The following is a 57,671-nucleotide window of genomic DNA, read 5'->3' on the forward strand; positions in this document are numbered from 1 at the left end:
AAGGCAGCGCAGGCTGCGGACAGCACACAAAAATGGCAAATCAGATTATGATTGCGGGTGCATTGTCAGGCGTGTGCGAAGCATTTGCTTATGCGCAGAAGGCAGGACTTGATATGGATAAGCTGTACGCTTCCGTAAAGGACGGTGCGGCGGCGAGCTTTCAGCTTAGTTCCCTTGGCGCAAAGATTTTAAAGGACGATTACGCACCGGGATTTTTCTTGAAGCATTTTATCAAGGACATGAAGATTGCCGCGCAGGAAGCCAAAGACCGTGATGTCAATCTGGAAGTTTTAAATACGGTGCTTGAAATGTATGAAACGCTGGAAGACAAAGGCATGGGTGATTTAGGCACACAGGGACTGATGAAGTATTATGAGGAATCCTAAATCGGACTAAATGAAATGTAAAAATGTGACGAAATACTATCTATAAGACGGTGTGTCTATAGATAGTATTTTTTTGAGGTGAAAAGAATGGATTTAACAATTGCAGCATCAGAGCTGGCAAAAGGCACCGACAAAAGTCAGGGTGCATCAATTAATATAAAAAACAATACACAGACAGAGGGAAGCACAAAGGCAGCAGACTTTGCCAATGTGCTGATATCCGGTATGCAGGTGAATCAGAAGGAATTAGACCAGAACACATATCATTCTTTATTAAAGGAAACAGATGATGTCAAAGAACAGCTTATGCAGAGCGCGACCAATGCCAAAGCCAATTTAAAGGCACTGTTCCAGCGCCTTTCCGGTGCAGATGCCGTAAAGATTGACGAGGATGGATTTAACCTGAATGATTTGTCACAGGAAGAAATGGTCGGTATCGTGGACCGCATTAAGATTGAACTGGCATCACACGGCAAGAAAGTTTATTTTGCGGGAGAGGGATTAAGCACTGATGAGATTGAACAGGTTGTCGGCAGTACGGGCATGGCAGAGGAAATCTCCAATCAGATGAGCGCAGGCAATCTTCCGGCAACACAGGAAAATGTGGAAGAACTTGCAGGCGCGGTGGATAAGGTTTCACAGATTTCCGATTTAAGTGGAGAAGCGAAAAATTATCTGGTGAAAAACCGGCTTGCACCGACAATTGATAATGTATACAAGGCAGAGTATATGCAGTTACAGGGCAGTCAGGGACAGCAGAACGCAAAGGTGACGGTAACGGAAGATGAATGGCAGCAGTTAATGCCGCAGGCGGCGGCGGTTATCGGACGCGCCGGTCTTGAGGCCAATGGGGCAACACTGTCAACCGCACGGAATCTACTGGAAAATGACATTCCAATCACCAAAGAAAATATTTTATATAAAGTACAGTTAGACAGCTTAAATATTTCGGATTTACAGTCCGGGGACGGCTTAAAACAGCTGATTGGCAGTATTGTAAACGGTATGGCACAGGGAGAGAATGCATCGGATACGCTGTTAATTAACAGTACGGGAACGTATCAGACGGTTGCCGATGCAATCAGTACCGTATATAATGCGGACATCCGCCATGTGGCCTATGTAACGGAAAATGATGAAACATTTAATATTGAAAATTTAAGAAATGCAATGAACAGTGTCGATGCGGCTTCTTACCGTTTTCAGTTTGAGATTGGAAGCAAAGAAAGCACCATGGATTTTGTGCAGGAGAATGTACAGGATTATCAAAATGAGCAGGTTTATGACCGCTACGAGCAGTTACAGCAGATTCGTATTTTAATGACTGCCGATGCCGGACTGTTTCTTGCAAAACAGGGGGTCAATTTAAATGCCGAGCCGATTGCAAGTCTTATTGAACAGCTTGATGCGTATCATCAGGCGGTGGCACTCTACGCTGAGGATTCACAGGCACAGCAGAATACGGCAGGTGGTATGGCACAGCAGACAGCCGGAACGGCAGGCGCAGCACAGAACAGCCTTGAAGGTCAGACACAGGCCGCAGTGGCAGGACTTTCCGGAACAGACAGCACAATGAATATGATTGTATCGTCTTACCAGACGGTAATGCAGGTCAAGCGCGCGCTGCATGATATTAAATATGCACCGGATGTATCGATGGGAGCGGTTGTCAAAGAAAAAGCCGAAAATGAAGTGATGACGATTGCCGACTTTGCGCAGAAGGGAAGTGCGTTCAGACAGCAGTTTGAGCAGGCGGGACAGGAATACAGGGCAGTCGGAACAGAAGTGCGTAAGGACCTTGGCGATTCGCTCAAAAAAGCCGTAGATGCCAGCACGGAAGACATTTTAAAGGAACTGAATCTTGAAAATACACAGGCAAACCGTGATGCAGTACGTATTTTTGCGGAAAATCAGATGGAGATTACAAAAGAAGGTGTTGAAAATATCAAGGAAATCCACAGCACCCTTCAAAATCTGATTCGGAATATGAAACCGGAAACGGCACTTGCGATGATCCGTGAAAATATCAATCCGATGACAGAAGACATTCATACGGTCAATGCATACCTGACGGAAATGAATGCACAGCAGGATAACGATAAAGAGGAAAAATACAGCCGCTTTTTATATAAGTTAGATCAGACTGACGGAATTAGTGAGCAGGAGAGAAACCAGTTTATCGGCATTTACAAGATGATGAACATTTTTACAAAGGATGCCGGAGCGGCAATCGGAACACTGGTCAAGCAGAATGAAGAAATCACCATGGAAAATCTGTGCAAGGCATATAACAGCAGACGTGCCGCAGGCATGGATTATACGATAGATGATGAGGCAGCAATTCCACAGATTCAGGAAAAGGTGAATTATTTCGGTAATTTATTTGAAACAACAGGGGAGCATGTGACACCGCTGTCGTTAAAGACAGTACAGCAGGAACAGCCGATTGACGAACATTCGGTTGAAGCCTTCTGCGAGGATATTGAGGCAGCTTATGATGAAGATGCAGAAGCGGCTTATTATGATGAATACTTAAATACACTGCGTAGTTCATCTGCCATGGAAGAGGCGGTTATCAAAGAACTGACAGACAATGAACAGCCGGTAACGGTCAATCAGGTGCTTGCAATGGAACACATTATGCAGTCAGGCTATTATAACAGTGTATTTGGTGAAGATAAAAAAGACACTGCAAAAGCAGAGACATTTTTAGAAAAGTCAGGTGACAGACAGGCACTCGAAGCAGCATATGATGATCTGGAAGAGGATGCCGCAAAAGACCTTGAAACGGCAGTTGCCGCAGATGACAACCAGGATTACGAAACAATCCGCGATTTGAGAATGCGTTACAGGGAAATTGGGTTAATCCGCAATTTAAGCCAAAGACATGATTACCGGATTCCAATGGTGACAGAGGAAGGTGTCGGCATGATTCACCTGACACTGGTACAGGATGCCAAAGAAAAGGGAAGAATTTCAGTTCACTTAAATACGCAGGAGCTTGGAACCGTTTCCGTAGAAGCAAAGGTCGGCAGTGACAGCGCCGAATTATACGGCATTTCCGATACGAGCGCCGATAAGCTTTCTGAAAAACTGGAGCAGGCGGCAGAAGAACTAAAGGAAAACAACGGATTCAAAGAGGTGGAAGTCCACTGTCAGGATATCCGTACCGTACGCCGTGTAATGTATGATAAAGCGGCAGAAAGCGTGGCATCCGATAAACTGTACAAGGCGGCAAAGACGATAGTATATGCTTTGGCGGGAAAGACAGAAAACGCATAAGCGTAAACCGGCAAATGTGAAATTTTATGGAACAGGCTTATGGTTTTTTAGAAATAAACCGATATAATCAACAGATGTTTTATTCAGACAACAGAAAGGACGTATAGACAATGAGAATAGCTACAAATGTTTCTGCGATTGTTTCCAACAATGCTTTGCAGAAGTCACAGGACAGATTAACAAAGTCGATTGCAAGACTTTCATCAGGATATAAAATTAACAGTTCATCAGATGATGCCGCAGGATATGCAATTTCCGAAAAAATGAGATTACAGCTGCGTGGTTTAAATCAGGCGGATAACAATGCGGCAGACGGTGTATCCGTACTGCATACGGCAGAAGGTGCGATGGAAGAAATCCAGAGCATGCTTGCCAGAATGAAGGAGCTGTCTGTACAGGCAGCCAACGGAACAAACTCCGTTGATGAACGCAGTGCGATCCAAAGCGAAATTGACAGCTTAAATTCAGAAATCGACAGAATTTCAAGCAACACAGAATTTAATTCACAGACTTTAATCAGTGGTAATCTTTCAAGACGTGTTTACTCTAATTATGAAGGTGTCAATCAGATTGAAGTATCGGATAATTTTGTGGCCGGAAATTATGGCATTACCATTACACAGGATGCAAGACAGGCAATTGTGGTTGGTAACGGTGCGGTTACCATGAGTGATACTGCAACGGTTACAAAGGAGCAGGCAGGAACAATCAGCATGAACGGCTATGGGATTGAAATTTCCGAGGGTGATACACTCGCAGGCATTATGGGTAAGCTGGTTGACGGTGCGGATAAGATTGGCGGACGTGTTTTTGCAATTACGGCAGGTGCCACAAACGATACAAAGGTAAACGGCACAGATTATGCAGGCTATGAACCGCAGACAAGCTATGCCGGTAATAATATTGTATTTATGACAAAAGAAAGCGGCAGTTCAAAAACCATGAATATCACATGCAGTAATGCAGAGTTAGCAAATATGCTTGGAATTGCCACAGCAGCAACAAATAGTGGCATGTATGCAGAAGGCAGTGACGTACAGGCCGAATTTACTCTGGACAATGACGGCAAGCGTGTGGGATTTGCAGACAGCGCAGTTATTTCAACAAGCGGCACAAGAGTAACGGTAAAGGATGTCAACAACAGAACATTTGTAACGGATGTACCGTCAAATGTGGCAGGTACACAGTTTTCTGATACAGTAAAAGCAGATGATAAGTCTACGGCAACAAGCACACAGACTGCAAAGGTTACACAGGAAGTAACAGATGTGGGAACGATGAGCGTTCATGTCGGTGCCAATGAAAATCAGGTGATTCTGATAGACATTCCGGCAGTTACAAGTTATACGCTCGGAACAGAAAATTTAAATGTCATGACATCGGTTACGGCAAGTGAAGCCATTGATACCATTGATACGGCTGTTGCTTATGCAAATCGTGTCCGTTCCCAGATGGGTGCTTACGAAAACCGTTTTGAGCATACAACCAACAACTTAGGAACAGCGTCTGAAAATCTGACATCAGCCATTTCAACCATGACCGATACAGATATGGCAGAAGAAATGACAGAATACACTTCATTAAATGTTATGACACAGGCGGCAACTTCTATTCTGGCCCAGGCCAATGAAAGACCGTCAACCGTACTTCAGATTCTTCAGTAAGAAGGTTTCAGATTATGAAAAGTGATTCGATTAAAACGTATTCTTACCGGGTGTCACAGGCATCAAAGTCGGATTTGATTGTTATTTTATATGATATTGCAATGGAGTCGGTGCAGGATGCGCAGGCGGCGTACCGGGAGAAAAACGATGATGAATATCATGCATCCTTAAAGCGGGCGAAGCGTGTCGTAGATGAGCTGGAAAGCAGTCTGGATATGCAATATGATATTTCAAAGGAATTGTTTAAAATATATGTTTCCATGATGCGTTTTCTTGTAAAGGCAGATGCAGGGCATGATGTGACGGTACTGGATACAGTGCTTTCCATGCTTTCAAAGCTTCGGAAGTCATTTTATGAGGTCAGCAGACAGGATACAACCGGTCCGGTCATGCGCAATGCCGAACAGGTCTATGCGGGACTGACGTATTCTAATATGGGTACTTCAACCGAAATCGCTGAAAACGCATCAGGAAACAGAGGATATACCGTATAGCGGATACAGTATACAAAATACGATATACAACAGGGCAAATACAAGATAAATCCAATAAGATATTTGCGGAATGCAAAAGTATATCGGAAAAACCAAAAAACTCCTTACAGGCTAAGCACCCTGTAAGGAGTTTTTTGGTTTAATAAAGCTGGTTGAATATTTTTTTACAGCTGTTACCGGCGGCGTCTGTGGTGTCTGCGTGCGTGCAGGCTGCGGCGTCTGGACATCTGATAATCCCTAATGAAGCAGATAAGAATGACAACGGCGGCAAAGACTGCCACAATTACCCAGATGCTGATAGAAAAGCACCAGCGCGGCTGAACCGTTTCAGTATCAGCATCCTGTGAAAGATACGGTAGGCGGTTATCCGTGTGTGCCGTGCCTTTACTGAATGTCAGTAAAGAAGTGGCAACCGTGTTATCGCCGTATTTAAAGCGGATACCTGTTGTATAGGCATTGTCAATTTCTTCCGGCGTGTAATTTTCATTGACCGCCAGCGTAATATCGCTTACATTCGCATGATTAGGAATGGTCAGCGTAGAAGCACTCAGACTGAAATTTTCAGGATAGCGGCTGTATACAGCAGACTGATAATAATTTGAACCCGAAAAATAAGAGGAAATGGTATCGCTTGAAGCGGTAATTTTCTTAAAGTTATCAAATCCCCAGTCAAACAGTGTCCGTGTATCCGTAAAACGGATATTGGAATCGGAACAGTTAAAAACAACGCAGATCAGGCGCATATCATTTTTTTCCGCAAAGGTTACGAGTGTAAAACCGGACTGGTCCGTAAAACCGGTTTTGCCGCCTTTGCAGTATTCATAATACATCGGACGGCCTTTTAACATCTGGTGTCTGTGACGGAAAGTACGGCTTTCACCGGTCAGATTTGTAGGTCCAATGGTGTACGTATCTTCTGTCGAATCAATATTGACGAAAGTAGAGTTGTTATAACAGCCGCGGGCAATCATTGCCATATCGTAAGCCGTTGTATAATGGTTCGGGTCATAAAGACCGCTTGCGTTGGCAAAGTGGGTATTTACCGCACCCAGTTCTCTTGCACGGGCATTCATCATTTCTACAAAATTTTCCAAAGAACCACCGACATGCTCTGCAAGACCATAGGCAATTTCATTGGCGGAATACAGTAAAAGTCCGTACAAAGCCTGTTCAACCGTATACTGTTCGCCGACCTTTGTTGCAAGGTTAGAATCTTCCCATGTAACCGAATTGGCTGCGGCACGTGAAAAAGTAACAGTTTCGTCCATACTGCAGTTTTCCACGGTTAAAAGACCGGTTAAAATTTTTGTGGTACTGGCAGGATAACACTTGGTATAGGCATTTTTTTCATAAAGAATTGCCCCTGTATCGGCATCAATCAAAATTCCGTTCCCCGCCGAAATTTCCGGTGCCTCCGGCCATGAAACCCCAGACTGTGCAGACTGCTGTGTAGAAGCCCCTGCCTCCTCTGCATAAGCTGTTGTAAATGTATAAGAAACCGAAGTGGTCAATGTTGTAAAAAGTAAAGCAACAGACAGCACCCTGTTAATCCATTTGCTGCGCATAAAAACCTCCATATAACAAAAATTCAATTAAAATCGTTTAATTACTAGTTTACGCTAAGAAAAACTTTCTGTAAAGTAGTAGTTGTGTAAATATAGGGGAATATTATATAATGTGCGTAAGCAATGAGCCGTGCCGGCTGAAAGAGGAAAAAAGTGCTGTGCTTGCACAAAGCACTTTTAGACGATTTTAGCCGATAGGGCGAATGCCCGACAGTCCGGGAAAGCTGAAAGCTTTCTCGGACGAGCACGGCGAATAGAGCCAACACCCAGCAAAGCCGGAGGCGAGCGTCCGAGAGAAGCAATAGCGGCTGCGAAGCAGACATTTCCTTTTCTTGCGTTATTAACGAGCGAATATTCTGCGAAGCAGAATGCAGAGCGCGTCAGCGCGAATTCGCGAGTGCGGGTAGAAAGCAGAACTGTGCTTGCACAAATCATCCCCGCATGGCACACAATATACGAAATCATTCAGTTAGGAGAAATAAATATGCGACTTAGAAATGTTCCCGGTGCAAGGGAAGTGATGGTAGAAAATGAATATGTATTTACAGAACCGGAAGGCATGAAAGGCACATGGCATGAAGTGTTTGGCAATGACAACCCGGTGCGGATTGAAATCGGCATGGGCAAGGGAAGGTTTATTTCAACACTTGCCGCACAAAATCCCGATATTAATTATGTAGGAATCGAAAAATATTCCAGCGTGCTGCTTCGTGCCGTTGAAAAACAGGAAGAATTGCAGCTGCCGAATCTGCGTTTTATCAGAATGGATGCAGAAAATATCTGCGAAGTATTCGGTGCGGGAGAAGTTGACCGCATTTATCTGAATTTCTCAGACCCGTGGCCAAAGGACAGACATGCAAAGCGACGTCTGACTTCACGCCAGTTTTTTGCGCGGTATAACGTCATTTTAAAACAGGACGGACAGGTCGAATTTAAAACAGACAACAAGGATTTATTTGATTTTTCCGTGGAAGAAGTCAAAGAGGCGGAATGGAAACTGACAGCCTGTACATATGATTTACACCACGATGCAGCTTTAAATGAAGGAAACGTCATGACAGAATATGAGGAACGTTTTTCCAAGGCCGGCAATCCAATCTGTAAACTGATTGCCAAGCGGTAATACTGCATATAATGATATCGGGGGCAAAAGCCCTCAACTATGATATCTTCGGATGATTCCGTGTTACGCACTCCCACGTCTACGATCCGCTTCGGTTCACGCTAAACGTATGCCACTGGCACATAGCACCCTGGTATCATATAATATAGAAAGAACATGAAACCGGAGCGTGAAAACAGTGCGTGTCTGTAAGTCAAGATGGCTCAACAGCCTTTCAAGAGAAGCGTATTGCAGAAAAAAAGTCAATAAAAAACTGCTTCGTTTTTGCAGAAGCTGGAATGAGGTCAAAAAAATGGTAAATACCCGTCCGGGCTGTAAATACAAATAAATGTACAGATAACAATACAAGAAATTTTGAAAAATATACAGAAAAAACGGTCAAAAGACACAGAATATAGGAAAAGATTTACAATAAATTAACAAAAGATATGCCAAAAGTCTCATTTTCATAAAAATAAGAGTATGCTACCATTACCCTTGCGATGACTAAAACGAAGGGAAGGTGTTTATGAAAATGAAAACAAATCGCAAAGTAAAAAAGCTGTTTTCCTATGTGCTGACGGCAGCCATGGTAATAACAGCAGTGACACCGGCTTTTGCAGGAAAAGTAAAAGCGGTGGCAGCAGGTCTGACACTGACAGAACAGTCCGGCTGGCTGGAAAGTGCATATGTGGAATGGCAGCCTGTTAAAAATGCAGAAGGCTATGTCGCATATGTAAAGGAGGCTTCCGCATCAGATGATGCGTATGAGAAGCTTGACGATACGTTAATCCGTCAGTACGCAGATTACTGGAGAGCAGATGCACTCGGTTTAAAAGAGGGCAGCTATGTGATGAAGGTAACAGCCGTATTAAAGGATGGAAAGACGGTTTCTGAATCAACTTCTTCATTAGAGGTTGAAAAGTACGACAGAAGCGGCTTTGCATTTTCTGAAAATTCAAAGTTTCAGACGGGTTCAGGTGCTTACAATGATGACGGTACATTAAAGAAGGATGCACAGGTGATCTATGTGACACCGGAAACAGCAAAGACCTGTACGGCCGTTGTAAACGGCAAGGAAGTAACAGGTTTCCAGTCAATTTTAGATGCAAAGCAGAGCGCAGGAACAAAAGATACTTCGCCGCTTGATTTTCGTATCGTAGGCTGTGTTACGGCAGATGATGTAGACCATTTTTCAAGTTCAGCAGAGGGTATTCAGCTGAAGGGTAAGAGTGCTTACACCGAAATGAATATCACAATCGAAGGTGTCGGTGAAGATGCAGCTGTTCAGGGATTTGGTTTTCTTGTAAGAAACAGTGGAAATGTGGAATTCAGAAATTTTGCAGTAATGGCATTTATGGATGATGGTATATCCTTAGATACAAAGAATTGCAATATCTGGGTTCACAATATGGATATTTTCTATGGCTCAACAGGTGGCGATTCAGACCAGGCAAAGGGTGATGGTTCTGTGGATATTAAGGGTGCATCTACCAATGTAACCGTATCGTATGTGCATTTCTGGGATTCCGGAAAATGCTCTTTATGCGGCATGAGTGACAGCGCAGAATTCCTTGTAACGTATCATCATAACTGGTTTGATCATTCTGATTCCCGTCATCCGAGAATCAGAGTTGCCTCAGTCCATATTTACAATAATTATTTTGACGGCAATGCCAAGTACGGTGTCGGAACAACCAAGGGAAGCTCCGCATTTGTAGAAGCAAACTACTACAGAAACTGCAAGAATCCGATGATGAGTTCAATGCAGGGTACAGATGCATTAGGACAGGGTACATTTTCAGGTGAAAACGGCGGTATGATTAAGGCATACAACAACATTACAGTTGGTGCTTCAAGCTTAATTTATGCCAATTCCGATACCGGAACAGCCAAGGCAGATGCAGTAAGCTTTGATGCTTATCTTGCTTCTTCAAGAGAAGAAACCGTGCCATCTTCTTATAAGACCGTTGCGGGTGCAACAACGTACAATAACTTTGATACAAGCAGTGCTTATGATTTAGGCGTAGCAGAAGAAGATATTGATGATCCGCAGGATGTACCGTCAATTGTTACAAAATATGCAGGACGTATGAATGGCGGTGACTTTGACTGGACATTCCAGGAATCTGATGATACCAATTACAGCGTTGATACAGCCTTAAAGGCAAAGGTTGTTAATTACAAATCCTCTGTCCTTGCAATCGGCGGCTATAAAGGAGTAGACGTAGAACCGTCCACAACCGAAAAGGCAACTGAAAGCACAACAAAGGCTACGGAAGCTACAACCAAAGCAACTGAAAGCACGACAAAGGCTACGGAAGCCACAACAAAGGCAACTGAAAGTACAACAGAAGCCACAACAGAAGCTCCGACAACAGCACCGGCAGAAACAACTGCAAAGGTACATAATTTCTCAACGGACGGAACAAGCAGTGATTTCTATACGATTTCCGGTAAACTTTCTTCCAATAAGGGAACAGTAAGTTATAACGGACTTTCGTTAGATACCTGCTTAAAGATTGAAAGCAAGACAAAGATTACATTTACAACGACAGACAAGGCAGAACTGGTACTGGTTTTCAATCAGAAGAACAGCAGTGACATCAAGGTAGACGGAACTGTTTACACATTGACAGACGGTATTTTAAGTCTTGAAATTGAGGCAGGCAGCCACGAAATTACAAAGGAAAGTACAGGTAATCTGTATTATATGTCTGTTTCACAGCAGTCAGAAACACCGACAACACCTGTGACACCGACAGAACCGACACAGCCGGAGCAGCCGACAACACCGTCTGAACCGGAAACACCGACAACTCCGTCAGAACCGGAACAGACAAAGTGTGATTTATACGTATCTCCATCCGGAAAGTCAACAGCAGCCGGTACACAGAATGCGCCGATGGATTTACTGACAGCGATTAACAGCATTTCAGCCGGATATACCATCTGGATGGAAGAAGGAACTTATAAGGCTTATGAACTGTATGGTGCGCCAATCGTAATTGCCGAGAGCAACAGCGGGGCAGAAGGCGCTTATAAAACCATCAGCAGCATAAACGGCGGAACAGTTACCATTGACTTTAGCGGAATGGCAGAACTCGGAAGCAACAGAGGAATCGTGTTAGACGGTTCTTACTGGCATTTTTACGATATTGATATCTGCAATGCAGGCGATAACGGTATGTTATTATCCGGTGATAACAATATCATTGAACTGTGCCAGTTCTATGCAAACCATGACTCCGGTCTTCAGATCAGCAGATACAACACTTCTGCCGATACGATTGACTTATGGCCGTCGAACAACGTCATTTTAAATTGTACGGCATTTGATAACAAAGATGAAGCAACCTGTGAAAATGCAGATGGATTTGCAGCAAAGCTGACTTGTGGTGAGGGAAATGTCTTTGACGGATGTATTTCTTACTGCAACAGCGATGACGGCTGGGATTTATACGCAAAGCCGGCAACCGGTTCTACAGGCGTTGTAACGATTAAAAACAGTGTAGCTTTTGGTAACGGTAAATTAACCAACGGCGAAGGTTCGGCAAACGGCGATATGAATGGATTTAAGCTGGGCGGAAGCAATAAGCAGTGTCCGACACCGCATGTTGTTACCAACTGCATTGCATTTAACAACGGTGCAACAGGATTTACAGACAACGGAAACGGCGGTGCAGTGACACTGACCAACTGTACTTCTGTAAACAACGGTATGTATAATGCTGCAAAGGCAAATTATATGTGCTACAGAACATCAAAGGATGCAGCCTATACCAATCTGTTATCCTTTGCAGAGAAAAAGACTACGGCAACAGACCAGTTCTTAGGCACTGTAAGCCATACATTATATCACTATAAAGGTGTGGGTACATACTGGGTAAATAACTGGTTATGTACAGACGGTGCAAAGACCAAGTACAGCGGAAGCGAAGGCGCAGATTACACAGTCAGTGCATCGGATTTTGTAAGTACACAGATTCCGGGCTATGATGCTGCAACCGGTGCTTATACTGCAGATTATCACAGCATTTTCAGAAATGCAGACGGAAGCATAAATCTTTCCGGCTTATATGAAGTAAGCAGTGACAGCCCGCTGTATACAGCAGGTACACAAAATACAGCACTGGGTGCTTCCTTTTCAAAGTAAATGTCTGACTTGAAAAACACAAACCGGTAAACATAACATAAACAAATAAAACTGCCACAGAAAGCAGGCTTGCGGGACAAACACCCGGAAACCGCTTCCTGTGGCTTTTATTATTGCAAAAGTATTTCTGCGGAAATTACATTTCATCCGTATTGTCATACGGCGTAATATAAATATTTTTCTTTTTTAAAAAATGTTCGATTGCCAGATTTAAAATATAGCTTAGTACGGCAACACACGGAACACCTAAAAACATACCGACAACACCGAATAAGCTGCCGCCGACGGTAATGGAAAAGATAACCCACAGCGGGCGCAGTCCGGTCTTTTCGCCAAGTATTTTCGGACCCAGATACAGACCGTCAAATTGCTGGATAATTAAAATTAAAATTGCCCAGAAGATGACCTTTACGGGGCTGACAATCAAAATGACGATACCGCCGATAACACCGCCCATGTACGGACCAAAGTACGGAATAATATTGGTAATGCCGACAATCACACTCAGCAGCACGGCATATGGGAAACGGAAAATTGTTGTACATACAAAACAGATAATACCGATAATCAGGGAATCAATTGCTTTGCCGATAATAAAGCTGGAAAAAATATTACCGCTTTCACGTAGAATACTGCGTGTCGTATCAGCCGTCTGCTTTGGCATAATCGTGTACATCAGCCGTTTAAAATGGTAAAAAATAATCTTGTGGTCTGAAATCATATAAACAGACACAATAATTGCAATAACAAAATTTAATACGCCTTTAACAATTGCCATGGAGGCAGAAACAATAACAGGCAGAATATTAGTCATAATGCCGGTTAGATAATCTACGATTTTAGGCAGGGCGGAGTAAATTTTTTCGTTTAATACATTATAATCAATAAAGGAAAGTGCTGTGTGTGTTTCCTCAAACTGTTCTAAAAAGGCAACGGCATTGTTATACCATACCGGCAGCAGCTGTGTTAAATCACTCAGACTTTCGTATATCTGCGGAATGATAAATACCAGAAGAACGGTGATGATACCGATTGCCAGCAGATAGGATACTAATATAGAAAGCATTTTTGCAGGGCGCACAGCCATCTTAAACCGTTTGGTAAAGACATCACGGTAAAGCAGATGCACCAGAGGATACAAAACAAATGCAATAAAAGCGCCGGTAATAAACGGAGAAAGCAGATGCGTAATCTGTCCAATCAGCCGCAGTGTCACATTAAAATGTCCGATAAAAATATAAATTAAAATCGCACCCAGAACAAAAGCCAGTGCATAGACTAAAATCGTAAAATACCGGCTGTTCGGTGTAAAATGATTTTTTGGAATGGGTTCATCGGTATGGTTTTTATCTTGATTTTCCATAGTAACTCCTATCTGTCATCTATATTTGTTAAAGACATTCACACGTTTATAAGCAGGTTTATATGGGCGAATGGCTTTGGAATTCTTGCTATTATAAAAATTATACGTTCTTTATTATATAGAAGCAATAGGAAAAGGCAGGAAAAGTATTAGAAATCTAAGAAAACTGTAAAAAAAGCGTAATTGTTTTTAAATAAATACAAAAATAGGGTTGCAATTTATAAAATTCTTTCGTATAATACCTTTTGTGCTTGAGAGAAACAAGCTGATGAATTAAATAAGCGCCGCTAGCTCAGTTGGTAGAGCACCTGACTCTTAATCAGGGTGTCCAGGGTTCGAACCCCTGGCGGCGCACTAAAAGAAGTCTTATGATTTGGTCACAGGAGCCAGGTTGTGGGGCTTTTTATTTTGCCTGAAAATTGCAGGCTTAAATGTATACTAAAAAAATACTTGCATTTTTTGAAAAACTCGTATATACTTTCATTTGTTGTTAGCGCTCGCAGACAACAAAGAGAATATAAGCGCCGCTAGCTCAGTTGGTAGAGCACCTGACTCTTAATCAGGGTGTCCAGGGTTCGAACCCCTGGCGGCGCACTAAGGAAAGAACCGTAACTTCTGTATGGAGGTTGCGGTTTTTGTTTTATGTGCTTTGCACATTCTTTCTATACAATTACAGGAATTGCCGAAAATTTTATTGCAGAACGGAAAAGCTCCGGTTTGTGGACTACCGGCAGAAATGGAGAAAAAGAAAGATATGAAGATACAGACAGAGATTGCGGCAGTCCTGCTGGCAGCAGCAGTGGCTGCGCTTTTGCTTTACCGCTGCCATAAAAGACGGCAGTATCCTTACCGGCAGAAGTTTCTGCTGACAAAGACAGAATATGCATTTTATAAGATATTAGAAGAAAAATGTACAAAAAACGGACTGTGGATATGTCCCAAAGTACGTCTGGAGGATTTTATATCCGTTACCGGAACGAAAAATATCGGAAAATACAGAGGGTATATCAAATCCAGACATGTTGATTTTTTAATCTGTAATAAAGATTTACATATTAAGGCGGGGCTTGAATTAGACGATTCATCCCATGAAACCAGACAGGCGGCACAGACTGATAAATTTAAAAATGAGCTGTTTGAAAGCATCGGACTGCCGCTTTTCAGGATTAAAACCATCCGTTCCGAGTATGAGCGGCAGATTGATAAAATGATTTCGCAAATCCGGCGGATGCGGTAAAGGCAATGCTGTTTCCTATAAATAATGCAGGCATGGCAAATCCAAAGGGAATATTCGTAAAGAATCTATAAAGATTTTATAATTTCTTTTCTGTACGAATTGACGGCAAATCAAACTTGTTATATGATAGGCACAGACCGGAGTACAAAGAAGCGGTACTCCGGTTTTTGCGTAAAAAGATACAGAAAGATATAGAAAGATATAGAAAGATTACAGAAAAATTAAAGGAAAAGGAACCGCTCGGCATGTATGGATATGTGATTGTCAACAAACCGGAATTAAAGTTTAAGGAATATGACAGATACCGTTCCTATTACTGCGGGCTGTGTGACATTTTAAGAGAGCAGTACGGTATCCGGGGGCAGGTTTCTTTGAGTTATGATATGACGTTTCTGGTGATTCTGCTCACCGGGCTTTACGAGCCACAGACAGCGTATTTAGAAGAACGGTGCATCATACATCCTGTGGCAAAACATCCGGTACGCAAAAATGAAGTGACATCGTATGTTGCGGATATGAATGTGCTGATGGCATATTATAAATGTGTGGATGACTGGAAAGATGAAAAGAAAGTTACAAGACTGACCTATTCCAGACTTTTAAAAGGGCAGGTAAAAAAGATCTGCGGAAAATACCCGCAGAAAGCAGAAGCAATCCGGCAGGCACTTTCCGGGCTTTCGGCTGCAGAAAAAGCGGGAGAAGAAAATATCGACCGCGCAGCGTCCTATTTTGCCACAGTGATGTCCGTTGTCATGGCGATGAAAGAGGATGAGTGGACAGAGGAACTGCAGAAAATGGGATACCAGTTAGGCAAGTTTATTTATCTGTGTGATGCGTATGAAGATGCAGAGGAAGATATAAAAGCCGGGCGGTATAATGTGTTTTGTACCCATGTGGACCAGCCGGGATTTGATGCTTATTGTGAAAGTATATTAAATGCCATGATGGCAGACTGTGTAAGGATATTTGAGCGGCTTCCGATAGTGGAAGAAGCGCAGCTTTTAAGGAATATATTGTATTCCGGTGTCTGGATAAGGTTTCAGGCGGCGAAGGAAAAACGAATAAAAGTTAAAAAGCAAGAAGGAGAAAACAGTGGCAGATCCGTATAAAATTCTCGGCGTATCAAGAGATGCTTCCGATGAGGAAATTAAAAAAGCATATAGGGCATTGAGCCGGAAATACCACCCGGATGCCAATATCAATAATCCGAATAAAGCGCAGGCGGAAGAAATGTTTAAAACCGTCCAGCAGGCGTATAATCAGATTATGAAAGAAAAGGAAAATGCCGCTTCCGGTGGTTATGGTTACAATGCGGGCGGCTACGGCTATGACGGAGATGCGCAGAACCGCGGGCAGGGTGCGTATGGCGATTTCGGTGATTTTGGCGGATTCTGGGGGTATGGCCCTTTTGGCTACGGGTATAATCAGGGCGGACAAAGCAGGCAGAATACCGCAGATGACAAGAACAGCAATTATTTAAGAGCTGCCGCCAATTATATCAGAAGCGGCAGCTTTGCTGAAGCGTTAAATGTGCTTGACGGAATTGAAGACCGTGACGGGCGCTGGTACTTTTACAGTGCGCAGGCACATGCTGGAAAGGGTGAACAGGCAACGGCGATTGAACACGCCCAGCGTGCAGTGGCAATGGACCCGGATAATATGCAGTATCAGATGCTCTACCGCCAGTTAGTCAGCGGCGGTCAGTGGTATGCCGGACAGGGCAGGGCATACGGACGTTCCTCCGCAGATAACGGCACGTGTGATTTTTGTGTAAAACTTCTATTATTAAATATGTGCTGTAATTTGTGCGGCAGCGGATTGTGCTGTACAGGCGGCAGATATTACTAAAAAATAATGCCGGAAAAGTTTCATTGACAATGTGTGATAAAACTTTTCCGGCATTAAAGCTTTGTATGGCTTACTGTGCGGACTGCACACTGCACCAGTCCTCTAAGCGGTCAAACAGCATATCAAACGGCACAGACCCCATATCTAAAATATATTTGTGAAAGTCCGGATTGGAAAACGCGGAACCTGTCTGCGCCCGGGCTTCTTTTTTTAATTCTGAAAATCCAATCCAGCCAAGCACATATTTGCAGTAATTGCCGGGGTTGGAAACCATGGACAGATACATTTCATGCGCAACATTCTTGTCTGTAAATCCAAAATCAGCAATATAGGAAGCTACGTCATTTTCCGTCCAGCCAAGGGCATTAATTCCGAGGTCACATTTTGCATACAGACATAGAATTGTGGCGTAATTTGCCTGTGCAAGCATGTTGAGCAGGGGGTTTCCGGTGTCGGCATACGAATAGGAAAAAAGCTCACAGTAGGTAGCCCAGCCTTCCACATAACCGTCCGGTGCAATCAGATAGCGGATAAGGTCCGGGTCAGAATCCGCAAAATACGTAGTCTGATATAAATGCCCCGGATATCCTTCATGTGCCAGTGTCGGATAAAGCTGTGAGGAACGTGTGTCTTTCGGATTAATATAGATAGAATTAATATTCAGATTATCCAGCTGTGGCAGAAAGTACATGGCGGGACTGACCGAATCCTGCAGCGCTTCGGTAATATATTTAATATCATAGCTGACATCCGGTCCCTGCGGGAAATCTGCAGCAATTTTTGTCTTTAAATCAGTAAGGACCGCTGCCGGTTCGGTTATGGAAAACGAAAAATTGTTAAACTGGCTGGAAAGAGAAGAATCCTTTGCCATCAGTGTCTGCATTGTCAACAGGTTGGAGCGGATATAGCTATCCAGCAGCGTATTGTATTCATCGACAGACTTTGACCAGCCAAGCGAATGGTTTAAAAGATACCGGAAATACTTTTCGCCGTCCGGGTAATTGCAAAGACCGCCCTGATAACGGTTCGTGCCGGTAAGTTTTTTGAGTCCGTCTGTCAAAATGCGGTAGCCTTTTATAAGATGCCCGGTGACTGCCGCCTGATTGGCAGTTTTGTAAGCCGCTTTATCGGCATCGGAAATGCCGGTTAAAGCATCTAATTTTTCATCAAAAGTCGTAATCAGATAGCTGTCCGGACTGCCGGCACTTTCGATAAAATTTTCACATTCTCCGACAATCTGTGTGGCAAGCGCATCCTCCATAAAATAACCGTTCCGGCTGCGCAGGGCTTCGTAATCGGCAAGGCTTTGAAAATAGCCGTCCGAGTCTTCTAAAAGTGCTAAGTATTCTTTGACGTCTTTTTCTTCTTCAAAAGTGTATTCTGCGAGAATCAGCGGAAATTGTACGTGAAAACCGGTCGTTGTGCATAAGCTGGTCTGGAAAAGGAATAAATCCGAGTATTCCAGTTCATTTTGCAGGTAAATAAGCAGTTCATCGTAGGTAATCTGCTGTTTTGGGGACAGCGTTGTGCGGTCAAAGCTTTTTAGAGCCGTGAGTTTACCGGTAATATCAGATGTATTGTCAAGACCGGCAAGGTCATACCGTCCGAGTGTGACCTCGTAATTGTCAATGCCAAAGTCTGACGGATGTTCCATGTAGGAATGAAGGGTTATGGTATCTGTTGTGACGGTTTCCGTAAAAAGACGGTTTACATAGTCATTGAAGGCTTCATTACGGGTTTCAGAATGCGGGCTGTCTGTAATCTGTCCGGTATCATTGCCGGGATTTTTGGCTTCCGGAGAGTTAAAGCAGGCACTGCACGGCAGCAAAAGAACCGCACAAAGCAAAAGTGCCGCTGTCTTCTTAAAAAATAGAAGTTTTTTGTTCATAAATGGGGATTCCTCCATAAAACTAAAATGATTATACTGACGATGAAGTTATTATACTTGATATCAATGAATATGACAAAGAAGTCAACTGTTTTTCGGGGCTGCAAACTTGACATCTTACCATAATTTCACTATCATTAGTCTATGTGTAAAAACGCGGGGAAATGCACCGCAATGGAGATTTGAAAGGAGAAAATAATATGCCACAGAATAAGGGACCGTTTTACATGACAACGGCAATTGCATATACATCAGGAAAGCCGCATATCGGCAATACTTATGAAATCGTGCTTGCAGACAGCATTGCAAGATTCAGAAGACAGGAAGGATATGATGTTCGTTTCCAGACAGGAACCGATGAACACGGACAGAAGATTGAATTAAAGGCAGAAGAAGCGGGCGTGACACCAAAGGAATTTGTAGACGGTGTATCCGGTGAAATCAAGCGTATTTGGGATTTAATGAATACTTCTTATGATAAATTTATCCGTACCACTGATGCAGACCACGAAAAGCAGGTGCAGAAGATTTTTAAGAAGCTCTACGATAAGGGTGACATTTACAAGGGACATTATGAAGGCATGTATTGTACACCTTGTGAATCCTTCTTTACGGCATCACAGCTGGTAGACGGCAAGTGTCCGGACTGCGGACGTCCCGTACAGCCTGCAAAGGAAGAAGCTTATTTCTTTAAGATGAGCAAGTATGCGGACCGCTTAATCAAGCATATTGAGGAACACCCGGAATTTATCCAGCCGGAATCCAGAAAGAATGAAATGATGAACAACTTCTTAAAGGCAGGTTTACAGGATTTATGTGTATCGAGAACTTCCTTTAAGTGGGGTATTCCTGTAGATTTTGATGACAAGCATGTTATCTATGTATGGATTGACGCGCTTTCAAACTATATCACAGGACTGGGCTATGACGTAGACGGTAACAACGATGCGTTATTTGAAAAATACTGGCCGGCAGACTTACATCTGATTGGAAAGGATATTCTGCGTTTCCACACCATTTACTGGCCGATTATGCTGATGGCACTCGACCTTCCGCTGCCAAAGCAGGTATTTGGACATCCTTGGCTGTTACAGGGTGACGGCAAGATGAGTAAGTCAAAAGGAAATGTAATTTACGCAGATGACCTTGTAGATTTATTCGGTGTCGATGCAGTCAGATATTTCGTGCTTCATGAAATGCCTTTTGAAAATGACGGTGTTATCACATGGGAACTGCTTGTAGAACGTTTAAATTCCGAGCTTGCCAATACACTCGGAAACCTTGTCAACAGAACCATTGCCATGTCCAATAAATACTTTGGCGGTGTTGTGACAAAGACCGGTGTGACCGAAGAAGTCGATGACGACTTAAAGGCAGTTGTGACTGCAACAAGAGCAAAGGCACAGGAAAAGATGGCAACCCTGCACGTAGCCGATGCAATTACAGAAGTCTTCTCATTATTTAAGAGATGTAATAAATATATTGATGAAACCATGCCTTGGGCGCTTGCAAAGGACGAAACAAAGCAGGACAGACTGGCAGAAGTACTTTACAACCTCGTAGAGAGCATTACAATCGGTGCAAACCTTTTAACATCCTTTATGCCGGAAACATCAGAGAGAATCCTTGCACAGCTTTATCCTGAAAATGCAGAAGACGGTGTGCGTGATTTTGATGATTTAGACAAGTTCGGTTTAAGAGCATCCGGTGTCAAGGTAACGGACAAGCCGGAAATTCTGTTTGCAAGACTGGATTTAGAAGAAGTTTTAAAGAAGGCAGAAGAAATCCAGGCAGCACAGAAAGCAGCCGTAGGCGGTGTGCAGTACCCACAGGTAGAAGAAAAGCCGGAAATTACCATTGATGACTTTGATAAGATTCAGATTCGTGTCGGTGAAGTCTTAAAGTGTGAACCGGTGCCAAAGGCAAAGAAGCTGCTGGTTTCACAAATCCGTATCGGCGATGAAGTGCGCCAGATTGTATCCGGTATTGCAAAGTATTACAAGCCGGAAGAAATGGTTGGCAAGAAGGTTGCCGTGATTACAAACTTAAAGCCGTGTAAGCTTTGCGGCGTAGAATCACAGGGCATGATTCTGGCAGCAGCCGATGATGCGGACAACTTATCTGTACTGACAGTAGATAAGGACATGATTGCCGGAAGCGAAATCCGCTAGGCGGTGTCTGTTTTATAAGACACAAAAAGTATCAGAAGCACAGATTCAGGATTTATGACGGAAAGTTGTAAAAGTCAGGAGTGAGCAGATGATAAATAAAACAGATACAAAAAGGGCAGTGCCGCTGGTTTTAACAGCGGCGCTGCTGTTATCCGGGTGTGGTGTGAATGGCACATCTGCCGGACAGAATCAGAAGCCGGACGGCGTACAGGAGGAAACACAGGTACAGACCGCAGAAGTCAAAGAAGTTGCAATCCTTTCCACGGCAGAGAGCCGGATTGTGGCAGACAGCACGGATATAAAGGCGGGCACGGGAATTGCATATCAGGATACCGATTTTAGCACGCCGGAGGATTATTTTTACAAATATTCCAATGTGGATTACGGGGAAATAGACGACCGTGTGACGTATTACAGCTCGACAATCGGTGAGGACAAGCAGTGCGGTGTCCTGCTCCCGCCGGGGTATGATACGTCTAAGAAGTATCCGGTCGTGTATCTTTTACACGGCTTTGGCGGCGACCATTTTGACTGGAACCGCGGTGACTGCTATGTGCAGGACATTTACGGCAATATGCTGGCAAATAATACGGCAGTTCCGGCGATCGTTGTCATGCCGGATATGTATACCGCACCGGCAGACACCAAAGAAACGGCGGACGGTGAGCAGAAGCGGGCGGCATACGACAAACTGGTGTACGACCTTGAAAATGATCTAATGCCGTATATTGAAAGTCATTATGCTGTAAAGACCGGACGGGAAAACACAGCGATTATCGGTACTTCGCAGGGCGGAACAGAAGCGCTTGCAATCGGATTTTTATTGCAGGATAAAATCGGCTATATCGGTTCGCTTGCACCGTGTCCGGGCGTGATTCCCACACCGTATAATGAAGGAACATACTGGAACACGCCGTTAATGGACGATTTTACGATAGAAAGCCCGGCGATGGCACCGTACTATTTGCAGCTGGCAGCCGGAACGACAGACCCGTGGTGCTTAGAGCCGACAAAGTATTATGAAAATGTGCTGACCGATGAGCAGATTGCACACACATATTACCTGTTAGACGGTGCGGGACACGAGGATTCCGTATGGGAAAACGGACTGTATCAGTTTTTTAAACGCATTTTTAAACAGTAGCGGAGAAGAATAAAATTATGAAAATATTTGAAACACACGCACACTACGATGACGAAGCTTTTAGAGAAGACCGCGAAGCGCTTTTTGATGAAATGTTTGCAAACGATATTGATACGATTATCAATGTCGGCGCCAGCTTTGCGGGATGTGAACAGTCCGTAGCTCTTGCAGACAGCCATGAAAAAATTTATGCGGCAGTCGGAATCCACCCGGAAGATGTGGAAGAATTAACGGAAGCACGCATGGCGTGGTTAAAAAAGACGGCATCGGAAAATGAAAAAGTGCTTGCAATCGGTGAAATCGGACTGGATTACCACTACCCGGAGCCGGCAAAAGAAATACAACAGCAGTGGTTCCGCAGACAGTTAAATCTCGCGGCAGATGTTAAAAAAACGGTGATTATCCATTCACGGGAAGCCTGTCAGGACACGCTTGCCTGCATGAGGGCAGAACATGCCGAACAGATTGGCGGCGTGATTCACTGCTATTCGTATTCCAAAGAAGCGGCACAGGAATTTTTAAAAATGGGCTTTTACTTCGGTTTTGGTGGTGTTGTGACGTTTAAAAATGCAAAAAAGGCAGTCGAAGCAGTAGAAGCCATTCCGATAGAGAAGATTCTTTTGGAAACAGACTGTCCGTATATGGCACCCGAACCCAACCGCGGCAAGAGAAATTACAGCGGCTACCTTCCGTATGTGGCGGAACGGATTGCGCAGATTAAGCAGATGACGGCACAGGAGGTCATTGATATTACCAATGCAAACGCAAGGAAGCTGTTCGGGCTTTCTGCGGTACAGGACTAAGAAAGGAAATGCAGCATGGCGGAAAAAGATTATAAAAATGTAATGCACCTCGGAAATCCCACCAATACAATCGCCGTATTGAACCGCTACGGATTTTCATTTCAGAAGAAGTTCGGACAGAATTTCTTAATTGATGAAAATGTGGTCGAAAAAATTGTGCGCGATGCCGGTGTGACAAAAGACGACTTTGTACTGGAAATCGGACCGGGTATCGGAACGATGACACAGATTTTATGTGAAAATGCAAGAGAAGTCGTTGCTGTTGAAATTGACGATAAACTCATTCCGATTCTGACGGAGGATACGCTTTCGTGGTATGACAATGTTACGGTTATTCACGAAGACATTTTAAAGCTGGATATTGTAAAGCTTGCCAATGAGCGTAACGGCGGAAAGCCGATTAAGGTCGTTGCCAATCTTCCGTATTATATCACAACGCCGATTATTATGGGGCTGTTTGAAAGCCATGTGCCGTTAGACAGCATTACGATTATGGTGCAGAAGGAAGTGGCAGATCGTATGCAGGTCGGACCGGGAACGAAGGATTACGGTGCGCTTTCGCTTGCGGTGCAGTATTATGCAAAGCCGCAGATTTTATTAAATGTTCCGGCAAGCTGTTTTATGCCGCGTCCGAATGTGGACTCCGCTGTTATCCAGCTTACGCGTTATGAAAAGCCGCCGGTGGAAGTTGCTGACGAGCATCTGATGTTTCGTTTAATCCGTGCATCTTTCAATCAGCGCAGAAAGACGATGACAAACAGTGTCGGGAACAGTCCGGAGCTGTCCGTGTCCAAAGAACAGATGGCAGCAGCCCTTGAAAAATGCGGGCTTTCTGCAACCGTGCGCGGAGAAGCACTGACCCTTGAGCAGTTTGCCGAACTTGCAAATGTGCTTTCGGAAGATACTGGGAAGTAATGTGAAGTATAAAAATCCGTCATATTTTAAAAATCCAATTCATAAGGTTGCGTTAGGAGTTCACTGCAAGCAGTCTATTAATAGTATGAATTGGAGGAAATATGGCGGATTATAAAAGACTGGTTTCATATATTTATGCGTACCCGGGCGGTGTCCGGGATAAAAATGTTGGGTTTGCCAAAGCGGAGGTCAGAAACGGACAGTTTAAGCTGACAGTTTCCGTAAAAGGTGTCTATACAGATACCCCTGAGTTATTTGGCGTTTATGTGATGGTTGATGGAAAGAAACATCAGCCGGGCGGGTTTACCCTGCTAAAAACAGGAACAGTCATGGTCAATCAGGGAATCGGACAGTATCAGGATTTATTCAATCCAATGAATATCAATCAATCAGGTTATACATTTGAAGATATCAGCGGCATTGCGCTTGCGAGAGAAAATGAGGACTTTTACCGTATGTTCAGTCTGTGGGAGGATTGTATACTGAATACAGAGGACATTACATTTGCACAGCCGGAAGCGGCGGCGGCTTCAAATCCGGTGGCGCAGGCAGATTCAGAGGAAGTGTCTGTGAAAGAACAGGTAAACCGGACAACAGGGCAGGAGGCGGAGAGAAAATCCGCGGAAATGTCCGGGAATGTGCGTGAATCTGAAACAGTGCGGCGGAACGCGGAAGATGTTTCAGAAAATGAGGTAGAAGAAGCGGCGGTAACATCAAAGCCGGCAACACCCGAATCCGCACAGTCAGCCGGTCAGCAGGCGGATTTGCAACAGGAAACGGCACAGATGAAGGCACAGCAGGTACGCGCCATGGAAGCGGTGCAGGAGTTATTGTTCCGGAATACAAATCCGCAAGGCACAATGCCACAAAATACAAAACTGCAAGACACAACGCCGCAAAATGCAAAGCCACAAGAGGAAATGCCGGCATTTGAAAAAGTATTTATCAACCGGGATTTTATAGATGCGTTTGAAGATGACTACTTTTATGACTGTGTGGAAGTGACACCGGAGCTTTTAAAGCAGCTTCCGATTGAGGACGACGCTGTTGTAAACAACAGCTTTCTAGTGCATGGATATTATAATTTTAAGCATATTCTTTTTGGAAAAGTCTGTGAAAATGACAATAACACCCGGTATTTTATCGGAGTTCCGGGAATGTACTGCAACCGGGAGCGGTTTATGGCATCGATGTTTGGCTTTTGCAACTTCAAAAAGAGCCACAGAAGCGACTATTCCAATCCATATTTCGGATACTGGTATCAGGAAATATAGACAAAGCGCAGGTGGTCTTCCCATTTGCCACGCAGATATACATAAGAGTAAGCAGTGCCTTCCGGAATAAATCCAAGCTTTGTGGCAAGTGAAATGGAAGCGGTGTTCTGCGGTGCAATATAGGCTTCTACGCGGTGCATGTGCATTTCCGTGACAAGAATTTTTAAAGCCATGGTCAGCATACGCCGTCCGTAACCTAAATGCTGGAATTCTTTGTCAATTTTATAACCGGTGGTGCAGGAACAAAATGCTCCCTTTTTGATGTCAGAAAAGGACACCGTTCCGATAATCTTGTCGGGGAAATTCGTATCAAACAAAAAGAAGCGGATGTGTTTTCCGGCAACAAAAGCGTTGTATTCCGCAGTTAAAAGGGACTGGATAAATGCTTTGGTGTAAAAATGGTCCGGCTTATCCGTTTCATAAATATCAAACTGTTCCCGGTTGCGCCGGTAAAAAGAAAGCACGGCATCGGCATATTCGGCGGTGAGAACGCGCAGTATCAGATGATTGTTTTTGTACTCAAATTTCACGATGGTTCCCTCCGCTTTGCTTTTTCCTGACGTAACTGTTTAAAAAAGGAAGAAAGCATGGTGGAACATTCTTCTTCCAGTACACCGCGGGTCACTTCACAGCGGTGGTTAAACTGCTCCATTTGAAGAATATTTAACACAGAACCGCCGCACCCGGCTTTCGGGTTCATCGAGCCGATAACAACCCTTGGAATCCGTGCCTGTACAATCGCCCCGGCGCACATCTGGCACGGTTCAAGTGTAATATAAATCGTACAGTCTTCCAGCCGCCAGTCGCCGATAACGCGGCTGGCTTTTTTGATTGCGGTAATTTCTGCATGTCCGAGTGTGGTCTTGTCGGTATTTCTGCGGTTGTACCCGCGCGCAATAATTTTGTCCTGATAGACAATGACACAGCCAATCGGGACTTCTTTTAATTTTAACGCTTTCTTAGCCTGTTTTATGGCTTCTTTCATATATTTGGTATCTAATTCATTCATAATAGAATTATTATAGTATATTTGACGGGAGATTGCCAGTGGGGAGAAGATAAAAAAGGACAGCCGTTCTAAAAACCAACAGCTGTCCTAAAAATATGTGAATAAATTTTTTATATCTTACTGAAACATATTCGCATTAATATGTACTGCCTGACGTTCTTCTTCAGAGGCGGCTAAAAGGTCTTTCTGGCGGAAGCCGAACAGTCCCGCAAAGATAGAACGCGGAAACATCATAATAGCGGTATTGTACTTTGTAACCGTATCATTGTAAAACTGGCGCGCCATAACGATTTTATTTTCCGTTTCCTTTAACTCCGACTGGAGCTGTAAGAAATTCTGGTTGGCCTTTAATTCCGGATACTGTTCACCCACAGCAAGAATGTGGGAAATTTCCCTGCCGAGTGCATTTCCGGCTTCAAAAGATTCTGCGGCAGAAGACGCATTTAAAACACGGCTTCTTAATTCGGTGATTTTTGATAAGGTTTCCTGCTCGTAGTGGGCGTAACCTTTGGTAGTTTCAAGTAAATTCGGAATCAGGTCGGCGCGGCGCTTTAACTGCACTTCAATCTGAGCCCCCTGATTGTCGACACGGTTTCTTAAAACAACCATGTGGTTATAAGTTTTGATAACGGCAATAATCAGCAGTATTACAACGACTGCGATGATACCTCCGATAAATGATGCATTCATAATGATTTCCTCCTTTTAATAATGTCATTGACAATCTGCTGGTTTTCTTCGAGAACAACAGCATAAACTAAATAATCGTCCCACAAAACCAATTCATTTTGTGTGGCTTCACTTAAATTTGAAAAATCGTGAATAAAATTTTTCATGCCGTAAATGTATTCGGTCATCTGATTTCCAAGGGTTGTCCGCTTAAAATGCGCTTTTGTAAATCCTGAACTAATCGTTCCTACAAAGACAAGCAGCGGAATAATAAGGCACAGGAAAAACAGCAAAACCATAATCATCAGGCCTGCCAGTACGGGGAGGTATTCCGGGTACTGAAGCAGATAATTGGTCTGTTCCCCAAAGGAAGCCGTTTCGGGAAGCGCATCTAAAATTTCAAAATAAGCATTTACACGGTCTTTGAAGGCGTAAAATACAAAGCTCATAATGACAATAAAAATAAGCGGTGCCGAACAGCCTAATACACAGCGGCTGCAGGTGGAAGTGGTTTCTTTCTGCTTGTCGGTGGAAGAGAGGCGGCTGGTTAAATAACCGTCTGCCACGGCTTCCTTTTGTAACATATAAATCCAGTTGCCTTCCTTCTGGGCGTTAAAAGTACCGTTGCATAAAGCATTTAAAAGAAAACGGTCACTCTCCCGTAGAGAAGCAAATTCGGGAACATCGGTATTGACGATATAGCGGTTTTCTTCCATTTTAAGAATTCCCATATTTTCATATTTTAAAATACAGGCGGCACGGTCTTTTTTCGGCTCGATTTTTAAATCCGTTAAAAGGCTGATTGTGCCGGGAGAAAGTCCGGTGAGCTTATCCCGGTAATAGTCCAGATCCTCAACGGTAATAAAGGAGTTATTTCGCATAATCTGTTTTCTTGCAAAATGAAAAAGCACCTTTGCAAGCAGAAACCAGAATCCGGCCTGCAAAGCGGTAACAAAAAGTATAGCAATAATTAAAGCTATAATGACCGCAGGGGAAGGGGAATCGTGTAAAACTTCCTCGATTTCAGAGTGTGTGTAAATGATTTCGCGCACAATAAATCCGACAGGAATCAGCCATGTCAGCCGTTCCAGCACAGTCAGCCGGTTCAAAGCCTGACTGTGAAAAGTCTTTTTACGGTTTGAATCAAACATAATCATCCTCGTTTCTGGGTAATTTATTTTTTATACAATTTTAAGTGTATTTTAATATAGTATAATGGAAAAAGGAAGTATTTGGCAATGGTACTTTGTGTGCATTTTATATACAAATGGTATTGAATCATGTGGAAAGCTGTAGTATAATTATTACTATAGTGAACGTAATACTAAAAATAAACAGCAGACTTTTGCGAATTTTTTATCGCCTCTTCGCAACAAGTTGCTCAGAAATGAGGAATACCATGGATAAAAAGAAAAAGATACTGATTGGAGCAGTGCTTACGGTGGTTATTCTGCTGGCAGGTGTGATGGCAGGATTTTTGATTGCCAATGCAGAAAAAAAAGGAAGCAGTCCGCAAAATGTTGAAAACGGTGCGCTGACAAATAACGAAAGACCTGTTTACGATGAAAAGGAAAGCACCGAAAGTCCAAAGAATCAGGAGGCACAGGCGCAGTTTACGCCGGGCAATGCATGGGAATCGGACGGGCGGAAGTACATACAGTATGAGTTAAATATTTTCAGTACCGGCAAAAAGAATATTGAAAGCTGGAAGATTACATTTCCGGCGGGAAGCGGTACAGTGATGGAGCAGAGCTGGAACTGCGGCGTTGAGAGCAGTACGGCAGAGGACGGAACGGTTTCATTTACATTATCGCCGGTGGACTATAACCGGGAGATTCCGGCGGGAGAACATACGCAGGGAATCGGTTTTATCATCAGCCGGACGGAAAACTATGAATTAAAGGCGTATCAACTGGAAGCTGTGATTGAAGGCGTTGCGGTTACGGTAACAGATGACGGACAGTCAGGGGACAGTCTGGCAGAGCAGGGGCAGGATAACCATCAGAGTGATGACAGTCAGACAGGTATTATAAAGGAAGAAACACAAAATGGACAGACAGGCGGCTCATCAGACGGTTCGCAAAATTCAGACAGTTCAGGTAAATCCGGCGGTTCATCGGGAACGGGGGGCAGTCCACGGCCGGCATCAGGCGGACTGCGGGTTTCCGGTACAATGCTTACCGATGCTTCCGGCAATGCCGTACAGCTTCGCGGTGTCAGCACACACGGACTGGCGTGGTTTCCTGAATATGTCAATAAAGAAGCATTTGAAACACTGCGGGACGACTGGGGCGCCAATGTAGTGCGCCTTGCGATGTATACCGAAGAATATGGCGGATACTGTAACGGCGGTGATAAGGAAGCTTTAAAACAGCTCATTGATGACGGTGTATCCTATGCGACAGAGCTTGGCATGTACGTCATTATTGACTGGCATATTTTAAGTGACGGGAATCCGAACCGGAATAAGGAAGAAGCCAAAGCATTTTTCTCAGAAATGGCAGATAAATATGCAGGGCATAACAATGTAATTTATGAAATCTGCAATGAACCGCAGAATTCTGACTGGAACGGCCAGATTAAACCGTATGCCGAGGACGTGATTTCCTGTATCCGGCAGTATGACAGCAGTGCGCTGATACTGGTGGGAACGAATACATGGTCGCAGGATATTGACGCAGTAGCGGGAAATGAGCTGGATGACGATAATGTGATGTACGTGCTTCATTTTTACGCGGGCACACATAAAGCTTCCCTGCGCAGTAAACTGGAGTCTGCGTTAAATGCTGGTGTGCCGGTATTTGTCAGTGAATGCAGTATTTGTGATGCTTCGGGAAACGGCGGCATTGATTATGATTCGGCACAAAGCTGGCTGGATTTGTTAAATGACAGAGGTGTCAGCTTCTTAGCATGGAGTCTTTCCAATAAAAATGAAACATCGGCACTCATCCAGCCGGGCTGTAGTAAAACCGGCGGCTGGACAGAAGATGATTTATCGGAAACCGGACGGTGGTTTAGAAAAGCAATACAGGGATAAGGGCGGCAGAGCCGTTTGGGAAAGGAGTAGCATGGCAAATTTATTTACACGGGTCAGTATCCGTAAATTTCAGGATAGAAAAATAGAAAAGAAAGATTTGGAATATATCCTGCGCGCGGCAATGGCGGCGCCGTCTGCGGGCAACCAGCAGCCGTGGGAGTTTTATGTCACGGACGATAAGATGCTTTTGCAGGAGCTTTCAAAGACAAGTCCATATGCAGGACTGCTTGCAGATGCACCGCAGGCAATTATCACGGCATACCGGAAAGATTGTAAAATACCGGAATATGCGCAGATTGATATGAGTATCGCCATGGAAAATATGTGGCTTGCGACTGATGAAATCGGACTGGGCGGCGTGTGGATCGGCATTGCGCCGGTTAAAGAGCGTATGCAGGCGGTAGAAGCAATTTTAAAACTGCCGGAAGACCAAAGTGCGTTTGGCATTTTTGCACTGGGATATCCGGCAGAAGAAAAGAAGCAGGAAGACCGGTATGACAGTGCAAGGGTACATTTTGTATAAAAAACAGACAGATTAAGTTGTCAGAAAGAAAGGATTCGTATGAATAAACACGTTGAAAAAGCAATGGAACTTAGAAATGAAACACCGATGGTTAATAACTGTGCGCAGACGATTATGCGGGTTTACGCCGATGAACTGGGGATTGACGAAAATCTCTGTGCGGCGATTGGCTGTAATTTTGGTGGCGGCATGAAATGCGGCGGTACATGCGGTGCAATTACGGCAGGACTTATGGTGCTTGGCGCAAAGGGCGTTGATTCGCCTATGGCAGTCCAGCAATTCAGAAAAGGAATCGCAGAGAAACACGACGGCATGACAGATTGTGCGGATTTGTTAAGAGCCAATGCACAAAAAGGCGGGGATAAAAAGACCCACTGTGATAAAATGATTCAGGAAGCGATTGAACTGGCAGATAAGCTGATAGATGAAAAGCAGTAAAAAAGTAAAATGCAAAAAAGGATAGACAGTCCAACGGCTATCTATCCTTAAAAATTCTTATTTTAAGCTGTTTCCGGCAAACTCTTAATTAACCGAAGTATCTTTTTAAAAGACCCTCAAAAGCCTTTCCGTGTCTAGCTTCATCGCGTGCCATTTCATGCACGGTATCGTGGATAGCATCCAGATTTGCAGCCTTAGCACGCTTTGCTAAATCAGTCTTACCGGCAGTTGCGCCGTTTTCAGCTTCAACTCTCATTTCAAGGTTCTTCTTTGTGCTGTCTGTTACAACTTCACCAAGCAGTTCTGCGAATTTTGCAGCGTGTTCAGCTTCTTCATAAGCAGCCTTTTCATAGTACATACCGATTTCAGGATAGCCTTCTCTGTGAGCAACTCTTGCCATAGCAAGGTACATGCCGACTTCTGAACATTCACCTTCAAAGTTTGCTCTTAAATCAGCTAAGATGTCTTCGCTGACACCCTGTGCAACACCAACAACGTGTTCGGCAGCCCATGTCTTTTCGCCGGACTGGGCAACAAACTTGTCAGCGCCTGCATGACAGACCGGACATTCAGCCGGTGCAGCTTCTCCTTCATAAACGTAACCACAAATAGAACATACAAATTTCATAGCTTTAATCTCCTTTGCTTTTTTATTTTTAAAATAGTAATCATTATTGTTTTGCTGTGACTATAATATATCATGCGCCAAGTCATTTGTCAATAGAAAATAATAATAATTCCTATTTTTAATTCCTGCTTATAGTATGCCCGGTTTTTCGGGACATCATTAAAGCTTATTTGATATTTTATCAAAAATTTTAAAAGCGTTTACTGCTCGTTTTTATGTGCGCAGGAAGGGCATTTTCCGTAAAAGAAAGTGACGTTGCCCTCAATCTGTCCGTCGAAATTGCTGGCGGCGGCAGTACAGAACTGTCTGCTTTCTTCTGAACCGTCAAAATCCAGATCAATTACTGCACCACATTCTGTACATTGAAAATGATAATGCGGCATGACATTTCCGTCAAAGTGGACAGAGCCGTCTTCACAAGGAACTTTGACTGCCTGACCGTTATCAACCAGAAAAGAAAGATTGCGGTAAACTGTTCCAAGGCTGATATTCGGAAAAGCCTTTAAAACATGTTCATATACAACCTCAGCAGTCGGGTGGTCCTTGCGGGACATTAAAAAATTCTTAATCGCCTCACGCTGTCTGCTATATTTAACCGTAGCCATAAATCCTCCTTGTTTTACAAAATTCTAGTAACTATTCCTATTATTAGTCTAGTGCATTTTTATGGGAAAGTCAAGTGACATTTGAACAGGAAAAAACGACAGTTCACGGATTATGTGTTGTTTTTTGGCAAGGTTGCGATATATTTAAGAAAATAAAAGAGAGTGTATCAGACACTTTATCAAAGAAATGGGGCGAGGGTAATGAAAAAAGAAATGATAAAGCGGGCAGGTGCGGGCATATTATCCGGGGTAATTTTAGCAGCGGCATTATCGTGCAGTCTGAGCGGGTGTAACACCGTACAAAATCAAACCGAACACCAAACAGAGCAAAAAACAGAACAAGAAGTGTCACAGGCGGCGCAGGGAGAAAATCAGGTTTCCGGCATCGAATTCAGACTACAATATCCGCAGGCAATGTGGCAGGGATTGAATCTGACATATGCCGATTATGGAAATGAGGAAGAATTTGAAAGAAAATTTCATAATGCGGTGCAGAAAATTACCGGGCTGACAGGAAATGCGGACTGGTATACAAAATACAATCCGAAGGCGGTTTATATCCGTGTTCTTATAAAAATAGCGGATATGAGTTACCGGAGCATAGGTGGACAATGTGATTTGCCGATAGTGGATGCGGCGGACGGGCTGTTTACGACCGTTTATATGGATAAAGATATGCAGGAGGCAGGTCAGCCGACCCTTGAACATGAACTGACACATATGATATGCGGCGAAACATTTTCAAACAGCCTTATGGACGGACTGGCAGAATACTGTGAACGGCAGGTTACGGGAAAAAGCAACAGCACTTTCAGCGTATATCCGGCAGATGATTTGTTAAAGGTTATAGAAAAGTATAACGCGGCAGAGGAGGAAGCGGGTGTGACAGGAAAGATTTCCCTAGAGGAAATCATGGACAAAATCGGAGCAGGCGAGAAAGAATATCCGTATAAAGATGTGAGTAAAGAGGCAAATCATCTGTGGTACATTTACAGTGAGTCTTTTGTGACGTGGCTCATAAACACATACGGTATGGAAAAAGTTATGGATTTATACAATAACGGACAATCCGAAGAAGATTATGAAAAACTTGAGACAGGCGGTTATGCGGCGGTGAAGGAAAAATGGAAAACGTATCTTTCAGAGTATGAGCAGCAAAATAGCACAGAGGATATTTTAGCGGAGCAGGAAGTCATTGCACAGCAGATAAAGGAAATCAAACTGCGTTGACGGCAAAGCTGTTTAAACCGTCAAAAATAAAATTTAAAATAAAAACAGAGTGTGATAAAAGCGGCAGTTCCGCAATCCAATTGTCACACTCTGTTTTATATAGTTTTATAAAATTACTTGGAATTTGCCGTAATCAGTTCCATGATTTTGCCGATAGCGTCATTCTGCTCGCTTAAAGCCATGTTATTGACATAAGTCATGCGCTTCTGATACAGGTCGCGCACGGCCGCAAGCAGTGTTTCCGGTGTAATGTCTTCTTCCATTAAAACAGCGGAGTAGCCGTGTTTTTTAAAGGAGTTGGCATTTAAAATCTGGTCGCCGCGGCTTGCATTGGCAGAAAGCGGAATCAAAAGATTCGGCTTCTTTAAGGCAAGCAGTTCGCAGATTGCATTGGCACCGGCACGCGAAATGACAATATCGCTCATTGCAAATAAATCGCGCATTTCCTTGCTGATATATTCAAACTGGACATAGCCTTCTTTATTTTCAAAGCTTTTATCGGTTTTGCCCTTGCCGCACAGATGAACCACCTGGAAATCCTTTAACAGCTCCGGTAAAATGGCACGCACGGCATTGTTGACCTTTACGGCGCCGGTGCTTCCGCCGACAACAAGAATAACCGGTTTTTCTGTGTTAAAATGACACAGATTCAGTCCGGCAAGTTTATTGCCCTGTAACAGTTCCTTCCGGATAGGAGAACCGGTAAGCACAGCTTTCTGCTGTGGGAGATACTGAACCGTTTCCGGGAAATTACAGCAAATTTTCGTTGCGGAACGCATGGCAATTTTATTGGCAAGTCCCGGTGTCATATCAGATTCGTGGATAATAACCGGAATCCGCTTATGTCCTGCCGCTAAAACAACCGGCACGGATACAAAACCGCCTTTGGAAAAGACGATATCCGGCTTGATTTTGCGCATCAGCGTCCTTGCCTGAAAATACCCTTTGAGAACGCGGAACGGGTCGGAAAGGTTTTTAAGGCTTTTGTAGCGTCTTAATTTTCCGGAAGAAATGCCGTAATACGGGATTTCAAGGTCTTCAATCAGCTGTTTTTCAATGCCGGTATAAGAACCGATGTAAAAAACTTCATATCCGGCTTCCTTTAAGCTCGGAAGCAGTGCAATATTCGGTGTAACGTGTCCGGCAGTACCGCCGCCGGTAAGTACAATCCGTTTCATAATAATCCTCATTTCTGAGCAGCTTGTTGTAAAGAGGCGATGAGAAATTTGCGAAAGCGGTTTTTCATCTGCCATCATAGCTATTTGTTTTTGCTCATAAACAATATAGCCAACGTCAAGCTACGCTTGCCGTGTAAAAAATAAATAATCCGTTAAATACTACATTTTATGGGAAAAACGTTCTTTAAAGCTGCAATGCTGGCACAGTGGTTCAACGGCACGTTTGGCACGGAAGCCTTCTATAAAACGCACACTCCGTTCCCCGGCAAGAATGTCCTTTAGCGGTGTTGTAAAAATATTGCCGAGCGCCATGGCGGCATTGCCGTCTAAGCAGCACGGAACGACCGTTCCGTCACTTAAAACCGCCATATGCTGGCGCAGTCCCTGACAAAAGCCCCTGTCGTTGCAGTACGCATTATCAAGTGCAGGCCATTCAAAAGGTGACTGCACATTGACGTACAAATGTCGTTTAATTACGCAGTTTTTTTCTCCGAACAGTGTTGGAACACCGGTGGTATTCCACAGCCGCAGGGAAATCTCAGTATCCGTCTGTGCAAGCAGTGTTTCACAGGAGGCAAATAACTGCGCAATGTAAGTATCCATGTCAATGCAGTCATTGTCGTCTGCGCTGTGCAGGGAAACATTCATCTGGTGGGGAGGCTGTGCAAGCAGTAAGGGAAGTTTTTGCGCAAGCAGTGTCCCGTTTGTTGTAAGATTTACGGTTACACCTGCCCTGCGGCACAGCGCAAGAATTTCATCAAGCTGCGGATGCAGCAGCGGTTCGCCCTTTACATGCAGATAAATGTAGTTGGTGTACGGACGGATCTGCTGTAAGGTATGTGCAAATTCATCGACAGACATAAAATGCGGACTGCGCAGGGTTTCCTGACAAAAAGAACATTTTAAATTACAGGAACTGGTGATTTCTATATAAATGCGCTTAAAACGCGCCACATTTCCCATAATTAATTCTGAGCCTTATACTGCTTTAAAGCCGTTGCAAGCTGGTCCGGGCAGGAAGTAGACTTAAATCCGCAGCGGATACCTTCCATACGGCGGATGGCTTCATCAATATCCATGCCTTCTACTAAAGCAGCAACACCCTGTGTATTGCCGGAGCAGCCGCCCTCAAAAGCTACATTGGTTACTTTATTATCAACAACATCAAAATGAATGGCGCGTGAACAGACGCCCTGTGTTTTATAATTCATCATTTTCTCTCCTTTGTTTTTTGCATTGTCATGGTATCATAAAATGAAGCGGGATACAAGAAAATTTATCTAAACAAAGGATAATTGTGCCATGATGTCCGGTAAGGAATCAACAGGATAAAGTTGCAAATTACGAGTGGTATGGGTATAATTATTAATATGCGGTAAAAGCCGCACAATGAAGAAAAATTTGTATAAAATGCTATGAGTGTCAAATCTACATTTTCCGCTCATAGAAGGATTGAAAACGGAGTAGCAAATGGCACGGAAAAAGAAGAAAAAACGACGCCTGAAAAAGGGGGCTGCACTCGTTTTAAAATGGTCCATTGCAATGATTATCATAGGAACTGCCGCATTTTTTCTGATGAATATGGTATATAACCGGGGCATTTATGTAAAGACACACCCGCTGGTACTCGATATGGAAGAAGATGTATCGGCAGAGGATTTTATTGAAACGTATGATGACACAGAGGTGTTGGTCACTTTTGTAGATATGCCGGTGCATCAGATTGGAAAGCAGACGGTTGAGTTTGTAGTGGAAAATAAAAAGGGAAGAAGTAAAAAATATACACAGACACTCGAATGGGTGCATAAAGATAAAACAGCGCCGCAGATTAACGGTGTACATAACATCACAGTGACCATCGGGGATACTGTTTCATATCTGGACGGGGTCAGTGCCGTGGATGATGTGGACGGACCGGTGAATGTAACGGTTGAAAAGGTGTCTGTCAATACAAGACAGACGGGAACGTACCCTATCGCTTATCTGGCAACAGACAGTGCGGGCAATCTGGCAAAGGTCAATGCAAGCGTAACCGTGGTGGAACGCGCACAGGACTGGCAGGAGGCATATGCGCTGGTTGACAGTGTACTGGCAAAGATTACAACACCGCAGATGTCACTCGGACAAAAGGCAAAAGCCATTTTTGATTATGCGCATAACAATATTACGTATGCGGGCGTGCGCCTTGCAGATGACTGGGATGCGGAATGGTATGCAGGACTTCAGAATATTGAGCAGAACGGCACGACAGGCGGCGACTGCTATACGTATTATGCTGTTGCAAATGTGCTGTTACAGCGTGCCGGAGCGGAAACCATGCGTGTGGAGCGGCAGAACGCAGGGGACGGCAGCCACCACTACTGGATTTTGTGTAATGTTGGGACAGGCTGGTATCATTTTGATGCCACACAGATTTCCAACGGATTTACGTGTTTTATGCTGACGGATAAGCAGGTGCGCGACTTTACACAGATAAAGCCGAATTTCTATGATTTTGCCGCAGACCGGTATCCTGCAACACCGCAGACGGAATTTGTCCTGCAATAAGCAATCCGTTTATTATGGAAGGAAAAGAAAATGAAGACACTGGGAATTTTAGGCGGAATGGGACCGATGGCGACTGCCTGTTTTATGGAACGGATAACCGCAATGACAGCGGCAGATACCGACCAGGAGCAGATACCGGTGATTGTATACAGCAATACACAGATTCCTGACAGAAGTGCGTATCTTTTAGACAGACCGCAGGCGGAAAATCCTTTGACGGCATTACGGCAGACGGCGCATTTTTTAGACGGTGCATGTGATTATATTGCAATGCCGTGTGTGACAGCACATGCGTTTTATACGCAGATACAACAGGAACTTTCCCATGCCGTGCTTTTCAATATGGTTGAACTGACGGTGCAGTCCTTAAAGGCACAGAACATAAAAAAAGCGGGACTGCTGGCAACGGACGGCACGATTGCAGGCGGTGTATTTAAAGAAAGTTTAAAAAATGCAGGAATCGAGAGTGTTCTGCCGGGTGCGCTGTCACAAAAAAGCCTTATGGCGCTGATTTACCGGATAAAAGCGGGAAAAGAGCCGGATATGGCGGCGTTTAACCGCATTTTACAGGAACTCGTATCCGGCGGCGCAGAAAGAATCGTACTTGGCTGTACGGAAATTTCCATTTTAAATTTAAAAGAAAAATGTCCGTGTGCCGTACCGTATACAGACTGTATGGAACTGCTGGCGGAGGCGGCGGTGGCAGCGTGCGGCGGACAAGTCGCTCAGAAATGGAGGCAAATGCGAAAATCCATAAATTAAAGATTTTCGCACATCAAGCGTAGCTTGATGTTTCACTTTGTGCCGCAGGCGTCACAAAGTCGTTTTATCGCAGAGCCAAATAAGATTTGGCTCGCGATTCTTCCAGCATTAAAATGCCTGCGGAATGAGGAAAATGCGAAAAATATGCTTGAGAGCATATTTTCACACGGAGATTTGTTTCTGAGCGAAAACAAATCTCTCTGATTGCAGATGAGAAATCGCCTGCGCGAATTTCTCATCGCAGCTTCGCGACAAAGTCGCTTAGGAATGAGGTAGTATGAGAAATGTATTAGAATATCTGGAAGCGGCATATCTGAAAGCACCGGAAAAGACGGCATATGCCAGTGAAACGGACAGCCTTACGTTCCGGCAGGTTTATATGCAGGCGCGGTCTGTCGGAACAGTGCTTTTAAAAGATGGATTGTATAAAAAGCCGGTGGTGGTTTTTATGGAAAAAAGCCCGCAGACGATTACTGCATTTTTAGGTGTGGTTTATGCGGGGTGCTATTATGTGCCGGTTGATGAGGAAATGCCGTCTTACAGAATGGAACTGATTTTTAAGACACTTTCGCCGCAGGCGGTAATCTGCGATAAAGCAACAACAGATAGGCTTTACAAAATGGGCTATCAGGGACAAGTATATTTATATGAGCAGATATCAGCTACACCGCAGGATACGAAAGCACTGTCGGCAGTCCGTGAAAAAAGCATTGATACCGATGCACTGTATATTGTATTCACATCGGGTTCAACAGGCATCCCAAAAGGTGTTGTAGCCTGCCACCGTTCAGTCATTGATTATATTGAAAATCTTTCAGCAGTGTTGCAGGTATCGGAGGATACCGTGTTTGGCAATCAGGCACCGCTGTATGTCGATGCCTGTTTAAAGGAAATATATCCGACCTTAAAATTTGCGGCAACGGCATACCTGATACCAAAGCAGTTATTTATGTTTCCGGTGAAGCTTGTTGAATTTATCAATGCTCATCAGATTAATACCATCTGCTGGGTTGTTCCGGCACTGACGATGATATCGGGACTGGGCGCATTTGAAAAAGCAGTGCCGTCATCTTTAAAGACGATTGCATTCGGCAGTGAAGTGTTTCCGGCAAGACAGCTTGCACTCTGGAGAAAATATGTCCCCAATGCACGGTACATCAATCTGTACGGACCGACGGAAGCAACCGGAATGTCCTGCTACTATGTTGTGGACAGGGAATTTAAGGAAGACGAAGTGATTCCGATTGGCAGACCGTTTCCCAATACCGGCATTCTGCTTTTAAATGAAGATGGAAAAGAAGTAACGCAGGGAGAAAAGGGCGAAATCTGTATCCGTGGAACGGCGGTGACCATGGGATATTACCGCCAGCCGGAAAAGACTGCCGGGAATTTTGTGCAGAATCCGCTCAATAAGGACTATCCGGAGATTATTTATAAGACCGGAGATTTGGGTTATTATAATGACCGCGGAGAATTAATGTTTGCTTCCCGTAAGGATTATCAGATTAAACATATGGGACATCGTATTGAACTTGGTGAAATTGAAGGCAGTGTAAACTGCATGGAAAAAATCGCAGGCGGCTGTTGTATTTATGATGAGGAAAAGAAAAAAATTGTATTATTTTATGCGGGAGAAGTACAGCCGGCAGAGGTGCTTGCCTTTTTAAAGGAGCGTCTTCCACGCTACATGGTGCCGGGCGTTTTACGACAGGTGGATAGATTGCCGCTGACCTTAAACGGCAAAGTCGACCGCATGAAATTAAAAGAGATGTATGCTGGAGAATAGAAGAAATATGGAACAATTAATTGAAATTTTAAAAGAACTGCACCCGGATGTGGATTATGAAAACTGTACCACATTGATTACGGATAAGATTTTGGATTCGTTTGACATGATTACGATTATCGCCGAGGTGCATAACCGGTTTGATGTTGTCATTCCGGCAGATGAATTAGGACCGGAAAACTTTAATTCGGCACGGGCGCTGTATGCGCTGATTACACGTTTAGAGGATGAATAACCATGCTTTTTACATCATTTGAATTTGTGGCATTTCTAGCGTGTGTGCTGGTGCTGTATTATCTGATTCCGGTGCGGTTTCAGTGGATTTTACTGCTTGTTGCAAATGTATTTTTTTACGCATGTTCCGGGCTTTATGGGCTGCTGTTTATGGGAGTTACGATTGTGACCTCATATGCCGCCGCCCGTATCATGTCTGCGGTGCAGTACCACATGGATGACACGGTAAAGGCACACAAAGAAGTCTGGTCAAAGCAGGAGCGCAAAGCGTACAAACAGCAGATAAAGCGTAAAAAGCGCATGATTTTTATAGGTTGTCTTCTTGTGAATCTTGGAATTCTTGCGGTTTTAAAATATACGAATTTTGCGATTGCCAATGTAAACGGCATTGCGGCGCTGTTTACCGGTAGACACTCCATTGCCCGTGTGAATCTGGTACTGCCGCTTGGCATTTCCTTTTATACGTTTCAGACAATGGGATATGTGATTGACGTTTACCGCGGTAAGGCCGAAGCAGAAAAAAATATTTTTAAAATGGCGCTGTTTACGTCCTTTTTTCCGCAGCTGATACAGGGACCTATCAGTCGTTTCGGCGAACTGTCACAGACATTGTATGCGCCGCACCGGTTTGATTTCAGGACGGTGTGGTTCGGGCTGGAGCGTGTGCTGTGGGGCTATTTTAAAAAGCTGGTCATCGCAGACCGTATCGTGGTGGCGGTCAATGCCATTGTGGGACAGCCGGATATTTACAGCGGATTCTACGTATTTTGCGGCATGCTTTTTTATGCGGCAGAATTATATGCCGACTTTACCGGTGGCATTGATATTACAATCGGTATTGCGCAGATGTTTGGCATACAGCTTGCCGAAAACTTTGAACGACCGTATTTTTCAAAAAATATTGCGGAATACTGGCGCAGATGGCACATTACCATGGGAACGTGGTTTAAGGATTATCTGTTTTATCCGCTGTCTGCGTCCATGCCGGTGCTGTCGATGTCTACATTCTGCCGGAGACATTTCGGCGCGGCGGCAGGCAGGCGGATTCCGGTGTATTTTGTAACACTGGTGGTATGGTTTGCCACGGGAATCTGGCACGGTGCAAGCTGGAATTTCATTGTGTGGGGGCTGTTAAATGCCGTAGTCATTCTGCTTTCACAGGAATGTCGTCCGCTTTATGAAAAATTTCACGCACATTTTCCTGGCATACAAAAAAAATATGCCTACCGTATTTTTCAGGTGGTGCGCACGGTGCTTTTGATGTCCTCACTGCGTATGCTGGACTGTTATCGGAATGTCGGGCTGACTTTTAAAATGTTTGGGACGATGTTTACGGACTGGAATATGACAGCGGCGATGAAGGGACTGTTACAGCTCGGTCTGACAGCGGCGGATTATGCGGTTGTGGCAGTGGCAGTTGTTCTGGTGCTGTGTGTCAGCTTAAAACAGCGGAGAGGCAGTATCCGGGAGCGGCTTTATGAAAGAACAGCGGCAGTGCAGTATCTTGTCGTTTTTGCGCTTTTATTTGCCATTTTAATTTTCGGCGCGTACGGAATCGGGTACGATGCGAATCAGTTCATATATAACCAGTTTTAAAAAATGTTTGTACATAAAGAGGTTTGGGAAGACACGGCGGTTTCATGCTTTAAACCGTGTATTATAATGAAGAAAGGACAGAAATGGTACGTAGTAAAATAAAAACTTTAGGCATTGTGGCAGTTCTTATGGTGCTTTCTGTCCTTGCCCTGTACTTTGCCCAGGCACTGCTCATGCCAAAGTATATGTCAAATGTAAAGGAAGGCGCACTCATTGCCGAGTATTATAAAGCACCGAAAAACAATGATGTCATATTTATCGGGGACTGTGAGGTTTATGAAAATATTTCTCCGGTTACACTCTGGCAGGAATACGGCATTACAAGCTATATCCGCGGCAGCGCGCAGCAGCTGATCTGGCAGTCGTATTATTTATTGGAAGAAACCCTGCGGTATGAAACACCAAAGGCGGTCGTGTTTAACGTGCTGTCCATGAAGTACAATGAACCGCAGAATGAAGCGTATAACCGCATGACCTTAGACGGCATGAAGTGGTCGGACAGCAAGGCGGCATCCATACGGGCTTCCATGACAGAAAAAGAAAGTTTTATAAGCTATGTATTTCCACTGCTTCGGTTTCATTCGCGGTGGAGTGCATTGACAAAAGAAGATTTCCGGTATATGTTTTCAAAAGATATGGTTTCGTATAACGGATATTTATTGCAGACGGAGAGAAAGGGTGTGACGACACAGCCGAGAAAGACGCCGCTTGCCGATTATTCGTTTGGTGAAAATGCGTGGGACTATCTGGATAAAATCACGCAGCTTTGCAAGGAAAAAAATATCCGTCTGGTGCTGATGAAAGCACCGACAATTTATCCGGTGTGGTATGATGAATGGGAAGAACAGATCAAAGATTATGCCGCGCAGAAGGATTTGCCGTATTACAATTTTCTGGAGTCCATTCAGGAATCCGGGATTGATTTGACAACCGATACTTATGATGCGGGACTGCACTTAAATGTGTGGGGAGCGGAAAAGCTTTCCCGCTATTTCGGACAGATTCTGCGGACAGAATGTGATCTGCCTGATCACAGGCAGGACAGTGCGGTTTTATCCTACTGGCAGGAAATGGAAGAACGATATGAAGCAGAGAAAGGAACAGCAGATTGATGAAAAAATTTTGGATAACGGCGCTGTGTATTGCAGTGACCGTAATTTCACTTGCAGGCTGCGGCACAGCATCCGGCAGCAGTGCAAAAAATCAGCAGAGCGGTTACATTTTTACCACAGGTGACCAGCAGATTTATATTAATGAAGATGCCCAGACGGTAACAGATGCACTTGGAGCACCGTCCGGCGGCACATATGAGGCATTAAGCTGTGCATTCGAAGGAAAAGATACATTTTACTATTATGACGGCTTTACCTTACAGACGTATGAAAAAGACGGCAAAAAGTATATCTATACAATTACGCTCGAAGATGATACAGTAAATACGGCAGAAGGTATTAAAATCGGTGACAGCTTTGCGGCAGTGACAAAGGCATACGGCACGGATTACGTTGCAGCAGGCAACACCTATGCGTATTCTAAGGATAAAATGACCCTGACATTTGTCATGAATAACGATAAAGTCAGCACGATTTCATATTCACTGCTGACAAGTAAATAAAAAGGAGAATATTATGATAGGAATTATCGGAGCAATGGATGAAGAAGTGGAACAGATTGTAGCAGTCATGGACATTGAACGCGAGGAAACAAAGGCGCAGATGACATTTAAAGCCGGAAAGCTTGCCGGAAAAGATGTTGTCATTGTAAGAAGTGGTATCGGTAAGGTCAATGCGGCGGTCTGCACACAGATTTTAGTGGACGATTTCGGCGTGGATTATGTGATTAATACAGGCATTGCCGGTTCTTTAAAAAATGAAATTAACATTGCAGACATTGTTATTTCGGATGATGTACTGCATCACGATATGGATGCAACAGGCTTTGGCTATGCACCCGGTCAGATTCCGAGAATGGATACGCTCTCATTTAAGGCCGATGCAAAACTGATTGAGCTGGCAAAGGAAAGCTGTGCAAAGGTTGTGCCGCAGATTGGCGTGCATGTGGGCAGAGTTGTCAGCGGCGATCAGTTTATTTCAGACAAGGCGGTAAAGGAAAGAATCAGTGCCAATTTTGACGGTTACTGCACGGAAATGGAGGGCGCAGCGATTGCACAGGCTGCATATTTAAACGGTGTGCCGTTTGTCATCTTACGTGCAATTTCCGATAAGGCAGATGACAGCGCGACCATGGATTATCCGACATTTGAAAAACAGGCAATCCACAACTCTGTTCTTTTATTAAAGGAACTTGTTTCCCGCATTGCCTAGTCGCAAAAGCTTAAAATAAGACGAATATCCCCGATATTTGACGAACGATTTATCGCAGAAATGCTTTTCAATTTAGCATTTCTGCGATATTATTATGTTACGTAATTGAAAGGCAGTATGGCTTATGGGAAAGGAGTGTAAACAAGCCTTAAATGAAAGCTTGTTTGCAACAAGTTGTTCAGAAATGGGGGAAGTATGAAAATAATAGTAGTGTTGATGGCAGTGGTGTTTATGGCGGGGATGGCTATCTGGCTGTTTTTATTTAAAAATTGCTATGAGATGATACAGGATATCCGCAGCGGAACAAGAAAAGTGCCGGTGATCCGCAAGGCAGTCGACAAGTATGATGACTGCTGTAAGCTGGAGATTGCGGTGAATAACACCGAAGTTTTTGTGGAAAAGATTATCGAAAATGAGAAAATTTGTGGACTGCGCATGAAAGCATGGCAGCGGATTGCGGGAATGGTCAAATATGGGATTGCTTTACTGGGAATATTTTCGGCGGTTCTTTTTAAGGGAAATACAGATGAAGTCTATATCTGTGCGGCGGTCGCGGCGATGTGCTGTGTGTCCCTGCATTTTATGGACTGTATGGCAGATGTGGACGGCTATTTAAAGGATACGGTCGTGGAACTGGTGGATTATCTGGAAAACAGTGGCGCCGTGCGCAGTGAAGCGGGAAAAGTGATGGCTGCAAAATTAAAAGGGAAAGCCGCCAGTGAGTTTATGAAAATGAACAGAAGATATGATAAAATCTGTGCGGCAAAAGGACATTTTTCTTGAAAAAACAACGTCAAATGTTATAATTTGATTAATAAAAGAACTGTACAAACAGACGAAAGGAGTTTTGACAATGAAGATACTGATACTGGATTCAATTACTTTGGGAGATGACATTTCACTGGATAAGTTAAAGGAACTCGGCGAAGTGATTACATATCCGCAAAGCAGCAGGGAAGAAGCAAAACAGCGGATTACAGAACACAATCCGGAAGTCATTATTACCAATAAAGTTGTGATTGACGAAGCGGTATTATCCGGTGCACCGGCGGTAAAAATGATTGCAGAAACCGCCACAGGCTATAACAACATTGACCTTGCCTATGCAAAGGCACATGGCATAACGGTTGCCAATGTTGCGGGATATTCCACACAGTCTGTCATTCAGCATACCTTTGCGCTGTGTTTCTATCTGCTTGAAAAGTTGAGCTATTATGATAACTATGTAAAATCCGGTGCATATATTAACAGTCCGTGTTTTACGCATTTTGATGCAAAATTCCATGAACTTGCAGGCAAGACATGGGGCATTATCGGACTCGGTGCTATCGGCAGGGGTGTGGCAAAAATTGCAGAAAGCTTTGGCTGCAAGGTGATTTATTATTCAGCAAGCGGACATACTTATGATGTACCGTATGAGCGTGTTGAATTTGATGAAATTTTAGCGCAGTCAGACATTTTATCCATTCATGCACCGCTGAATCAGAATACGGAAAATCTGATGAATAAGGCGGCATTTGAGAAGATGAAAAACAGCGCCATTTTAATTAATGTCGGACGTGGTCCGATTGTAAATGATGCGGATCTGGTAGCCGCTTTGAATGAAAATCAGATTGCGGCAGCAGGACTGGATGTGCTGACAAAAGAACCGGTTGAAGCAGACAATCCGCTCAATTCCGTAAAAGACAGTACAAAACTCATTGTAACGCCGCACATTGCCTGGGCAACCGTAGAAGCCCGTACAAGACTGATGGATGAGGTCTATGAAAATGTTAAGGCATTTACGGAAGGCAAGGCACGCAATGTTGTCGGATAAATTTTAATTGTTAAATGGAAAACGGCTGTTCACCCGGATTGCAGGAGTGGACAGCCGTATATATAAAAATGAATACGGATTGACTTCCTCATCGCAGTCCGTTCTTTTTTATATTGCAAATAAAATAAAAGGATGCTATCTTATTAATAGAATATATTCTAAAACTAAGTTTTAAAGCATGATTTTTATAAATCAGTATGTCTTTAAAATCTAAAATTTTCAGTTGAATGTGTATTTAATATTCAGACTGAAATTTCTATTGGCATTTTCTGAGGATTTTTATACGAAAAAATCCGGGCTGAATCCAATAAAATATTCAAAAAATCAGCAAAAAATCTTGCCGGCAGTTCCACAAGTCCAGTATAATAAAAGAAAGGAAGAATGCATGGATAATACACCATACGATGACGTATTCCGTACACTTTTAACCGACTGTACGGAGTTAATGATTCCGGTTGTGAATGAAATTTTTCATACAAAATATACCGGAGAAGAAACTATCTGCCTGCTTCAAAACGAGCATTTCATCAAGATGCCGGACGGCAGCATGAATTAAAAATAAAGCGATACACCGTCAACGAACTGTTTGAGAAAAAACTGTTCTTTCTGATACCGTTTCATATCTTTGTGTATGAAAAGGATTTTAAAGAACTCGAAGAAAATAAGAAAAAGTTAAAACAGCTGGAGGAAGAATATGCCGCAATCCGTGAACGGCTTGAAATTGCCTGCCAGAAGAAACAGTTGAGAAGCTGGCACGGTCGATGAATCAGACAAAACGCTGATACACAGATATTTTTGTTACAGTCTAAAAAGTTCCAATACACATTTACAAAAATAAATGTGTATTGGAACTGTATTTATTAAAAAAATTATTGCAAGAATAGTCTTTTGTATTAGTCTTCTTCAATCACCTGAATTTCCATATAAGAAAAGTCAATGCTGTCAATAAAATTATCCTGATAGAAACGGACTTTGGAATGACGTTTAAACTCCGCAACATTGGAATCCAGCCAGATAGGCTCGCTTAAATCAAAGGCATAGCAGGCACTGTGGATACCGTCAAAAATTTTTCGGGTACGGTTTGTGGCCGCATCATCATTTTCCACCACCATATCCTTGAGCAGATGATTGCTGTCATCAAATAATTTACACCATAATCGGAACATCTTAATTTTCCCGCCTTTCATTTGAGGATTCTTTGAAAAAATCACGGCTGTCTAAGACAACGGTAAACGGACCGTCATTTTCAAGGTCAACACGCATATGTGCACCGAAGCTTCCGGTTTCTACTTTGGTGACTTTTTCGCGGCACAATGCAACAAATTTCTCGTATAAAGCATCGGCACGGTCCGGTTCAAGGGCATCAAAAAAGCTTGGACGGTTTCCCTTGCGGCAGTCTGCGTAAAGTGTAAACTGGCTTACGACAAGCAGTTCGCCACCTACGTCCAAAAGGGAAAGATTGATTTTGTCATTTTCATCAGAGAAAATCCGCAGCTTTGTGATTTTATCCACAAACTTTGGCAGCATTTCTTCAGTATCTCCTTTTCCGGCGCCGAATAAAATCAGCAGTCCTTTACCGATAGAACCGACCGTTTGACCGTCAACGGTGACACTTGCGTGATTGACACGCTGTATTACAAATTTCATTTTTAAATCTCCATTCTTCAAAAAACAGCCGGCAGTCCGTTAAAAGAAGCGGCTGTCCGTGTATGTTTATATTTTTAGGATACAGTGATTGTAATGGATAATCGGGAGAATGACAAGGGGAAGAACAAAAAATTATTATATTGGAAAAATTTAAAAATAAAAATCCCCGGTCAGCCGAGACACGGGTTTCCGGGGATTTCACCTAAAATGTTATTCAGTTTTAGAAATTGACATTTAAATGTCTTGGAAGACCGTCAACCATAATTGGTGAAAGTTCAGCCTGAATGAGTGGTCTGATATAGTGAATCAGATCATCTGTAACATAGTCGTCATCTGTAATCCATTCTAACGGAATCTTCTTTTCCACATTGGCAATATCATGAACATCATGTGTTTCTGTAATGCACATATATGGGTCATCAGAAATTCTCTTTAAGACAACAACCTGTCCTGTAGCACCCTCAAAAGCTGCCTTTACAGCTGCACCACCTACGTTGAAGGCCTCTGTGATATCCGTACGGGAAGTCATGTGTGCGGCACAACGCTGCATGGTAGAAAGTTCAATTGCTCTTGTCTTGATGCCGAGTTCAGAACCAATCTTGTTTGCAAGGAACTTTGCAGAACCTGCTAACTGCTTGTGTCCGAATGCATCGACAAATTCTACGTGGTCAGAAAGTTCAAATACATATCTGCCGTCAGCAACCTTAATACCTTCTGAAATCGCAATAACCATAGAACGACCCTGTTCGCTTAAAGATTTTACTCTTGCCATGAACTTGTCAATATCAAATACCTTTTCAGGAAGGTAAATCATATCTACGCCTTCACAGTCTTCGCCCTTTGCGAGAGCAGCAGCAGCAGTCAGCCATCCGGCATTACGTCCCATGATTTCAACAATTGTGATTGTCGGATAATCATAAACAAGACCATCACGGATAATTTCTTTCATCGTTGCCGCAATATACTTGGCAGCACTACCGTAACCCGGTGTGTGGTCAGTAACAGCGAGGTCATTATCGATAGTTTTTGGAACACCCATAAATTTAATGTCACTGTTTACAAGATTTGCATAATCGGAAAGCTTCTTAATAGTATCCATGGAATCGTTACCACCGATGTAGAAGAAGTATTTTACTTCCAAATCTTCAAGTGTCTTAAAGATTTTTTCATATACAGCTTTATCTTCATTTACCTCCGGCAGTTTGTAACGACAGGAACCCAGATAAGAAGATGGGGTTCTCTTTAACAAATCGATGTCAATATCAGTCTTAATCTTTTCAGAAAGGTCAACATACTGTCCGTCCAGCAGCCCCTTGATGCCGTGAAGCATACCGTATACTTTTTTTGCCCCTCTGTCACGTGCAGTTTTGTATACACCTACCAGACTTGAGTTAATTACTGATGTTGGACCACCAGACTGACCAACGATTACATTTCCAATCATAAAATCCTCCATTCCTCCGCATTTGCGGTAATATCATCGTGGGACGACACAACTTTAAAAGGCATAAAACCCCCTTGGAAAGGCGGAAAATATGTAATCTTTTCTATGATGTTCCACGAATTCTTATAATTGCATTGTAGCATAAATAAATAAGATGTACAAGTAGCATAAAATAGAACTAAAAAAAATAAAAATTTAATAAAAACTCAAAAAAGACAGAAAATAAAAACAATTGTAACCACAGGGATTTAATACAACCCCCATTTGTGGTAAAATGTGCGTAAGCAATGAGCCGTGCCGGTTAAAAGCGGAAAGAAGTGCCGTGCTTGCACAAGGCGGCAGAAATGGAGAGAAATATGTATTTAGATAAAGAAAAAGCTGTAAAAGCATTTATGGGAACGGGAGAAAAAAACGCAGCCGGAGAAGATTTAGTCACATTTTTGGAAAAATATGACCCGCATAAATACCAGAATCCGTGCAATACCGTAGATATGGCGGTATTTGCCTACAATGAATCCGAAAAGAAAGTGACCAAAGTACTGCTGATTCAGCGGGGAAACCACCCAAGCATCGGATGGTGGGCGCTGCCGGGCGGATTTGTGGAGTACAGGGAAAATCTCGAAACGGCGGCAGCAAGAGAATTACAGGAAGAAACAGGAATTGAGCATTTAAGCTTTGAACAGTTAAAAACATATGGTGCATATGACAGGGACCCGCGTACGCGGATTATCACAACTGCCTATATTGCGCTGGTGCCGGAGGGACTTCTGCATGAAAAAGCTGGCGATGATGCTAAAAATGCAGGCTGGTTTACAATAAAAGATACCGAAATTTCAAGAAAAAACAACGCAGACGGTACAGTCTGCGCGACGCATCGGTTATGCCTTGAAAATAAGGAACTGGCAGTCCGCACGGAATCCCAGGTCCGTGTAGAGTGGAGTCCGGGTGCGGTACTTGAAAATAAAACCTATACGATGGAACACACGACCCTGCTGGCTTCTGACCACAGTGCCGTCATTCTGGAAGGATATGAGTATCTGGTAAAAAGACTGGCGGACAGACCGTAGCTGCCATTTTGCGGGTCGGAAAAAAGACCGATGTGCGGTGGATAAAAGGTAAAAAGCATGAATAAAAATGTCACAAATACCAGTACAAAAACAGGCAGAATCAGCGGAACCGGACGATGCGGTTTGTGGTAGGAAAATGTATTATAATATGGAAGACACGCATACCGGTAAAAGGTATAGTGGGCGTATAAAACAGCAATAAAATAAATAGCGATGTTTACCCAGTCCAGATTAAAGCCTAAAATGCCGTTGATGCCGTAAAATAAGACGACAACGGCCGCCATGCCGCAGAGTTCGCCAAATGCCGCGCCGTCCCAGTAGCAGGATAAAAACATTTTTTTCAGACTGCGGTTGGAAATAGGTGCATTGCCGCCTGCAATACCGGCAAAACAGCCGATTACAAGCAGTAAAAGAAACGGAAAAAACAATAGCTTTAAATGTTCCCATGTAGACTCATTGACAGGAACAAAAGGGGCAATCAGACGGCTCTCACCGAAAAAATCAAAGGCAAAGTGACAGGCAGTGCCAAGCGCCGCAGTAAGGATAAAAGAAACTGCGGTAAATATTTTTAAGCGCGTAAGTTTCTGGGTGACAGTATTCATAAAACTCCAATCCGCCGGAATACGGCATATACAAAGGTTTGATGATGACATCATAAGATAGTGTATCCATAAAAGAATGCAAATATAACACAGAAACCGAATACAAAAATCAGAAAGGACATTTAAAAATGGCAAAACAGACGTGGAAACCGGGAAATATGTTATATCCCGTACCGGCAGTGATGGTGAGCTGCCAGCGCGAGGGCGGAAAACCGAATATTATTACCGTGGCATGGGCAGGAACAATCTGTTCAGATCCGGCAATGCTTTCAATTTCCGTAAGGAAAAACCGATATTCCTATGACATTATAAAGGAAACAAAAGAATTTGTTGTAAATCTGACGACAAAGCAGTTATGCCGTGCAACCGATTACTGTGGTGTGCGTTCCGGCAGGGATGTTGATAAGTTTCAGGAAATGCACCTGACACCGCAGCCGTCAGAAAAGGTAAAAGCACCGGGCATTGCGGAAAGTCCGGTCAATATAGAGTGCCGTGTGACACAGGTGCTTGAACTGGGCACACACGATATGTTTCTGGCAGAAGTCGTGGCGGTGCGGGTTGATGATGATTACATGGATGAAAAAGGCAGATTTGACTTAAATGCGGCAGATTTAGTGACATATTCCCACGGTGAATATTTTACACTGGGTAAAAAGATTGGCACATTCGGATACTCCGTAGCAAAAAACAAACCCCAAAGCATTGCCGGAAACAACCCGAAACACAAGTCTAAAAGCAGCACAAAAAAAGGTGTAAAAGCGAAAGGCAGAAGCGGTAAACATACCCGAAAAGAAAAAGGAAAAAAGTAAGACAAAAAGGGGGCATTTTCGTTGAAAATTACACAGTTGTCCATTAAAAATTTTAAATCCGTAGAGGAACTGGTAATCCGCGATATTGAAGACGTACTTATTTTAGTCGGAAGAAACAATGCCGGAAAATCTGTCATGCTTGATGCAATCCGCGCGGTATCCGGCGATTATGCCATATCCGAAGCGGATTTTCACCACCGGGACGGCAATATTACCATCGGCATACAGCTTCTGATTACAGATGAAGATTTAGAGTATCTGCATCAGAACGGCATTGTCGGTAATTTCAAGCAGTTCTCACTGTGGAAAGAAAATTTTTGTAAAAAGCTGCCGTCCTATCAGGAAACGGAGGATGGCGGCACGCTTGAATTTGAATACATTTACGGCAGAAACGGCATCGTACGCTATAAAGACGGTTATTTTAAAAACAACCGTTATATCAAAAGTATTTTTCCGAAAATCTATTTCGTGGACCAGTACCGTGACAAAGAAGATATCAGTCAGGATTTGATTTTATTACAGCAGGATACCGGACTGCAGGCACTGCGGGACGACCGGTGCATTTTTGATGAAAAACGCAAATGCCACCAGTGCTTTGAATGTATCGGCGTAATCCAGAAAAAAACGCCGGAACAGCTGACACTGATGGAAACGAGCCGCCTGTTGCAGTACAAATTATTTACGTGTAATTTAAACCGGTTGTCAGAGCGTTTAAACTACTATTTCAGCCGCAACGGCGGGCAGTCCCATGAAATTCATTATGAGATTAAATTTGATGCGGACGAACTGTTTAAAATTGATACCGTTGTGCGTATGCGCGGCAGCAAAAAAGAGGGCGGACTGGATGCGCTCGGTGAAGGCTTAAAAAGCATTTACATTTTATCCCTGCTTCAGACCTATGTGGATACAAAAAACACAGCACCGTATATTATTATGGTAGATACACCGGAAATTTATCTGCACCCGCAGTTAAAAAAGGTTGCGAGTGAAATCCTTTACCGGCTGTCCAAAAAGAATCAGGTTATATTTTCCACGCACGAGCCGGAGATGCTGTTTAACTTTACATCGGGACAGATTCGTCAGGTGTATTCCGACAGCAGGTACAATACGTGTGTACGTGAAGACACCGACTTGGATGCCATTTTAAATGATCTGGGCTATACGGCAAATGACTTGATGAATGTGAGCTTTGTCTTTATTGTTGAGGGTAAGCAGGATAAGAGCCGCCTGCCGCTGCTGCTTAAAAAATATTATTCCGAGGTCTATGATGAGTCCGGACAGCTCAAGCGCATTGCGATTATTTCCACCAACAGCTGTACGAATATCAAGACATATGCCAATTTAAAATACATCAATTCTGTTTATTTAAAGGACAGTTTTATGATGATCCGGGACAGCGACGGCAAAAACAGGATGCAGTTAGGACAGCAGCTCTGCAAATATTACGGCGACCGGTCACATGAAGATAAAGGCAATCTTCCACGGGTTACGGAGAAAAATGTGCTGATTTTAAAATATTATTCGTTTGAAAATTATTTTCTGTTTCCGGAAGTCATGGCGCAGATTGGTGTTGTAAAAAGTGTCGATGCGTTTTACGACATTTTGTGGAGTAAATATCAGGAATATCTCTATAAATTAACAAGTGTGAAAGCCATGTTAAAAAAAACGGGGATAAAGATACAGTCCCGTCAGGACATTGTGGATAACATTGAAAATATCCGGATTTACGTGCGCGGTCACAACCTGTACGACATTTTCTACGGCCGTTATAAAAAGCAGGAAAATGAAATCCTGACGAAATACATTGAAGCTGCGCCGCGGGAAATTTTCGCGGATATTCTTGAAAAAATAGATGCGTTTGTCTACTTTGATTCGCGTAAAAAAGAAGAATAACACTACAGGCTTAAAAGGGCGGACATCAAAGATGCCCGCTCTTTACAAATTGCTCCGGATATGGTAACATGACAAATATTACAAAAGTGTTACAAAACAGTAAACTACACAGTTTATCGATTATGTTATAGATTATGATAGAAATGCCGTCACACGGCAGAAATGGAGAGAGTCATGTCACATTTTACCAAATATGGGAAAAGAATGAGACTGATGCTGCTGACAGCAATGTTTGTTGCCAGTATGGTATGCTTATTTGCAATACCGTTTGTAGAAAAGAATCTTTTAAATAATCAGGTAGCGTATTACCGTATAGAAGTAAACGGAACAGAAGTCGGGGCTGCCAATTCCCGCGCAGATGCGGCAAAAGCGCTTGCAGATGCAAGAGGACGGCTTTCCGGCATTTATCCTGATGTTGTATATATGGAGCCGGAGTATACGGTAATTAAAGAGAGCCATCTTACGGCGGAACGCATGAGTGAGGAAGAACTCTCAGACAGTATCTATAGTGCATTATTTTCCAGTATAACAGATGTGAATTCACAGATTGCCTATATGGTCAGAATGGACGATGCAACGGTTACACTTGCGAGTCTGGATGATGTGTATACGCTGCTTTCCCGTGTGGAACAGCAGTATGACACCCAAAAAGAGTATACGGTGCAGTTAAATGCCACAGGCAGCAGCGGAGATTATACTGTCAGCTTTGAAAAGACCCAGACGGATGCCAGCAAAGACATCGTATCTGCGGTACTAAGCGGACAGGCATCCACGACACAGGAAGACGGAACGGTCGTGCATGACGGGATTACATCCATTGATTTTGCGCAGAATGTAACTGTCAGCGAAGTGCTTCTTGCAAAGACCGGGATTGTCAATGTGGACACGGCTTACGAAGCAGTGACAAAATCATCAGAAAACCGTGTGTTATATGAAGTAAAGGCGGGAGAAACCGTTGAATCCGTCGCTTCCGATTACAGAATTGATAAAGAACAGATTTACGAATGGAATACGCAGCTGGATACGGATTCGGTGCTTGCAGAGGGTGAGATGATAACACTTTCTGTACCGGAAACCCTGCTGTCTGTTGTGATGACAAAGCGTGAAACATATGATGAGGCGTATCGTGCAACACCGCAGTATATACAGGATGAGGAAGCACAGAAGGGTAAGAATACGATAGAGGAAGAAGGAAGCACAGGAACCAGAAAGGTTACGGCAGAGGTTTCCTATATTAATGGAAGACGGACAGATACGAAGATTATAGATGAAAAAGTCCAGACAGAATCGCAGCCACAGGTGATTTCAGTGGGTACGCAGTCAGACAGTGCGTATGGGTTACCGGTTTCCGGACAGTTTGGCGGAAATGTAAATAACGGTGTCATCTGGCTTGCAAAAGAGCGGACATCTGTTTATGCGGCAGCAGAGGGTACGGTGACACGTACCGGATGGTATGCAGATTACGGATATTGTATTGACATTACACATAAAGACGGCTCCGTAACAAGATATGGACACCTTGATGCAATTGGTGTGGTAAAAGGGCAGAATGTGACAGCAGGACAGCTGATTGCCAACAGCGGCAGTACCGGAAACTGCGATGAACCGTGTCTGTATTTTGAGCTGTGGATAAACGGCAGCACCGTAAATCCACTGCGCTTTATTCAGTAAAAGATAGTTCTTATGTATCAGATAAAGCATATACTGTAAATGCGCCTTTGCAAAACAAAGCTATTTTCGCAAGGTTTTTTTGGCTATACTCTTTACAAATGTGATGTTTATGTTATAATTTAACAGAATATGTTGAAAATAATAATGAAGTTGATATAGATAAGATAGAGGTGCATAACAATGGAACAGTATGTGATTAAGGGTGGAGTACGCCTTCAAGGAGAAGTTTCCATAGGTGGAGCAAAGAATGCAGCACTCGGCATTCTCGCTGCTGCGATTATGACAGATGAAACGGTAACGATAGAAAACGTGCCGAATGTACGGGATATTCGTGTACTTTTACAGGCAATTGAGGGGATTGGTGCAAAGGTTACTTATGTATACAATAATTCCGTTCAGATTAACGGTGGTTCTATCAGTGATATTAATGTAGATTACGAATATATTAAGAAAATCAGGGCGTCATATTATTTACTGGGCGCACTGCTTGGAAAGTATAAGGAATCCCAGGTGGCTCTTCCGGGCGGATGTAATATCGGAAGCCGTCCGATTGACCAGCACATCAAGGGCTTTAAGGCTCTGGGTGCGGAAGTGGATATTTCCTACGGAAAGATTCATACAAAGGCAGAAAAGCTTGTGGGCAGCCACATTTATTTTGATGTCGTGACAGTCGGCGCAACAATTAACCTGATGTTAGCTTCCTGCATGGCAGAAGGCGATACGATTCTTGAAAATGCAGCAAAAGAGCCGCATATCGTAGATGTAGCGAACTTCTTAAATGCAATGGGCGCGAATATCAAAGGGGCCGGAACAGACGTTATCCGTATTAAAGGCGTTTCCCGTCTGCACGGTACGACGTATTCGATTATTCCGGATCAGATTGAAGCGGGAACATTTATGTTTGCGGCAGCAGCAACCAAAGGTGATATTACGGTAAGAGATGTCATTCCAAAACATCTGGAATCTTTATCTGCAAAGCTGCTTGAAATCGGATGTCAGGTCATTGAAGGTGATGACAGCGTACGTGTTATTGGCAGTGAAGAATTAAAATCTACCAATGTAAAGACACTCCCGTATCCGGGATTTCCAACGGATATGCAGCCACAGATGGCAGTTGTTCTTGCACTTGCCAACGGTTCAAGCATGGTAACGGAAAGCATTTTTGAAAACCGTTTTAAATATGTAGACGAATTAAACCGCATGGGCAGCAAGATTAAGGTAGAGGGTAACACCGCTTATATCGAAGGTGTATCCGGATTTACAGGCGCACAGCTTGCAGCACCGGATTTACGTGCGGGTGCGGCACTTGTACTTGCAGCACTTGCAGCGGAAGGCATTTCCGAAATTGAGGACATTGAATATATTCAGAGAGGGTACGAAGATTTTGAAGGAAAGTTAAGAAGTCTTGGTGCTTTAATTGAACGTGTCGATTCAGAAAGAGATGTACAGAAATTTAAATTAAAAATCGGCTGATGAAAACTGGTATACACTGATGCGGAAACGTGGGTGTGTACCAGCCTTTTTACTTTTATTACTAATATTTAATAAAATTTATTGTTTGTTTTGATAAAAATAAGACAATTTGTGATATGATAAATTTGGTATTTATCTATTTCACACACGCATTTTGTGTCCGTGCGCACAGAACACAAATTCATTATGCGGACCGGAATCATATAGGCTGCAGAATATAGCTAAAATAGACGTAGGGCGTGCGCAGAAATGAAGATGACAATGAAACTGAAAAATAAATTAATATTAACTTTTTGCATTATGAGTATTCTTCCGATGGTTCTGTGCGGACTGGTTATCTGCGGCATGTATAAAATCCATGCACAGAATATGTACCAGACCTATGAGATAGACAGTCAGACATTTCTGATTGATTTTTACTCGCCGATGGAGCTGATGGGAAAGATTACGGAAAATATTTATGACGATATCCGTGAAATTGCAGAGGAAAATCCGGAAAAGTTTAACGATGAAAGCTATCTGGAGCATATTGATTACAGACTGTCAGAGAAGCTCTCAGAGCTGGTTGTCCGTAAAAACGGGGTCTATACATATCAGTCAGAGGTGCTTAAAGGAAAAAATATTGATGAGCTGCTTCCGGCATATGATGAAGATGAGAACATTTGTGATGTGGCACTTTATAAGGGCGGCGACTACCAGACACTGGTAAAGCAGATTAATTTTTCCGACAGTCAGGGCAATGAATACAGTGTATCCATTCTGACATCATTAAATCAGATTGTACCGCAGCTGAAAATGTTTGCAATCGAACTGTTTGCGGCAGTTTTTCTGATACTAGTGATTACAAGCCTGATACTGAATCTGTGGATATATCGTTCCGTTGTGACACCGCTTAATAAGCTGAAGCTGGCGACACATAATATACAGGCGGGTAATTTTGATTTTGAAATGCCGAATGTCCCGAAAAATGAAATCGGTGATGTGTGCCGTGATTTTGAGGAAATGCGTGTCATTTTAAAGCAGTCGTCCGAAGACAAGATTCGTTCCGATATGGAAGAAAAAGAGCTGATCCGCAATATTTCACATGATTTAAAGACACCGCTGACGGCGATTAAAGGTTATGTGGAAGGGATTCAGGACGGTATTGCGGATACACCGCAGAAGCAGGAAAAGTATTTGCGTACAATTGCCAATAAGGTCAATGATATGGACAAGCTGATTGATGAGCTAACGATTTATTCCAAGTTAGATACCAACCGTGTGCCGTATTCCTTTGCAAAGATTCCGATTAAGGGATATTTTGATGACTGCTGTGAGGAGATTAAGATTGACTTAGAAGCGCAGGGCATTGATCTGGATTACCGTTGTTATGCGGGGGATGATGTGTTTAT

53 protein-coding genes and 2 tRNA genes (2 of these 55 running past the window's edge) are annotated in these 57,671 nt (G+C 43.4%); 39 read left to right on the plus strand and 16 right to left on the minus strand.

The features are described 5' to 3' along the window. The 4 genes from LI288_RS13545 to LI288_RS13560 all read left to right on the plus strand — a co-directional run. Window positions 1-386 carry the 3' end of an NAD(P)-dependent oxidoreductase gene (locus LI288_RS13545; RefSeq protein WP_227090950.1) on the plus strand. It extends 481 nt beyond the left edge of the window, so the window shows 386 of its 867 coding nt (coding positions 482-867); its start codon lies beyond the left edge, outside the window; its stop codon occupies window positions 384-386. 87 nt (window positions 387-473) lie between these two features. Then, entirely contained in the window at window positions 474-3,668 is a 3,195-nt protein-coding gene (locus LI288_RS13550; protein ID WP_227090951.1) for a DUF6240 domain-containing protein, read from the plus strand. Between the two features lie 110 nt (window positions 3,669-3,778). After that, window positions 3,779-5,332, plus strand: a complete 1,554-nt coding sequence (locus tag LI288_RS13555) for a flagellin N-terminal helical domain-containing protein (RefSeq protein ID WP_022432427.1) — start codon at window positions 3,779-3,781, stop codon at window positions 5,330-5,332. Between the two features lie 14 nt (window positions 5,333-5,346). After that, window positions 5,347-5,826 (plus strand): flagellar export chaperone FliS, encoded by a 480-nt coding sequence (locus LI288_RS13560; RefSeq protein ID WP_022432426.1) that lies wholly within the window; start codon window positions 5,347-5,349, stop codon window positions 5,824-5,826. A gap of 173 nt (window positions 5,827-5,999) precedes the next feature. On the opposite strand, the gene LI288_RS13565 is transcribed toward LI288_RS13560, so the two are convergent. After that, window positions 6,000-7,391, minus strand: a complete 1,392-nt coding sequence (locus LI288_RS13565; RefSeq protein WP_022432425.1) for a D-alanyl-D-alanine carboxypeptidase family protein — start codon at window positions 7,389-7,391, stop codon at window positions 6,000-6,002. 484 nt (window positions 7,392-7,875) lie between these two features. Between LI288_RS13565 and trmB the strand changes: the two genes are divergently transcribed. The 3 genes from trmB to LI288_RS13580 all read left to right on the plus strand — a co-directional run bounded on the left by trmB (window position 7,876) and on the right by LI288_RS13580 (window position 12,649). Next, window positions 7,876-8,514 carry a tRNA (guanosine(46)-N7)-methyltransferase TrmB gene (gene trmB, locus LI288_RS13570; protein WP_022432424.1) on the plus strand — a complete coding sequence of 213 codons (639 nt, stop codon included), beginning with the start codon at window positions 7,876-7,878 and terminating at the stop codon, window positions 8,512-8,514. 178 nt (window positions 8,515-8,692) lie between these two features. Beyond that, window positions 8,693-8,842 carry a hypothetical protein gene (locus LI288_RS13575; protein WP_227090953.1) on the plus strand — a complete coding sequence of 50 codons (150 nt, stop codon included), beginning with the start codon at window positions 8,693-8,695 and terminating at the stop codon, window positions 8,840-8,842. Window positions 8,843-9,022: 180 nt separating this feature from the next. Then, window positions 9,023-12,649 (plus strand): pectate lyase family protein, encoded by a 3,627-nt coding sequence (locus LI288_RS13580; RefSeq protein ID WP_227090955.1) that lies wholly within the window; start codon window positions 9,023-9,025, stop codon window positions 12,647-12,649. A gap of 136 nt (window positions 12,650-12,785) precedes the next feature. On the opposite strand, the gene LI288_RS13585 is transcribed toward LI288_RS13580, so the two are convergent. Then, the gene (locus LI288_RS13585; RefSeq protein ID WP_227090957.1) at window positions 12,786-14,012 is read right to left on the minus strand and encodes an AI-2E family transporter; all 1,227 of its coding nucleotides are present in this window, start codon (window positions 14,010-14,012) and stop codon (window positions 12,786-12,788) included. Window positions 14,013-14,293: 281 nt separating this feature from the next. Here LI288_RS13585 and LI288_RS13590 point away from each other — a divergent pair. The 5 genes from LI288_RS13590 (at window position 14,294) to LI288_RS13610 (ending at window position 17,097) form a co-directional block, all read left to right on the plus strand. Continuing rightward, a tRNA-Lys gene (locus LI288_RS13590) sits at window positions 14,294-14,366 on the plus strand. A gap of 167 nt (window positions 14,367-14,533) precedes the next feature. Further along, window positions 14,534-14,606, plus strand: a tRNA-Lys gene (locus LI288_RS13595). Window positions 14,607-14,766: 160 nt separating this feature from the next. Then, window positions 14,767-15,249: a DUF2726 domain-containing protein gene (locus LI288_RS13600; RefSeq protein WP_227090959.1), complete on the plus strand. Its 483-nt coding sequence runs from the start codon at window positions 14,767-14,769 to the stop codon at window positions 15,247-15,249. A 167-nt stretch (window positions 15,250-15,416) separates the two neighbouring features. Further along, a complete protein-coding gene (locus LI288_RS13605) occupies window positions 15,417-16,358 on the plus strand; it encodes a DUF5685 family protein (RefSeq protein WP_264473998.1) in 942 nt (313 codons plus the stop codon). Continuing rightward, on the plus strand, window positions 16,342-17,097 hold the full coding sequence (locus LI288_RS13610) for a J domain-containing protein (protein WP_022432419.1): 756 nt from the start codon (window positions 16,342-16,344) through the stop codon (window positions 17,095-17,097). Before LI288_RS13605 ends, LI288_RS13610 begins: the two co-directional genes overlap by 17 nt. A gap of 70 nt (window positions 17,098-17,167) precedes the next feature. Here the strand turns inward: LI288_RS13610 and LI288_RS13615 are convergent, their stop codons facing one another. Next, a complete protein-coding gene (locus LI288_RS13615; RefSeq protein WP_227090961.1) occupies window positions 17,168-18,985 on the minus strand; it encodes a DUF885 domain-containing protein in 1,818 nt (605 codons plus the stop codon). A gap of 200 nt (window positions 18,986-19,185) precedes the next feature. On the opposite strand from LI288_RS13615, the gene metG reads away from it, so the two are divergent. The 5 genes from metG to LI288_RS13640 all read left to right on the plus strand — a co-directional run bounded on the left by metG (window position 19,186) and on the right by LI288_RS13640 (window position 25,292). Continuing rightward, window positions 19,186-21,156: a methionine--tRNA ligase gene (metG, locus tag LI288_RS13620; RefSeq protein ID WP_227090963.1), complete on the plus strand. Its 1,971-nt coding sequence runs from the start codon at window positions 19,186-19,188 to the stop codon at window positions 21,154-21,156. Window positions 21,157-21,244: 88 nt separating this feature from the next. Further along, complete coding sequence (locus tag LI288_RS13625) at window positions 21,245-22,300, plus strand: alpha/beta hydrolase (RefSeq protein WP_227090964.1); 1,056 nt, start codon at window positions 21,245-21,247, stop codon at window positions 22,298-22,300. A 17-nt stretch (window positions 22,301-22,317) separates the two neighbouring features. After that, on the plus strand, window positions 22,318-23,103 hold the full coding sequence (locus LI288_RS13630) for a TatD family hydrolase (protein WP_227090966.1): 786 nt from the start codon (window positions 22,318-22,320) through the stop codon (window positions 23,101-23,103). A 15-nt stretch (window positions 23,104-23,118) separates the two neighbouring features. After that, window positions 23,119-24,018 (plus strand): 16S rRNA (adenine(1518)-N(6)/adenine(1519)-N(6))-dimethyltransferase RsmA, encoded by a 900-nt coding sequence (rsmA, locus tag LI288_RS13635; protein ID WP_227090968.1) that lies wholly within the window; start codon window positions 23,119-23,121, stop codon window positions 24,016-24,018. 101 nt (window positions 24,019-24,119) lie between these two features. Then, on the plus strand, window positions 24,120-25,292 hold the full coding sequence (locus LI288_RS13640) for a DUF6128 domain-containing protein (protein WP_227090970.1): 1,173 nt from the start codon (window positions 24,120-24,122) through the stop codon (window positions 25,290-25,292). Here the strand turns inward: LI288_RS13640 and LI288_RS13645 are convergent. The 4 genes from LI288_RS13645 to LI288_RS13660 form a co-directional block, all read right to left on the minus strand. Further along, window positions 25,280-25,822 (minus strand): GNAT family N-acetyltransferase, encoded by a 543-nt coding sequence (locus LI288_RS13645; RefSeq protein ID WP_227090972.1) that lies wholly within the window; start codon window positions 25,820-25,822, stop codon window positions 25,280-25,282. The genes LI288_RS13640 and LI288_RS13645 overlap by 13 nt on opposite strands. Continuing rightward, window positions 25,819-26,301 (minus strand): tRNA adenosine(34) deaminase TadA, encoded by a 483-nt coding sequence (tadA, locus tag LI288_RS13650; RefSeq protein ID WP_022432412.1) that lies wholly within the window; start codon window positions 26,299-26,301, stop codon window positions 25,819-25,821. The genes LI288_RS13645 and tadA overlap by 4 nt, the downstream gene beginning before the upstream one ends. 117 nt (window positions 26,302-26,418) lie before the next feature. Continuing rightward, window positions 26,419-26,991: a LemA family protein gene (locus LI288_RS13655; RefSeq protein ID WP_022432411.1), complete on the minus strand. Its 573-nt coding sequence runs from the start codon at window positions 26,989-26,991 to the stop codon at window positions 26,419-26,421. Then, window positions 26,988-28,121: a DUF2207 family protein gene (locus tag LI288_RS13660; protein ID WP_227090974.1), complete on the minus strand. Its 1,134-nt coding sequence runs from the start codon at window positions 28,119-28,121 to the stop codon at window positions 26,988-26,990. Before LI288_RS13660 ends, LI288_RS13655 begins: the two co-directional genes overlap by 4 nt. 248 nt (window positions 28,122-28,369) lie before the next feature. On the opposite strand from LI288_RS13660, the gene LI288_RS13665 reads away from it, so the two are divergent. Genes LI288_RS13665 through LI288_RS13675 form a run of 3 tightly spaced genes read left to right on the plus strand, consistent with a single transcriptional unit; the run spans window position 28,370 to window position 30,968 of the window. Next, window positions 28,370-30,007, plus strand: a complete 1,638-nt coding sequence (locus LI288_RS13665) for a cellulase family glycosylhydrolase (protein ID WP_227090976.1) — start codon at window positions 28,370-28,372, stop codon at window positions 30,005-30,007. 31 nt (window positions 30,008-30,038) lie between these two features. Next, complete coding sequence (locus LI288_RS13670; RefSeq protein ID WP_227090978.1) at window positions 30,039-30,530, plus strand: nitroreductase family protein; 492 nt, start codon at window positions 30,039-30,041, stop codon at window positions 30,528-30,530. A 39-nt stretch (window positions 30,531-30,569) separates the two neighbouring features. After that, complete coding sequence (locus tag LI288_RS13675; RefSeq protein ID WP_227090980.1) at window positions 30,570-30,968, plus strand: C-GCAxxG-C-C family protein; 399 nt, start codon at window positions 30,570-30,572, stop codon at window positions 30,966-30,968. An 88-nt stretch (window positions 30,969-31,056) separates the two neighbouring features. On the opposite strand, the gene LI288_RS13680 is transcribed toward LI288_RS13675, so the two are convergent. Next, on the minus strand, window positions 31,057-31,596 hold the full coding sequence (locus LI288_RS13680; RefSeq protein WP_022432405.1) for a ferritin family protein: 540 nt from the start codon (window positions 31,594-31,596) through the stop codon (window positions 31,057-31,059). Between the two features lie 200 nt (window positions 31,597-31,796). Continuing rightward, window positions 31,797-32,201 (minus strand): Fur family transcriptional regulator, encoded by a 405-nt coding sequence (locus LI288_RS13685; RefSeq protein WP_022432404.1) that lies wholly within the window; start codon window positions 32,199-32,201, stop codon window positions 31,797-31,799. Window positions 32,202-32,402: 201 nt separating this feature from the next. Between LI288_RS13685 and LI288_RS13690 the strand changes: the two genes are divergently transcribed. Continuing rightward, complete coding sequence (locus tag LI288_RS13690; RefSeq protein WP_227090982.1) at window positions 32,403-33,431, plus strand: hypothetical protein; 1,029 nt, start codon at window positions 32,403-32,405, stop codon at window positions 33,429-33,431. A gap of 113 nt (window positions 33,432-33,544) precedes the next feature. Here the strand turns inward: LI288_RS13690 and LI288_RS13695 are convergent, their stop codons facing one another. The 3 genes from LI288_RS13695 to LI288_RS13705 form a co-directional block, all read right to left on the minus strand. After that, complete coding sequence (locus LI288_RS13695; RefSeq protein WP_022432402.1) at window positions 33,545-34,609, minus strand: undecaprenyldiphospho-muramoylpentapeptide beta-N-acetylglucosaminyltransferase; 1,065 nt, start codon at window positions 34,607-34,609, stop codon at window positions 33,545-33,547. Between the two features lie 159 nt (window positions 34,610-34,768). Next, window positions 34,769-35,572, minus strand: coding sequence for a radical SAM/SPASM domain-containing protein (locus LI288_RS13700; protein ID WP_227090984.1), 804 nt, complete (start codon window positions 35,570-35,572; stop codon window positions 34,769-34,771). Window positions 35,573-35,574: 2 nt separating this feature from the next. Beyond that, window positions 35,575-35,820, minus strand: a complete 246-nt coding sequence (locus LI288_RS13705; RefSeq protein WP_227091059.1) for a TIGR03905 family TSCPD domain-containing protein — start codon at window positions 35,818-35,820, stop codon at window positions 35,575-35,577. Window positions 35,821-36,079: 259 nt separating this feature from the next. Here LI288_RS13705 and LI288_RS13710 point away from each other — a divergent pair, with 259 nt between their 5' ends. The 12 genes from LI288_RS13710 to LI288_RS13765 all read left to right on the plus strand — a co-directional run bounded on the left by LI288_RS13710 (window position 36,080) and on the right by LI288_RS13765 (window position 46,439). Beyond that, complete coding sequence (locus LI288_RS13710) at window positions 36,080-37,156, plus strand: immunoglobulin-like domain-containing protein (RefSeq protein WP_022432399.1); 1,077 nt, start codon at window positions 36,080-36,082, stop codon at window positions 37,154-37,156. 30 nt (window positions 37,157-37,186) lie between these two features. After that, window positions 37,187-37,918, plus strand: coding sequence for an aspartate/glutamate racemase family protein (locus LI288_RS13715; RefSeq protein ID WP_227090986.1), 732 nt, complete (start codon window positions 37,187-37,189; stop codon window positions 37,916-37,918). Window positions 37,919-38,195: 277 nt separating this feature from the next. Next, window positions 38,196-39,704 carry an amino acid adenylation domain-containing protein gene (locus LI288_RS13720; protein ID WP_227090988.1) on the plus strand — a complete coding sequence of 503 codons (1,509 nt, stop codon included), beginning with the start codon at window positions 38,196-38,198 and terminating at the stop codon, window positions 39,702-39,704. A gap of 7 nt (window positions 39,705-39,711) precedes the next feature. Then, window positions 39,712-39,939: an acyl carrier protein gene (locus LI288_RS13725; protein ID WP_022432396.1), complete on the plus strand. Its 228-nt coding sequence runs from the start codon at window positions 39,712-39,714 to the stop codon at window positions 39,937-39,939. 2 nt (window positions 39,940-39,941) lie between these two features. Further along, the gene (locus tag LI288_RS13730; RefSeq protein WP_227090990.1) at window positions 39,942-41,534 is read left to right on the plus strand and encodes an MBOAT family O-acyltransferase; all 1,593 of its coding nucleotides are present in this window, start codon (window positions 39,942-39,944) and stop codon (window positions 41,532-41,534) included. A gap of 83 nt (window positions 41,535-41,617) precedes the next feature. Continuing rightward, window positions 41,618-42,646, plus strand: coding sequence for a hypothetical protein (locus tag LI288_RS13735; protein ID WP_022432394.1), 1,029 nt, complete (start codon window positions 41,618-41,620; stop codon window positions 42,644-42,646). Further along, window positions 42,646-43,149, plus strand: a complete 504-nt coding sequence (locus LI288_RS13740; RefSeq protein WP_022432393.1) for a hypothetical protein — start codon at window positions 42,646-42,648, stop codon at window positions 43,147-43,149. The genes LI288_RS13735 and LI288_RS13740 overlap by 1 nt, the downstream gene beginning before the upstream one ends. Window positions 43,150-43,162: 13 nt before the next feature. Continuing rightward, on the plus strand, window positions 43,163-43,858 hold the full coding sequence (locus tag LI288_RS13745) for a 5'-methylthioadenosine/adenosylhomocysteine nucleosidase (RefSeq protein ID WP_022432392.1): 696 nt from the start codon (window positions 43,163-43,165) through the stop codon (window positions 43,856-43,858). A gap of 195 nt (window positions 43,859-44,053) precedes the next feature. Next, on the plus strand, window positions 44,054-44,641 hold the full coding sequence (locus LI288_RS13750; protein WP_022432391.1) for a hypothetical protein: 588 nt from the start codon (window positions 44,054-44,056) through the stop codon (window positions 44,639-44,641). A 70-nt stretch (window positions 44,642-44,711) separates the two neighbouring features. Beyond that, window positions 44,712-45,674, plus strand: a complete 963-nt coding sequence (locus LI288_RS13755; protein ID WP_227090992.1) for a D-2-hydroxyacid dehydrogenase — start codon at window positions 44,712-44,714, stop codon at window positions 45,672-45,674. A 385-nt stretch (window positions 45,675-46,059) separates the two neighbouring features. Then, window positions 46,060-46,230, plus strand: a complete 171-nt coding sequence (locus LI288_RS13760; RefSeq protein WP_227090994.1) for a hypothetical protein — start codon at window positions 46,060-46,062, stop codon at window positions 46,228-46,230. A gap of 71 nt (window positions 46,231-46,301) precedes the next feature. After that, on the plus strand, window positions 46,302-46,439 hold the full coding sequence (locus LI288_RS13765) for a hypothetical protein (RefSeq protein ID WP_227090996.1): 138 nt from the start codon (window positions 46,302-46,304) through the stop codon (window positions 46,437-46,439). A 128-nt stretch (window positions 46,440-46,567) separates the two neighbouring features. Here the strand turns inward: LI288_RS13765 and LI288_RS13770 are convergent, their stop codons facing one another. The 3 genes from LI288_RS13770 to LI288_RS13780 form a co-directional block, all read right to left on the minus strand. Next, complete coding sequence (locus LI288_RS13770; RefSeq protein ID WP_022432388.1) at window positions 46,568-46,840, minus strand: hypothetical protein; 273 nt, start codon at window positions 46,838-46,840, stop codon at window positions 46,568-46,570. 1 nt (window position 46,841) lies between these two features. Beyond that, on the minus strand, window positions 46,842-47,321 hold the full coding sequence (dtd, locus tag LI288_RS13775) for a D-aminoacyl-tRNA deacylase (protein WP_227090998.1): 480 nt from the start codon (window positions 47,319-47,321) through the stop codon (window positions 46,842-46,844). Window positions 47,322-47,541: 220 nt separating this feature from the next. After that, the gene (locus tag LI288_RS13780) at window positions 47,542-48,765 is read right to left on the minus strand and encodes a 6-phosphofructokinase (RefSeq protein WP_022432386.1); all 1,224 of its coding nucleotides are present in this window, start codon (window positions 48,763-48,765) and stop codon (window positions 47,542-47,544) included. A 356-nt stretch (window positions 48,766-49,121) separates the two neighbouring features. Between LI288_RS13780 and LI288_RS13785 the strand changes: the two genes are divergently transcribed. Further along, a complete protein-coding gene (locus LI288_RS13785) occupies window positions 49,122-49,832 on the plus strand; it encodes an NUDIX domain-containing protein (protein ID WP_227091002.1) in 711 nt (236 codons plus the stop codon). Here LI288_RS13785 and LI288_RS13790 read toward each other — a convergent pair. Then, entirely contained in the window at window positions 49,733-50,434 is a 702-nt protein-coding gene (locus LI288_RS13790) for a DUF6512 family protein (RefSeq protein ID WP_227091004.1), read from the minus strand. The two genes, LI288_RS13785 and LI288_RS13790, sit on opposite strands and share 100 nt — an antisense overlap. Before the next feature lie 128 nt (window positions 50,435-50,562). Between LI288_RS13790 and LI288_RS13795 the strand changes: the two genes are divergently transcribed. The 5 genes from LI288_RS13795 to LI288_RS13815 all read left to right on the plus strand — a co-directional run. After that, window positions 50,563-51,243 (plus strand): flavin reductase family protein, encoded by a 681-nt coding sequence (locus LI288_RS13795; protein ID WP_227091007.1) that lies wholly within the window; start codon window positions 50,563-50,565, stop codon window positions 51,241-51,243. Between the two features lie 21 nt (window positions 51,244-51,264). After that, complete coding sequence (locus tag LI288_RS13800; RefSeq protein WP_227091008.1) at window positions 51,265-53,136, plus strand: ATP-dependent nuclease; 1,872 nt, start codon at window positions 51,265-51,267, stop codon at window positions 53,134-53,136. A 174-nt stretch (window positions 53,137-53,310) separates the two neighbouring features. Then, on the plus strand, window positions 53,311-54,807 hold the full coding sequence (locus LI288_RS13805) for a M23 family metallopeptidase (protein ID WP_227091010.1): 1,497 nt from the start codon (window positions 53,311-53,313) through the stop codon (window positions 54,805-54,807). Window positions 54,808-54,987: 180 nt separating this feature from the next. Then, entirely contained in the window at window positions 54,988-56,280 is a 1,293-nt protein-coding gene (locus tag LI288_RS13810; protein WP_022432380.1) for a UDP-N-acetylglucosamine 1-carboxyvinyltransferase, read from the plus strand. 255 nt (window positions 56,281-56,535) lie between these two features. Beyond that, window positions 56,536-57,671, plus strand: partial view of a sensor histidine kinase gene (locus tag LI288_RS13815; RefSeq protein ID WP_227091012.1) — the 5' portion only. The gene runs 412 nt beyond the window's last position; only the first 1,136 of its 1,548 coding nucleotides appear in the window; its start codon is at window positions 56,536-56,538; its stop codon lies beyond the right edge, outside the window.

The organism is Lachnospira pectinoschiza, from assembly GCF_020564355.1.
Taxonomy (GTDB): domain Bacteria; phylum Bacillota; class Clostridia; order Lachnospirales; family Lachnospiraceae; genus Lachnospira; species Lachnospira intestinalis.

Bases quoted from the DNA above. Each gene is read 5' to 3' on its own strand.
- dtd (WP_227090998.1), bottom strand. From the start codon at position 47,321: ATGAAATTTGTAATACAGCGTGTCAATCACGCAAGTGTCACCGTTGAC.
- LI288_RS13655 (WP_022432411.1), bottom strand. From the start codon at position 26,991: ATGAATGCATCATTTATCGGAGGTATCATCGCAGTCGTTGTAATACTG.
- LI288_RS13675 (WP_227090980.1), top strand. From the start codon at position 30,570: ATGAATAAACACGTTGAAAAAGCAATGGAACTTAGAAATGAAACACCG.
- LI288_RS13580 (WP_227090955.1), top strand. From the start codon at position 9,023: ATGAAAATGAAAACAAATCGCAAAGTAAAAAAGCTGTTTTCCTATGTG.
- LI288_RS13695 (WP_022432402.1), bottom strand. From the start codon at position 34,609: ATGAAACGGATTGTACTTACCGGCGGCGGTACTGCCGGACACGTTACA.
- LI288_RS13730 (WP_227090990.1), top strand. From the start codon at position 39,942: ATGCTTTTTACATCATTTGAATTTGTGGCATTTCTAGCGTGTGTGCTG.
- LI288_RS13805 (WP_227091010.1), top strand. From the start codon at position 53,311: ATGTCACATTTTACCAAATATGGGAAAAGAATGAGACTGATGCTGCTG.
- LI288_RS13745 (WP_022432392.1), top strand. From the start codon at position 43,163: ATGATAGGAATTATCGGAGCAATGGATGAAGAAGTGGAACAGATTGTA.
- LI288_RS13630 (WP_227090966.1), top strand. From the start codon at position 22,318: ATGAAAATATTTGAAACACACGCACACTACGATGACGAAGCTTTTAGA.
- LI288_RS13710 (WP_022432399.1), top strand. From the start codon at position 36,080: ATGGCACGGAAAAAGAAGAAAAAACGACGCCTGAAAAAGGGGGCTGCA.
- LI288_RS13640 (WP_227090970.1), top strand. From the start codon at position 24,120: ATGGCGGATTATAAAAGACTGGTTTCATATATTTATGCGTACCCGGGC.
- LI288_RS13755 (WP_227090992.1), top strand. From the start codon at position 44,712: ATGAAGATACTGATACTGGATTCAATTACTTTGGGAGATGACATTTCA.
- LI288_RS13780 (WP_022432386.1), bottom strand. From the start codon at position 48,765: ATGATTGGAAATGTAATCGTTGGTCAGTCTGGTGGTCCAACATCAGTA.
- LI288_RS13585 (WP_227090957.1), bottom strand. From the start codon at position 14,012: ATGGAAAATCAAGATAAAAACCATACCGATGAACCCATTCCAAAAAAT.
- LI288_RS13750 (WP_022432391.1), top strand. From the start codon at position 44,054: ATGAAAATAATAGTAGTGTTGATGGCAGTGGTGTTTATGGCGGGGATG.
- LI288_RS13555 (WP_022432427.1), top strand. From the start codon at position 3,779: ATGAGAATAGCTACAAATGTTTCTGCGATTGTTTCCAACAATGCTTTG.
- LI288_RS13660 (WP_227090974.1), bottom strand. From the start codon at position 28,121: ATGTTTGATTCAAACCGTAAAAAGACTTTTCACAGTCAGGCTTTGAAC.
- LI288_RS13715 (WP_227090986.1), top strand. From the start codon at position 37,187: ATGAAGACACTGGGAATTTTAGGCGGAATGGGACCGATGGCGACTGCC.
- LI288_RS13615 (WP_227090961.1), bottom strand. From the start codon at position 18,985: ATGAACAAAAAACTTCTATTTTTTAAGAAGACAGCGGCACTTTTGCTT.
- LI288_RS13810 (WP_022432380.1), top strand. From the start codon at position 54,988: ATGGAACAGTATGTGATTAAGGGTGGAGTACGCCTTCAAGGAGAAGTT.
- LI288_RS13670 (WP_227090978.1), top strand. From the start codon at position 30,039: ATGGCAAATTTATTTACACGGGTCAGTATCCGTAAATTTCAGGATAGA.
- LI288_RS13625 (WP_227090964.1), top strand. From the start codon at position 21,245: ATGATAAATAAAACAGATACAAAAAGGGCAGTGCCGCTGGTTTTAACA.
- LI288_RS13725 (WP_022432396.1), top strand. From the start codon at position 39,712: ATGGAACAATTAATTGAAATTTTAAAAGAACTGCACCCGGATGTGGAT.
- LI288_RS13700 (WP_227090984.1), bottom strand. From the start codon at position 35,572: ATGGGAAATGTGGCGCGTTTTAAGCGCATTTATATAGAAATCACCAGT.
- LI288_RS13795 (WP_227091007.1), top strand. From the start codon at position 50,563: ATGGCAAAACAGACGTGGAAACCGGGAAATATGTTATATCCCGTACCG.
- metG (WP_227090963.1), top strand. From the start codon at position 19,186: ATGCCACAGAATAAGGGACCGTTTTACATGACAACGGCAATTGCATAT.
- LI288_RS13770 (WP_022432388.1), bottom strand. From the start codon at position 46,840: ATGTTCCGATTATGGTGTAAATTATTTGATGACAGCAATCATCTGCTC.
- LI288_RS13760 (WP_227090994.1), top strand. From the start codon at position 46,060: ATGGATAATACACCATACGATGACGTATTCCGTACACTTTTAACCGAC.
- LI288_RS13785 (WP_227091002.1), top strand. From the start codon at position 49,122: ATGTATTTAGATAAAGAAAAAGCTGTAAAAGCATTTATGGGAACGGGA.
- tadA (WP_022432412.1), bottom strand. From the start codon at position 26,301: ATGAATGAATTAGATACCAAATATATGAAAGAAGCCATAAAACAGGCT.
- LI288_RS13720 (WP_227090988.1), top strand. From the start codon at position 38,196: ATGAGAAATGTATTAGAATATCTGGAAGCGGCATATCTGAAAGCACCG.
- LI288_RS13685 (WP_022432404.1), bottom strand. From the start codon at position 32,201: ATGGCTACGGTTAAATATAGCAGACAGCGTGAGGCGATTAAGAATTTT.
- LI288_RS13690 (WP_227090982.1), top strand. From the start codon at position 32,403: ATGAAAAAAGAAATGATAAAGCGGGCAGGTGCGGGCATATTATCCGGG.
- LI288_RS13550 (WP_227090951.1), top strand. From the start codon at position 474: ATGGATTTAACAATTGCAGCATCAGAGCTGGCAAAAGGCACCGACAAA.
- LI288_RS13600 (WP_227090959.1), top strand. From the start codon at position 14,767: ATGAAGATACAGACAGAGATTGCGGCAGTCCTGCTGGCAGCAGCAGTG.
- LI288_RS13680 (WP_022432405.1), bottom strand. From the start codon at position 31,596: ATGAAATTTGTATGTTCTATTTGTGGTTACGTTTATGAAGGAGAAGCT.
- LI288_RS13565 (WP_022432425.1), bottom strand. From the start codon at position 7,391: ATGCGCAGCAAATGGATTAACAGGGTGCTGTCTGTTGCTTTACTTTTT.
- LI288_RS13740 (WP_022432393.1), top strand. From the start codon at position 42,646: ATGAAAAAATTTTGGATAACGGCGCTGTGTATTGCAGTGACCGTAATT.
- LI288_RS13665 (WP_227090976.1), top strand. From the start codon at position 28,370: ATGGATAAAAAGAAAAAGATACTGATTGGAGCAGTGCTTACGGTGGTT.
- LI288_RS13735 (WP_022432394.1), top strand. From the start codon at position 41,618: ATGGTACGTAGTAAAATAAAAACTTTAGGCATTGTGGCAGTTCTTATG.
- LI288_RS13790 (WP_227091004.1), bottom strand. From the start codon at position 50,434: ATGAATACTGTCACCCAGAAACTTACGCGCTTAAAAATATTTACCGCA.
- rsmA (WP_227090968.1), top strand. From the start codon at position 23,119: ATGGCGGAAAAAGATTATAAAAATGTAATGCACCTCGGAAATCCCACC.
- LI288_RS13560 (WP_022432426.1), top strand. From the start codon at position 5,347: ATGAAAAGTGATTCGATTAAAACGTATTCTTACCGGGTGTCACAGGCA.
- LI288_RS13705 (WP_227091059.1), bottom strand. From the start codon at position 35,820: ATGAATTATAAAACACAGGGCGTCTGTTCACGCGCCATTCATTTTGAT.
- trmB (WP_022432424.1), top strand. From the start codon at position 7,876: ATGCGACTTAGAAATGTTCCCGGTGCAAGGGAAGTGATGGTAGAAAAT.